Raw genomic sequence first — 57671 nt, forward strand, 5'->3', positions numbered from 1 at the left:
GAGAAGTAGGACATGACCAGGGTGCCGCCCCCGTGGACGTACGCGCGGATCCGTTCCGCGGTTTCCCGCGTCACCGAGTAGAGGTTGGGGATCAGGAGCAGGCGGTACGGGGCGAAGTCTCCGTCCACCGGGACCACGTCGCAGGCCACCGACGCGTCGTACAGCGGCTTGTGGTGGGCCAGGGCCGCGTCCAGGAGCGTCACGTCGGTGCTGGGGTGCGCGTCCAGTTCCAGGGCCCACCAGCTGGGCCAGTCCAGGAGCAGGGCGGCGTCCGCGCGCTCGGGGCGGGAGCCGAGCAGGTCGGGGTGGCGGGCCAGTTCCGCGCCCAGCTCCCGCACCTCACGGAAGATCCGCGTCTCGCGGCCCCCGTGCGGCACCATCGCCGAGTGGAACTTCTCCGCTCCCCCGCGCGACTGCCGCCACTGGAAGAACAGCACCGCGTCCGCTCCGTGCGCCACCGCCTGCCAGCTGTCGAGGCGCATCCGGCCCGGCGGCTTCCTGCCGTTGCGCTCGCGCCAGTTGACCGCGCCCGGGGCCTGTTCGAGGAGCAGCCACGGTTGGCCGCCCTTCAGGCCGCGCATGACGTCGTACGAGAAGGCTGTCCGGTGGAGTGAGTCCGGGTCGTGGGGGTCGGGGTAGGAGTCGTAGGAGATGACGTCCAGGTGTGGGGCCCAGGCGTACAGGTCCAGGGTCTTGGCCACCGGGACGAAGTTCGTGGTGACGGGGATGAGCGGGGTGATGCGGGTCAGGACCTGCTTCTCCGCGAGGTAGCAGGCGAGGAGTTCGTCGGACGAGAAGCGCCAGTAGTCCAGCTGCTGGGCCGGGTTGCGGAACGAGGGCGCCTTGCGCGGGGTGTGGATCTCCTCGAACGTGCCGTAGCGCTGCGACCAGAAGTCCGTCGACCACGCGTCGTTCAGGGCCGCCACGGTGCCGTAACGCTCCCGCAGCCACCCGCGGAACGCCGCCGTCGACACCTCGCAGTGGCAGTGGCGTGAGATGTGGCAGCCGTATTCGTTGCCGATGTGCCACAGGGCGAGGGCGGGGTGCGTGCCGTAGCGCGTGGCGAGGCATTCCGCGAGGCGCACGGCGTGGCGGCGGTGGACCGGGCTCGACGGGCACCAGTGCTGGCGGGAGCCGGGGTGCAGTCGGGTGCCGTCCTCCAGGACGGGCAGGGTCTCGGGGTGCAGGCGCGTCAGCCATGGGGGCGGGGAGGCGGTCATCGTGGCCAGACTGACCGCGACGCCCGCCTCGGCCAGGCGGTCCATGTGCCCGTCCAGCCAGGCGAAGTCGTACGTGCCCGGGGCGGGCTCCGTCCTGGCCCACGAGAAAATCCCGAGCGTCACGAGATTCACGCCTGCCTCGCGCATCAACTCGGCGTCTTCAGCGTGGACTTCGGGACCCCACTGCTCCGGGTTGTAGTCGCCGCCGTAACCGAGCGACGGCAGCCGGGAAAAGAAGCGGGCCATGCCCTGACACTCGGTCACGTCATCCGACCTTTCGCAGCTCACCGTCCTGATGTGTCCGCTCACTTCCCCAACTCCTTCTCACGGTCGGCGACGTACCGCGCGTATCGACGCTCGGCCAGGGATCACCTCGTCGTACCAGGTGATCCAGTTCCCTGCCTTGTCACCCGTCGCCAGGAGCATGGCCGAGCGCCAGGGATCGAAGCCCTCACCCGGACGGGGTGCGTGCCGTCCAGAGCCTTGACCGGCCCCCCGGCCCCTCTTATCGTCGCCACGCCACCATGACGTAGGACGTGGGATCTCTCAAGGGAGACGCAGTGAGCGACCACAAGACCAGCATCGGCTCCGCCGGACACACCGGACCCGCGCCGGACCGTCGGTCCTTCCTCAAGTACACCGGTGCGCTGGGCGCGGCCGCCACCATCACCACCACGCTCTCCGCCTGTTCGTCGGGGCCCGAGTCCACGAACGACGCCGGAGGCGGTGGCGGCAAGGGCGGCGACTCCACCCTCACCGCCGTCATCGGCTATGGGAACGACGGCAGTTGGGACCCGACACAGACCGCGTCCGCCTTCGCGATGGCCGGCAACGAACACATCTACGAGGGCCTCCTCAACACCGACCCCATCACCCGCGAGCCGTACGCCGCGCTCGCCACGGAGGTCCCCACCGACGACAAGGCGACCACCTGGAAGTTCACGCTGCGGCCCGGCGCCAAGTGGCACGACGGGAAGCCCGTGACCGCCGACGACGTGGTGTTCGTCTTCGACCGCATCCTGGACCCGAAGACGCAGACCCTGGCCAAGGGCTTCTTCGAGAGCTGGCTGAAGGAGGTCAAGAAGGTCGACGCGACCTCCGTCGAGCTCATCCTGAAGTTCCCCTTCCCCGACGGCCTCGCCCGCCTCTCCCTGGCCAAGATCATGCCGAAGCACGTCTACTCCAAGCCCGGAGCCTGGGACGACGCGACCAAGGGCAAGGCGATCGGCTCAGGACCGTACAAGCAGGCCTCGCACGCCCCGAAGTCCAACACCACCTTCGAGGCCTTCGACGACTACAACGGCCCCCGCAAGGCGGCCTTCAAGAAGATGAACTGGCTGACCATCGTGGACGCCGCACCCCGCGTCGCGAAGATCTCGGGCGGCAGCGCGGACTCGGAGATCGCGGACAACATCCCGTACGCCAACATCGAGCAGCTCAAGAAGGGCGGGCTCACCGTCGAGGGCGGGGCGGGGATGAACAACCTGTTCCTGATGTTCAACACCGCGCACAAGCCCTTCGACGACGTACGCGTGCGCCAGGCCCTGCACTACGCCATCGACACCGAGAAGATGATCGAGGTCGCGCTCAAGGGGCATGGCAAGGCGTCGACTTCGTTCCTCAACGAGTCCAACCCCGCCTACCGCCCCGCGAAGACGGTCTACGCGTACGACCCCGAGAAGGCGAAGAAGCTCCTGAAGGAGGCCGGGGTGAAGGATCTCTCGGTCAACCTCATGGCGGTGAACGTGAGTTGGATCGTCGACTGCCTGCCGACCATCAAGGCCTCGTGGGACGCGATCGGCGTCAAGACGACCCTGGACCCGCAGGAGACCACGGCCGTCTTCACCAAGATGGATCAGAAGAAGGACTATCAAGTCGTCGCGGCAGCGTCGAACCCCAACCAGTTCGGCATCGACCCCGACCTGATCATGCACTACAACTACGGGCCCGAGAACCTGTGGATGGGATACGCCCGCTGGGCGGGCAACTCCGTGGCGAAGAAGCTCTTCAAGGACATGGACCAGGCGACGCGCGAACCCGACGCGACCAAGAAGAAGGCCATGGTCCAGGACTACATCGACGTCGTCGCCGAGCAGGCGGTCATCTATCCCGTCGTCCACAACGAGCTGATGACCGCCTGGGACCCGAAGAAGCTCACCGGCGTCAAGGCCCAGCCCTACCCGGGGATCAACCTGCTCCAGTCCAAGTGGGCGACGTGACCGCGGTACTCCGAATCCTGGTCCGCCGACTGGTCCTGCTCGTCCCGCTGCTGCTCGGCATCGTCCTGTTCGTCTTCCTCGTCATGCGGTTCTCGGACGTCGATCCGGCATCGGCGTTCTTCCAGGGCGCCAACCCCACCGAGCAGCAACTGCACGACTTCCGCGAGGAGAACGGCCTGCTCGATCCGCTGCCGGTGCGTTATGTCGCGTTCGTCGGCGACCTGATCCAGGGCGACATGGGGATCAGCGTGCTCACCCGCTCACCGGTGGTGGACCAGGTCACCACCGCCCTTCCGCTCACCCTCCAGCTGACCTTCATGGGCCTGGGCATCGCGGTGGTCATCTCGCTGCTTCTCGGTGTGACCGCCGCGATCTACCGCGACCGGCTGCCCGACCAGCTGATCCGCGTCATCTCGCTGACCGGTGTCGCGGCCCCCGGCTTCTGGCTGGCGCTGCTGATGATCCAGTACCTGGCGGTGGAGGCGGGCTGGTTCCCGACCGGCGGGTACGTCAACCCCGGGGACTCACTGAGCGGTTGGCTCAAGACGATGACGCTCCCCGCCTTCGCGCTCTCGCTCCCCGTGGCCGCCGGGCTCACCCGCATCATCCGTACGGCAGTCGTCGAGGAACTCGACAAGGACTACGTACGGACGGCGATCGGCAGCGGCCTGCCGCCGGTCGTGGTGGTCGGCCGCAACGTCCTGCGCAATGCCCTCATCAACCCGCTGACCGTGCTCGGCCTTCGCGTCGGCTATCTGCTCGGCGGCGCCGTCGTCATCGAGACGATCTTCTCGCTGCCCGGCATGGGGAAGCTGATGATCGACGCGGTGAAGAACGGCGATCCGGCCGTCGTGCAGGGGGTCGTCATCACCACGGCCGTCGGGTTCGTGGTCGTGAACCTCGTCCTCGACATCCTCCACCTGCTGGTCAATCCGCGCCTGAGGGGGTCCGCCTGATGATCACGTCGCGCAAGGCTCTGGCCGAGCGGCTCTCGCGGCCCGGCGTCCGGCTGCGCTCCCTGCGCAGGCTGCCGGTCCTCTCCCGGATCGCGGTGGCGGTCGTCGGCGTGGTCGTCCTCGTCGCGCTCTTCGCCCCGCTGATCGCCCCGCACGACCCGCTCGACCAGCAGCCCCAGGTCGACGGCACCGGACACCCGTCGGGCGACCACTGGATGGGCCAGGACAGCCTCGGCAGGGACATCCTCAGCCGACTGATGTACGGGGCGCGCTGGTCCCTCGCGATCGGGCTCGGGGCGACACTGCTCGCCCTGGTCGTCGGCGCGGTGCTCGGGGCGATCGCGGCGACCTCGCGCAAGGCGGTCGACGAGACGCTGATGCGGTGCCTGGACGTCGTCATGGCGTTCCCCGGCATCGCGCTCGCCGCCGTGCTCGTGGCGGTCTTCGGGGGCGGCATCCTCGTCCTGATCTGCGCCATCGCGTTCCTGTTCACCCCGCCGATCGCCCGGGTCGTACGGGCGAACGTGATGGATCAGTACGGCGAGGACTACGTCGTCGCCGAACGCATCGTCGGCGCCCGCACCCCGCACATCCTCATCAAGCACGTGGCCATCAACTGCGCCGCGCCGATCCTGGTGTTCTGCACGGTGCAGGTCGCCGAGGCCGTCGTCTTCGAGGCCTCCCTGTCGTTCATCGGCGCGGGCGTACGGCCCCCGGACCCGTCCTGGGGCAGCGTCATCGCCGACGGCAAGAACATGGTGCTGCTCGGCGGCTGGTGGGCGACGGTCTTCCCCGGCCTCCTGATGCTGATCACGGTCCTTGCCCTGAACATCCTCTCTGAGGGCGTCTCGGACGCGTGGGCGGCGCCCGCGACGCGTGACGTGCCGGGCGCGGCCCGCAAGGAGGACCGCATCGAAGCCCCCGAGCCGGGCAGCGGCAAGGTGCTCGAACTGCCGGGCCTTGCTGATGCGGCACAGCGCCTGCGCTCACGCGCACGGCCACTGCCGGACGGAACCCCGGTGCTCACCGTCTCCGACCTCACGATCGGCTTCGACGCCCGCCACGGGGGCGTGGACATCGTCGACGGCATCAGCTTCCACGTGAGGCCGGGCGAAGTCCTCGGCCTGGTCGGCGAGTCGGGCTGCGGCAAGTCGCTGACCGCGCTGACCGTGATGGGCCTGGAACCGAAGGGCGCCCGCATCGGCGGCCAGGTCACGTTCAACGGCGAGCAGTTGACGGGCATGCCGATGCGCGCCCGCAGACGGCTGCTCGGCCACGACATGGCGATGATCTACCAGGACGCCCTGTCGTCCCTCAACCCGGCGATGACGGTCCGCGCCCAGCTCAAACAGGTCGTCCGCAGAGGTGGGCGCCGCACGGCGGTCGAACTCCTCGAACTGGTCGGCCTGGACCCCGACCGCACCCTGCGCAGCTACCCGCACGAGCTCTCCGGCGGCCAGCGCCAGCGCGTCCTGATCGCGATGGCGCTCTCCCGCGACCCGAAGCTGATCGTCGCCGACGAGCCGACGACCGCCCTGGACGTCACGGTGCAGGCCCAGGTCATCCAGCTCCTGCTGCGCCTGCGCGAGGAACTGGGCTTCGCGCTGATCCTCGTCTCGCACGACCTGGCGCTCGTCGCGGACGTCACCGACCGGGTGGTGGTGATGTACGGGGGCCAGATCGTCGAGACGGGCGTGACGGCGGACCTCGTCGAGGCGCCGTCGCACCACTACACGCGGGGCCTGCTCGGCTCGGTGCTCTCGCTCGAATCGGCGGCCGAACGCCTGACGCAGATCAAGGGCGTCGTCCCCTCGCCCGCCGACTTCCCCGCGGGCTGCCGGTTCGCGGACCGCTGCCCCCTCGCGAGCGAGGTGTGCCGCACGACGGCGCCCGAACTCGTCGGCGGGGCACGGCACTCCACCGCCTGCCACCATCCGGCGCAGCAGCCGCCCCCGGTGCCGCACCCCAGGGGAAGCGAGGCCCTCAAGTGACCGCTCTCATCTCGCTGTCCGACGCGCACGTCGTGCACAGGGCCCGCTCGGGCGGTCTGTTCTCGCGTGACCGCGTGTACGCCCTGACCGGCGCCGACCTGACCATCGCGCCCGGCGAGACGGTGGGCGTCGTGGGCGAGTCGGGATGCGGCAAGTCGACGCTCGCCAAGGTGCTCGTGGGGGTGCAGCGGCCCACGGCCGGTTCGGTGTCCTTCCGTGGCAGCGACCTGTGGACGATGAAGCCCGCCGAGCGCCGGGCCACGATCGGCCGGAACACCGGCATGATCTTCCAGGACCCGTCGACGGCCTTGAACCGCAGGCTGACCGTACGGCAGATCCTGCGGGACCCGCTGGACGTCCACAGGGTGGGTCCATCATCCCAACGCGAGGCACGCGTACGGGAGTTGATGGCACTGGTCGGCCTGCCCAAGGCCCTGGCGGACGGACTGCCCGGACAGCTCTCGGGCGGGCAGCGCCAACGGGTGGCGATCGCCCGCGCCCTCGCCCTCGAACCGGAACTGGTGGTGGCGGACGAGCCGACGAGCGCGCTGGACGTCTCCGTGCGCGCCCAGATCCTCAACCTCCTCCTGGACCTGAAGGAGCGGCTCGGCCTGGCCCTGGTCTTCGTGTCGCACGACATCCAGACGGTACGGAGGATGAGCGACCGGGTCATCACGATGTATCTGGGCAGAATCGTGGAGGAGTCACCGGCGGAGGAGATCCTTGACAGAGCACGCCACCCCTACACGCGGGCGCTCTTCTCCGCGACCCCCGGCCTGCTCGACCCCATCGACCCGATCCCGCTCGTCGGCCCGGTGCCGTCCGCGACGCGGCCGCCGAGCGGCTGCCCGTTCCGTACGAGGTGCTGGAAGGCGGACGAGACCTGCGCCGCCACCATGCCGGACTTCGCCTCGTCGGAGAGGTCGGGACAACCGGACCAATCGGGACACCGCTACCGCTGCCACCATCCCGTGCGGGACGGCCAGTCCACACACGAGCTAGTGATCCAGTCCGCCGCCACGGACGCGAGCCCCAGGGAGAGCCCATGACCATGCCCACCCCGCTGACCGGTGTCGTTCCGCCCGTCTGCACCCCCCTGACACCGGACCGCGAGGTGGACACGCCCTCGCTCATCAGGCTGGTCGACCACTTGGTGTCGGGCGGGGTGGACGGCCTGTTCGTCCTCGGCTCGTCGTCGGAGGCGGCGTACCTGACGGACGCGCAGCGGAAGACCGTGGTCGATACGGTGGTGGGCCACGTGGGCGGCCAACTCCCGGTCCTGGCAGGGGCGATCGACATGACGACGCCACGGGTCCTGGACCACGTCCGCGCGGTGACGGCGGCCGGGGCGGACGGCGTGGTGGTGACGGCGCCCTTCTACACGCGCACGCATCCGGCGGAGATGGCCCGCCACTTCCGCCTGGTGGCGGCGGGGTCGCCGGTGCCGGTGTTCGCGTACGACCTCCCTGTCTCGGTCCACTCCAAACTGCCCGCGGAGCTGGTCCTTGAGCTGGCGGCGGAGGGGGTGCTCGCCGGGCTCAAGGACTCCAGCGGGGACGAGGGGAACTTCCGGGAGGTGGTGCTCGGCGCGCGGGGGCGCGGGGACGCGCCGGCCTTCAGCGTCCTGACGGGTTCGGAGACGACGGTGGACGCGGCGCTGGCCATGGGCGCGGACGGGGTGGTGCCGGGCCTGGGGAACGTGGACCCCGAGGGGTATGTGCGGCTGTACCGCTACTGCCGGGAGGGGGACCTGGTGCGGGCGCGGGCCGAGCAGGAGCGGTTGTGTGGTCTGTTCGGGATGGTGCGGGTCGGTGACGCGGGCCGCATGGGCGGGAACTCGTCCGCCCTGGGGGCGTTCAAGGCGGCGCTGGCCCTCCGGGGCGTAATCGCGTGCCCCGCTACTGCGGAGCCCCAGGTTCCGTTGTCTTCCGGGGAGGTCGAGCGGGTGGGGAAGTTCTTGGCGGGGGCGGGGTTGTTGTAGGCGCGGGGGCCTTGTCCTCAAACGCCGGACGGGCTGGATTTCCAGCCCGTCCGGCGTTTGAGGACGAACTCGGCGAAACCGGTGGTTGACGGCGAGCAAGGCCCCCGCGCCAGCGGGTTTTCGGGAAGGGGTGGGGTTGGGGAAAAGAAACGCCCTAACCCACCCCCGGCCGCACCAACCCCGACTCATAAGCCACAATCACCAGCTGCGCCCGATCCCTCGCCCCCAGCTTCCCCATGATCCGGCTGACATGGGTCTTCGCGGTCAGGGGGCTCAGCCCCAACAACTCAGCGATCTCAGCATTGTTGAGCCCCCGCGCGACCAGCGCGAGAACCTGCCGCTCCCGCTCCGAGAGCCCCTCGGGACCTCCCGGCCCCGCAGCCGGAGGCTCCGGCGCCCGCAGCACCCGAGCGATCAACCGAGAAGTCGGGCCCGGCGAAAGCAGGGACTCCCCCGCCGCCACCGTACGGATCGCCTCCAACAACTCCCCCGGCTTCGTGTCCTTCACCAAGAACCCCGAAGCCCCCGCCCGAAGCGCATCAACGACATGCTCATCCGTGTCATAAGTCGTCAGCATCAACACCTTCACCCCAGCCAGATCCTCGTCCTCGGCGAGCAGCCGCGTCGCCTCGATCCCGTCCAGGTCCGGCATCCGGATGTCCATCACGATGAGATCCGCCCGCTCCGAGCGGGCGAGATCGACCGCCGCCCGCCCCGTCCCCGCCTGCCCCACCACCTCCATGTCCGGCGCGGACTCGACCAGCATCGCGAACGCGGCCCGCACCAGCGTCTGGTCGTCGGCGAGCAGTACACGGATCGTCATCGAAGCCCTCCCACAGGCACCAGGGGCAGTACCGCCGCCACCAGGAAACCGCCATCGGGCCGAGGCCCCGCCTCCAACGTCCCGCCCACACTCCGGGCCCGCTCCCGCATCCCCACCAGGCCGAACCCGGGGGTGTGCGAGGGGTCCTGCACGGCGGCCGGTCCGTCGTCCACCACGGTCACCCGCAACGCGGGCCCCTCGCTCCGGATGCCCACCCGGATGGTGAGCCCGGGGCCACCGCCGCCGTGCCGCACCGCGTTGGTCAGCGCCTCCTGGACGATGCGGTAGGCCGCGGCGCCCACGGCGGGCGGCGCCTCGACCTCCCGTACCGCCAGATCGACCTCCGCGCCGGACGTCCGCGCCGCCTCCGCCAGGTCGGCGAGGCCGTCGAGGCCCGGCAGCGGGCCCCGCGTCTCCTCCACGGTGCCTTCCCTCAACACCTCAAGAGTGGCGCGGAGTTCGCCCCGGGCCGACCGGCAGGTGTCGGCGATGTCGTCGAGGGCCTTGGCCACCGCCGCCCGGTCGAGACGCTCCGGATCGGCGGTCAGGACATGCGCGGCGACGGACGTCTGGACGCCGACCAGGGTGATGCTGTGCGCCAGCAGGTCGTGCAGGTCACGGGCGACCCGCAGCCTCTCCTCGGCGACCCGCCGCCGCGCCTCCTCCTCGCGCGTACGCTCCGCCCGCTCGGCACGCTCCAGCACGGAGGTGACGTACTGGCGGTGGATGCGCACGTACACGCCGAGCAGCAGTACGGCGACCACCCAGCCGGAGATCCTCAGCACCTCGGCCACCTGGTGCGGGGCCACGCTCGCGTTGACGGTCATCGTGACGCCGACGACGAGGATGCCGGTGATCAGGGCGCGGCGCGGGCGCCCGGAAACAGCGACGGTGTAGAGCGCGACCATGCCCACCGGGACGGCGGCCATGTGCGTGTAGTCGACGGCGTGGTACGGCGCGATGAGGGCGACCACCCCGACAAGCACCGGCAGGGGGCTGCTGCGCCGCCACACCAGCGGCACGTGCGCACCCAGGAGCAGGCTCCACCCGAGGAGGTCGGGCCGCAGGCCGTCCTCGACGAACACCGCGAGCACGGCGGACAGCACCGCGAGCGCCCCCGCGAACACCGCGTCGTCCCGCACGGCGCGCGGCGTGCCGGGCACGGCCCCCGTGAAGGGCAGCACACCACGGGGCGCCGACGCCCCATCTCGAACCTGCGGTATGTCCCCCACGGCGACATCCTCCCGTACGAGAGCGCCCCTCCGGGAGTGGAGGGGCACCCTGAGTCGGTCAACGGTCAAGGGCCAACGGTCAGGGAGCGGTGACCCGTTGACGCTCGGATTCCGTCGCCGGGGCCGCGTCGGGCGCCGGCCGCGAAAGGCTTCCCGGCCACCACACCTTCCGTCCGAGGGCCACGCTCGCGCTCGTCACGAGGTAGGTCCGCACCAGGAACGTGTCCAGGAGCACGCCCACCGCGATGACGAAGCCGAGCTCCACCAGCTGCACGAGCGGCATGTTGGTGAGCACCGCGAACGTCGCCGCGAGGACCAGGCCCGCCGACGCGATGACGCCGCCCGTCGTCCGCAGCGCGGTCAGCGCGGCGGCTCCCGGCTCGGCCCCCGCGAGGGACTCCTCCCGCATGCGGTGCATGAGGAAGATGCCGTAGTCGACGCCCAGTGCGACGAGGAAGACGAAGGAGAGCAGGCCGAGTCCGGGGTCCGTGCCCTCGAAGCCGAAGAGCGGCTCGAAGACCAGGCCCGCGATGCCGAGGGAGGCCCCCCACACCGCGACCACCGCGACGAGGAGCAGCAGCGGCGCGACGAGGGACCGCAGCAGCGCCACCAGGATCAGCAGCACCGCCGCCAGGACGAGCGGCACGATGATCAGACGGTCACGGTCGTTCGTCTCCTTCAGGTCGAGCTGCTGTGCGCTGGAGCCGCCCACGTACGAGCCGTCGAGGTCCGCCCGCAGCGCTTCGATCGTGGCCGTCTCCCCCGCGGACTCGGGCGCGGACGTCGCGATCACGGAGATCTCCGTCCAGCCCTTCGCCGTGCGTCCCTTCTCGGCGTTGTCCACGCCCTGCGTGGCCTTGATGTCGGCGAGGGCTTCCGTGGCGCCGTCGGCGGGAGTCATGACGGTGATGGGCCGGGTGCCGCGTTCGGGGTAGGCCTTGGCGAGGGTCTCCATCGCGGTGACGGAGTCGGGCGTCTTGGTGAAGGAGTCCTCCTGCTTCAGCGCGCCCGGCAGGTTCAGCGCCCCGAGGGCGAGGGCTCCGAGCAGCACGGCGCCGCCCGCGAGGACGGTGAGGGGCCTGCGGCCGGCCGAGGTGCCCATCATGGAGAAGATGCTGCGCCGCTGCTTGGGCTCGCTGCCGAAGGCGGGCACGAGCGGCCAGAACACGCGCCGCCCGAGGAGGACAAGGACCGCGGGGAGCAGTGTCAGCATCGCGGCGAGCGCGCACAGCACCCCGACCGTGCCCAGCGGGCCCATGCCGCGGCTGCTGTTGAGGTCGGCTGCGAGAAGGCACAAAAGGCCGGCGGCGACCGTGCCCGAGGAGGCGAGCACGGCGGGGCCGCAGCCCTTCAGCGCGGCGGCCATCGCGTCGTAGGGCCGCTCGATCCTGCGCAGTTCCTCGCGGTAGCGGGAGACGATGAGCAGCGCGTAGTCGGTACCCGCGCCGAACACGAGGATCGTCATCACCCCGCTGCTCTGGCCGGAGACGGACGTACCGAAGCCTTCGTGGAGGCCGTAGGCGACGCCCATCGCGAGGTAGTCCGCGACGCCCGCGACGGCGAGCGGCACGAGCCACAGGAACGGGCTGCGGTAGATGAGGATCAGGAGCAGCGCGACCACCGCGGCCGTGGTGTAGAGCAGCGGCCCGCCGAGGGAGTCGTAGACCTTGCCCGCGTCGGTGGTGAGCGCCCCCGACCCGCCCACGTCGACGCTCAACCCGCCTTCCCCGTCAGCGACTTCGCGTACGTCGTCGACGAGGGCGTCCCTTGCCTTCTCGTCCTGGCCCGGCTCGGTGCTCGCCACGGGGTACATCAGCGTGGTGCCGTCCTTGGACGGTACGGCGCGCGGGGTGGACGTCAGCTTGTGGGCGCGGCCGATCTCGGCGACCTGGGCGGCCGCCGTCTCGCGGTCCGCGGCGCTCAGCCCGCCGTCGCGGTGGTAGACGAGGACGAGCTCGGTGGCCTCGCCGCCGGGCAACTGGTCCTGAATCTTGGCCACTTCGGTGGAGTCGGCGCTCGCGGGGAGGTAGTCCACGACGCGGTCCTGCTGGGCGTCGGAGAGCTTCGAGGCGAAGGGCCCGGCGAGCGCGATGACGGCTATCCACAGCCCGAGGAACACCCAGGGCACGGCTCGTCGCCGTCGTGCGGTGGTCTGTTCGGCCCGCATGACGGGCCTCCTTCCGGCAGGTTGGCAGGTTCCGTGCCAACCCTTCCGGAGGGTGCGTCGCGATCCGTCGGGCGCGAGGGCGAGTTGGGGCGTACGGCGCAGGGAGGCATCAGCGTCGTACTACTCCCTGGGGAGTAGCGCCCCTACCCCCTTAGGCCCCCACACCCCTCAGGTCAGAAGTGCGTCGTCCGCGCCGCCACCATCAGCCGCGTGACCTCATCCGCGCCGATGGTCAGGGCGCCGCCCGCCGTGGTGAGCACCTCGCGTTCGGCGGGGGTGTACGGGCCGTCGGCGAGCGCGATCCGCGCGCCCTGGAGCAGCAGCGCCTCACGGCCGGCGGGAGCGAGGTGCGGGGCCAGCGGGCCGAGCGCCTCGTGGAGCTCTATGGCCAGACCGGGCCCGCAGTCCGGGACGGTGGCGCGGCCGGTGTCCGCGGCGAGCGCGTCGACCAGCGCGACGAGCTGGTCCTCGCGGCAGTCGTCGAACCCGGCGAGGCGCAGCGCGCCGACGGCCGCGTCGAGCGTGGAGCGCGACGAGGTGCCGCCCGCGGCGAGGATCGCGAGGACGACGGTGTGCACGGCGTCGCGGACCATGGCCGAGAGCCGTGTGGTCGTGGGATGGCCGAGAACGTCCGTACCGAAGTGGTCACCGCAGGCGGCGCACTCGACGATGGGTCCCGCGGCGCCGCGCGGCAGGACGGGCACGCCGAGCAGGACGAAGCGGCGACGGCCGGTGCGGCGCTGGTAGTTGCGGTCACCGCCGCAGCCGGGGCAGAAGAACTCACCGTCCCCGACGGTGGTCCAGGCCGTATGCACGCCGACCACGCGCCTGCGCAGGACACGCCCACGCGAAACGGGCGTGGCGACGATACGGGATTCCCGGCCGTCTCGTCCCCGATCTGGCAGCACCGCGCACCTCCGTAACGCCCCGGCAACATTGCCGCGTTGGGCGTGATGTTAGCCACATTGTTGATGTGGCGTCAGCACCCTGTACGAGAGATGGCCGGTACCGCACCCTGATCGCCCCCCGAGGATCACCTCGGGGGGCGGTCGGGCGGTGTGTCAGCGGGCGGCGCGGTTCACCGCGGAGACCGCGGCCTTCAGCGAGGCACGCGTCGTGTTCGCGTCGATGCCGATGCCCCACAGGACCTTGTCGCCGATGGCGCACTCGATGTACGAAGCGGCCTGCGCGGAGGCGCCTTCGCTCATCGTGTGCTCCTGGTAGTCCAGGAGGCGTACGTCGATGCCGATGCCCTGCAGCGCGTTGAAGAACGCCGAGATCGGGCCGTTGCCGGTGCCGGTCAGGACGGTGTCGGCGCCGTCGACCGTCGCCTCGACGGTGAGGGTGTCCGTGCCGTCCTTGTCCGTGGTGGTCTGGCCGTTCTTGACCTGGATACGGCCCCACGGGTTCTCGGGGTTGGGCAGGTACTCGTCCTGGAAGATGCCCCAGATCGCGTCCGGGGTGACCTCGCCGCCCTCGGTGTCGGTCTTCGTCTGGATGATCTTCGAGAACTCGACCTGCATGCGGCGCGGCAGGTCCAGGTGGTGGTCGCTCTGCAGGACGTAGGCGATGCCGCCCTTGCCGGACTGCGAGTTGACGCGGATGACGGCCTCGTAGGACCGGCCGACGTCCTTGGGGTCGATGGGCAGGTACGGGACGGCCCACTCGATCTCGTCGACCGTCTTGCCCTGCTGCTCGGCCCGCATGCCCATGGCCTCGAAGCCCTTCTTGATGGCGTCCTGGTGGGAGCCGGAGAAGGCGGTGTAGACGAGGTCGCCCGCGTACGGGTGGCGGGGGTGGATCTCCATCTGGTTGCAGTACTCGGCGGTGCGGCGGATCTCGTCGATGTCGGAGAAGTCGATCTGCGGGTCGACGCCCTGCGAGAAGAGGTTCATGCCCAGCGTGACCAGGTCTACGTTGCCGGTGCGCTCGCCCTGCCCGAACAGACAGCCCTCGATGCGGTCGGCGCCGGCCATGATGGCCAGTTCGGCGGCGGCGACGGCGGTGCCGCGGTCGTTGTGCGGGTGGACCGACAGGCAGACGTGCTCGCGCCGGGTCAGGTTGCGGGACATCCACTCGAAGCGGTCCGCGTGCGTGGAGGGCGTCGAACGCTCCACCGTGGCGGGCAGGTTGAGGATGATCTCGCGGCCCTCTTCGGGCTGCCACACGTCACAGACGGCCTCGCAGACCTCCAGGGCGAAGTCCAGCTCGGTGTCGGTGAAGATTTCGGGGCTGTACTGGTAGCCGAAGACGGTCTCGGGGCCCAGCAGCTTCTCGGCGTACTCCATGACGAGGCGGGTGCCGTCGACGGCGATCTGCTTGACCGCGTCCTTCGAGCCACGGAAGACGACCTCGCGCCAGACGGGCGCGGTCGCGTTGTACAGGTGGACGGTGGCGCGCTTGGCGCCGACCAGCGACTCGACGGTGCGGGAGATCAGCTCCTCGCGGGCCTGCGTCAGGACGGAGATCGTGACGTCGTCCGGGATCGCGCCGTCCTCGATGATCGACCGTACGAAGTCGAAGTCGGTCTGGCCCGACGAGGGGAAGCCGACCTCGATCTCCTTGTAGCCCATGCGGACCAGCAGGTCGAACATCTCGCGCTTGCGCGCCGGGGACATCGGGTCGATCAGCGCTTGGTTGCCGTCACGCAGGTCCGTGGAGAGCCAGCGGGGAGCGACCGTGATGCGGTTGTCCGGCCACGTGCGGTCGGGGATGTCGACCTGGTCGTACTGCCCGTACTTGTGGACCGGCATGGACGTGGCACGCTGCAGATTGGGCTTGATCGCCATGATGCGGGGGCTCCTCGGGAGTGTCCTTAAGGACGGCCGACGGTCGCTTCGCGAGCAACACCGAACTCCGCGGGGAGGGGGTCGGCCTCGACTACAGGCCCTCGCCGCGGCAGCTAAGGAGAAGCAGCCCGTAACGCATGATGCTCCGCAGCCTAGCCGAGTCGCGCTGTGTGCGCGGGTGCGTATCAGTATGCGGGATCGCCGCCAGGTAACGGGTAAGAGGTGATCAATACCTCTATTTCACTAATCATGGTTGCAGGTAGTGACAGCGGCATGACCCAGTGCCACATTGCCGCCATGACCGCCAATCCAGGCTTCGAGCCTGTCTTCTGCACCATCATCCCGCCCCACGTGCTCGACACTCTCGCCCAGAGTGACGACGCCACTCTCGCCGGTCCCGCTCGCCGCACCCTTGAGCGCGACTCGATCGAGCGCACCCGCCGCCGCCTGACCACGGTCATCGGCGCCCCCGCCGTCTCGCTGCCCAGGGAAGCCGCGGAGAGCAAACCGCACCGCACGATCTTCGACGCGAAGCACAAGACCGAGCTGCCGGGCCGCAAGGTCCGCGGCGAGGGCGACAAGCCCGGCAAGGACGCGACCGTCAACCGCGCGTACGCGGGCCTCGGCGCGACCTTCGAGCTGTTCCTGAAGGCGTACCAGCGCAACTCCATCGACGGCAGCGGCCTGCCGATGAACGCGACCGTCCACTACGGCGAGAACTACGGGAACGCCTTCTGGAACGGCGAACAGATGGTGTTCGGCGACGGTGACGGCGAGATCTTCCTCGACTTCACCATCCCGGTGGACGTCATCGGCCACGAGCTGACGCACGGCGTCGTGCAGTACACGGCGAACCTCACGTACTTCGGTCAGCCCGGCGCGCTCAACGAATCGTGCGCCGACGTGTTCGGCTCGCTGATCAAGCAGTACACGCTCGGCCAGACCGCCTCCGAGGCCGACTGGCTGATCGGCGCCGGACTCCTCGCCCCGCGCGTGACGGGCACGGCGCTGCGCTCCATGAAGGCGCCCGGAACGGCCTACGACGACGATGTGCTCGGCAAGGACCCGCAGCCGGCCGACATGGACCACTACGTCCGCACGGGCCGCGACAACGGCGGCGTGCACATCAACTCCGGCATCCCCAACCACGCCTTCTATCTGCTCGCCGAGGCGCTCGGCGGCAACGCCTGGGAGCGGGCGGGCCAGATCTGGTACGCCGTCCTGACCGGCGGCGAGCTGGCCCAGGACGCGTCCTTCGCGGACTTCGCGAAGCTGACGGTGGCCGCGGCGCGCGACAAGTACGGCGAGGGCGAGGAGCACGGGGCCGTGGTGAAGGCGTGGTCCCAGGTCGGGGTGCCTACCAACTGATCTCCCCATGGAGTAGACAGGTTCTATGCGTATCCAGGTGAAGCGCACGGGAGGATTCGCGGGCATCGAGCGGAACGCCGAGGTCGACACCTCGGGTCTGCCCGATGCCCCCGAGTGGCAGGCCCTGGCCGACGAGGCCATGGCCGAGGGCCGGAACGCGCCACCGATAGGGGTGCCGGACGGCTTCAGCTACCAGCTCACCGTGGACGGCCGCACGGCGTACTGCTCGGATCCCCGCCTGACCGATCCACAGCGCAAGCTGATCACGCGTGTCCTCAAGGAGGGCTCGTAGAACAGGGGAACCCGCATAACGTGAGAAGTGTTCACGTTTTCTGAGGTACGCCCATTGACTTCCGTACGCGGCCGTACGGAAGATCGCGCCCATGGCAGCGACCCATGCGACCCATGTGCGCGAACCACTCCCTCAGTTCCCCCGCGACTTCGTGTGGGGGGTTTCCACCTCGGCTCACCAGATCGAGGGCGCCGTCGACGAACGCGGCCCCTCGGTCTGGGACGCGTTCACCGCGCTGCCCGGCAGGGTGAAGGACGGCACGACGGCCGCCGTCGCCTGCGACCACTACCACCGCTACCGCGAAGACGTCGCGCTCATCCGGGAGTTGGGGGTCGGCGCCTACCGTTTCTCGGTGTCGTGGCCGCGCGTACTGCCGAGCGGGGCGGGCCAGGTGAGCACCTCGGGCCTCGACTTCTACGACCGTCTCGTCGACGAACTGTGCGCGGCGGGCGTCAGCCCCGTCCCCACGCTCTTCCACTGGGACACACCGCTCGCGCTCGCCGATGAGGGCGGCTGGCTGCGGCGGGACACGGCCGAGCGTTTCGCCGAGTACGCGGCCGTGGTGGCCGCCCGCATCGGTGACCGCGCCAAGAAGTGGATCACCCTCAACGAACCCGCCGAGCACACCCTCCTCGGTCACGCCCTCGGCCAGCACGCGCCGGGCGAGCAGCTCATGTTCGACGCCCTGCCTGTGGCGCACCACCAGCTCGTCGCCCACGGCCTCGCGGTGCGGGCGCTGCGCGCGGCGGGCATCGCGGACATCGGCATCGCCAACTCGCACGGCCCCACCTGGCCCGCCTCCCCCTCGGCCGAGGACACCCAGGCGGCGGACTTCTACGACGTGCTCCTCAACCGCCTCTTCTCGGACCCGCTGATCCTCGGCCGATACCCGGACGGGATCGCGGAGTTGATGCCGGGCGGCGACATCGAGGCGGACCTGAAGGTCATCGCGGAGCCGGTCGACTGGTACGGGATCAACTTCTACCAGCCGACGAAGGTGGGCGCCCCGCTCCCGGCCACGGCCACGACTGCCACGGAGTTCGGCGGCATCACACTCCCACCCGAACTCCCCTTCGCGCCACGGGAGATCGAGGGACGCCCGATGACGGACTTCGGCTGGCCGGTGGTCCCGGAGTCGCTCACCGAACTGCTCACCGGCTTCCGCGACCGGTACGGCGACCGGCTGCCCCCGCTGGTGATCACCGAGAACGGCTGCTCGTACGAGGGCATCGACGACGAGCGGCGGATCGACTACCTGGACGGTCATCTGCGCGCACTGCACCGGGCGTTGGAGGCGGGCGTGGACGTACGCGGCTACTTCGTCTGGTCCCTGATGGACAACTTCGAGTGGGCGGAGGGCTACCGGCAGCGCTTCGGTCTCGTCCACGTCGACTACGCCACCCTGCAGCGCACGCCGAAGGCGTCGTACGCCTGGCTGCGCGAGGCACTGCGGGCGCAACGGACATGACAGCCGGGCGGGTTGAGGCGCTGCGGGAGCCGGTCGACCGCGTCGGGCGGAGCTGGACGGCGTCCCTCTCGCTCGCCAACGGAGCGATCTGGGTGGGGTGGTACGGCCCGCTGCAGATCCTCCTTGCCGTACAGGCGGCAGACCTCGCCCCGGCCGGCACGTCGAAGGAGACGGTCCTCGCCTGGGTGGCGGGCGCGGGAGCCGTGGTGTCCCTCGCGTCGAACCCGCTGTTCGGCGCGCTCTCCGACCGGACCGTGTCGCGCTTCGGGCGGCGCACGCCATGGATCGTGGCGGGCACGTCGGGTGGCGCGGCAGCGCTCCTGCTGCTCTCGGCCGCCGGATCCGTGTGGTGGATGGCGGCGGGCTGGTGCCTGGTCCAGCTCACCCTGAACGCCGCGTTCGCCGCGGTCACGGCGGCCGTGCCGGACCGGGTGCCGCGGCTCCAACGGGGCGCGGTGGGCGGCTGGCTGGGGGCGGCGCAGATCCTGGGCGTGGTCGTCGGCACGGGCCTCGCGACGGCTGCCGGGGGCGTGGGCGCGGGATACGCGGCGTGCGCGGTGTTCACCCTGGTGGGAGTGCTCCCGTACGTCCTGCGCCACCGGGACCTGCGCCTGGCGCCGCACGACAGGCCGCCGTTCGCGTGGCGGTCGTTCGCCCGCGCCTTCTGGCTGAGCCCGCGCCGCTACCCGGACCTGGGCTGGGCCTGGCTGACCCGCTTCCTGATCAACCTCAGCAACGCCCTGGTCCTGCTCTATCTCCTCTACTACCTGCGGGACCGCCTGGACTACGCCGACCCGGACGAGGGCGTCCTGATCCTCACGGCGGTGAACGGCCTGACGCTGCTCGCGACGGTGGTCGTCGGCGGCGTCTGGTCGGACCGCGTGGGCCGCCGCAAGCCCTTCGTGCTCTGGTCCGGCGTCCTGATGGCGGTGGCGACGGCCCTGCTGTCCGGCTGGCAGACCTGGCCGGGCGCGATCGTCGCGGCGGCGGTCCTCGGCGTCGGCTTCGGCGTCTTCACGTCGGTGGACTTCGCCCTGATGACGGACGTCCTGCCGAAGGCCATGGACCGCGGCAAGGACATGGGCGTCATCAACATCGCCAACTCACTCCCCCAGGTGGCGGCCCCCGCCCTGGCGGCCCCGATCGTGACGCACCTGGGCGGCTACCGGGTGCTGTATCTGGTGGCGGCGGGGATCGGCTTGGCGGGGGCGCTGCTGGTGCGACAGATCAAGGGCGTCGAGTGAGGCAAATTGAGCCCGTCCGGCGATTGAGGACGAACGCGGCGGAGCCGGTGATCTACCGAGCCCCGTAGAGCCCGCTCAAAAGCCAAGCTTGCGGAGCTGCTTGGGGTCGCGCTGCCAGTCCTTGGCGACCTTGACGTGCAGGTCCAGGAAGACCGGCGTACCGAGAAGTGCCTCGATCTGCTGGCGGGACTTGATCCCGACCTCCTTGAGGCGCTTGCCCTTCGGGCCGATGATGATGCCCTTCTGGCTGGGGCGCTCGATGTAGACGTTCGCGTGGATGTCGAGCATCGGCTTGTCCGCGGGGCGGTCCTGGCGCGGCAGCATCTCCTCCACCACGACGGCGATGGAGTGCGGCAGCTCGTCCCGGACGCCTTCCAGCGCGGCCTCACGGATCAGTTCGGCGACCATGACCTGCTCGGGCTCGTCCGTGAGGTCGCCCTCGGGGTAGAGCGGCGGGCTCTTGGGGAGCATCGGGACGATCAGGTCGGCGAGCAGCTGGACCTGCTTGTCGCCCACCGCGGACACCGGCACGATCTGCGCCCACTCGAAGCCGAGCTCCTTGGCGAGCTGGTCGATGGCGATGAGCTGCTCGGCGAGCGCCTTGCTGTCCACGAGGTCGGTCTTCGTCACGACCGCGATCTTCGGCGTCTTCTTGATGCCGGCCAGTTCCTTGGCGATGAACCGGTCACCGGGGCCCAGCTTCTCGTTCGCGGGCAGACAGAACCCGATGACGTCGACCTCGGCCCACGTCGTGCGCACGACGTCGTTGAGCCGCTCGCCGAGCAGCGTGCGCGGCTTGTGGAGCCCGGGGGTGTCCACCAGGATCAGCTGGGCGTCGGGCCGGTGCACGATGCCGCGCACCGTGTGCCGCGTGGTCTGCGGCTGGTTGGCCGTGATCGCCACCTTCTGGCCGACCAGAGCATTCGTAAGGGTGGACTTGCCCGCATTGGGGCGGCCCACGAAGCAGGCGAAGCCGGCGCGGTGGGGTGCCCCCGACGATTCTGACGGCTCGGATGACTCGGTACGAACGCTCATGGCGCCCATTCTCCCTGATCGCCGGAGGCCCGCAGCACCCCGAGGCACCGATGAGGCCCGCAAGCGGCATCGGTGAGCACGCGGAAACTCACCGGCAACATGAAACACGGCGGAAACGCCCGGGTGCCCGTCCCGAAACGCGGGGCGGTGACGCTCTCCCTCTGCCCCCACCCGGAGGAGAGATTCGCCGTGCAGTCCCTGACCACCACCTTGGCCGCGGCCAAGGGCCCCGACACCGGTGACACGGCCTGGCTGCTCGCGGCCACCGCCCTCGTCCTGCTGATGACGCCCGGCCTCGCCCTCTTCTACGGCGGCATGGTCCGCACGAAGAGCGTCCTCAACATGCTCCTGATGAGTTTCGTGTCGATCGCCCTGGTCACGGTGGTGTGGCTGCTCGCCGGCTACTCACTCGCGTTCGGCGACGACGCGTTCGCGGGCCTGATCGGCGGAGTCGACCATCTCGGCCTCGCGGGCATCGGCCCGGAAACCCTCACCGGGACGGTCCCCACCCTCCTCTTCACCACCTTCCAGCTCACTTTCGCGATCCTCACCACCGCCCTGATCAGCGGCGCGATCGCCGACCGCGCGAAGTTCGCGGCCTGGCTGGTCTTCGTGCCCGTCTGGGCGCTGCTCGTATACGTTCCCGTGGCGCACTGGGTCTGGGGCCCGGACGGCTGGATCTCCTCGTCCCTGGGCGCACTGGACTTCGCGGGCGGCCTGGTCGTGGAGATCGCGTCCGGCGCCTCCGGCCTCGCCCTCGTCCTGGTCATCGGCCCGCGCATCGGCTTCAAGAAGGACGCGATGCGTCCGCACAACCTGCCGATGGTCCTGATGGGCGCGGGCCTGCTCTGGTTCGGCTGGCTCGGCTTCAACGGCGGCTCGGCCCTCGGCGCGAACGGTTTCGCGGCGGCCTCCCTCCTGAACACGCTCCTCGCCGGGTGCACGGGCCTGCTCGGCTGGCTCTTCGTGGAGCAGCGACGCGACGGCCACCCCACCACCTTCGGCGCGGCGTCGGGCGCGGTGGCGGGCCTGGTCGCCATCACCCCCGCGTGCGGGGTCGTCGGGGTGCTCGGCGCCGCGGTGGTCGGCCTCGCGGCGGGCGTGGTCTGCTCGTACGCCGTGGCATGGAAGTTCCGCTTGAACTACGACGACTCGCTCGACGTGGTGGGCGTCCACCTGGTCGGCGGCGTGGTCGGCACGCTCCTGATCGGCCTGTTCGCGACGGCCACGATGACGGACGGCGCGGAGGGGCTCTTCTACGGGGGCGGGCTCGCCCAGCTGGGCAGGCAGACGGTGGCGGTGCTCGCGGTGGCGGCGTACACGTTCGCGGTGACGTACGGCATCGGCAAGGCGATCGACAAGCTCATGGGCTTCCGCGCGTCGGCGGAGGACGAACAGACGGGCCTCGACCAGACGCACCACGCGGAGACAGCCTACGATCACGGCGTCCTGGTCAGCCCGATGAAGGGGAGCACCGTCCGATGAAGCTCGTCACCGCGGTCATCAAGCCGTTCCGCCTCGACGAGGTGAAGACGGCCCTGCAGGAGCTGGGCGTCCAGGGCCTCACCGTCACGGAGGCGAGCGGGTACGGGCGCCAGCGCGGGCACACGGAGGTGTACCGGGGCGCGGAGTACCAGGTGGACCTGGTCCCGAAGGTGCGGCTGGAGGTCGTCGTCGACGACGCCGACCTCGACCCGGTCATCGACGCGATCGTCCGCGCGGCGGCCACGGGGAAGATCGGTGACGGGAAGGTGTGGGCGGTCCCGGTGGAGACGGTGGTGCGGGTACGAACCGGGGAACGGGGCCCGGACGCGGTTTGATTCATCCCCAACCCCGCCCCTTCCGGACGGGCTGAATTTTCAGCCCGTCCGGCGTTTGAGGACGAACTCGGCGGAGCCGGTGATTGACGGCAACCAAGGCCCCCGCGCCAGAGTGGGTTTTCGGGAAGGGGCGGGATTGGGGAAAGACTCAGTTCGCCTGAGCCCGCACCCGGACCTCCCCGTCAGCCCCCGCCAGGAACACCGGCGTCCCGGCCCCGCCAAGATCCCGCACAGCGGAGAGGTCCTCGGCGGAAAGCTCCTCCTCGGAGGAGACGACCGCCGCCGCCTCCAGGGACTCCGCACCGGAAGCGACAGCCATGGCCACCGCGGTCCGCAGCGCGGAAAGCTTCAGGGAGTCGAGAGAAACCGTCCCGGCGACATACGTACGCCCCGTCTCGTCCCGCACAGCGGCCCCCTCGGCCACCCCGTTCCGCGCCCGCGCCGAACGAGCCAGCGTAACGATCTTCCGGTCCTCGGCATCCAGCGCGCCAGGCGCAGCACTCTCGCTCATACGCCGAGCATACGGAGCCAGGAGACCTAAACCGCCACCGGGTACATCGCCCCCCGCCGCCCCTCCGGCGACGCGAGCCACTCCAGTTTCGCCGCGGTCTCCGCCTCCGGAAGCGGCGTGTGCAGCACGATCGTCAGGTCGGGCCGCGCAGGCACCCGCATCGCCGTCGACTCGACGTGCAACGCCCCCACCAGCGGATGGATGAGCTCCTTGTGGACCTGCCCCGCGGGCCGCACGTCCCGCCGCTCCCACAGTTCGCCGAACTCCTCGGCCGCCGACGACTCCCGCAGCTCGGCGAGGACCGCCTGGAACCCCTCGTCGTCCGGGGTCTCGGAGCACGACGCGCGGAACTGGGCGACGACCGACTCCGCGTTCGTCCGCCAACTCACGCTCCGTGAGCGGTAGATGGGATCGGTGAAGAAGTCCACGAGGCAGTTCTGGGTGATCTCGGGGCGCATCCCGAAGACCATCCCGGCCGCGTCGTTGTACATGACGCAGTTGTAGTAGCGGTCCATGATGTGCGCGGGGTACGGCATCCACGTGTCGATCAGTCGCTGCATCCCCTCGCACATGTCCCGGTCGGCCTGCTCGACCTCGGGCGCGGGCGGATTGAGACCGGCGAGCACGTACAAGTGCCGCCGCTCCGCGCTCGACAGCTTCAGGACACGTCCCACGGAGTCCAGGACCTGCGGCGACACCGAGATGTCGCGGCCCTGCTCCAGCCACTGGTACCAGGACGCGCCGACCCCGGCGAGCACGGCGACCTCCTCGCGGCGAAGCCCCGGCGTACGCCGCCGCGCCCCGCCGTCCGGGAGGCCCGCCTCCGTGGGGCTGACCCGGGCCCGGCGGCTCATCAGGAACTCGCGCAGTTCGCCCAGACGCCGTGCCTTGGATTCGTCCCGGGGCCGCGCGGCCGCCGCTTCACTCGTCCCTGCCATTCGCGAACTCCCCCCTGCCTGGTGTTACGACCACCAGCATAAGTACCCGCTCCCCACGGCTATTCCTGACGCCCGAAGCTCATCGCATGGCGATCGACACCACCATTCCCCCGTCCCCGTCCCCGTCCCCCTCCCCGACAACGACGGCCCCCGCACCTCGGCCCACGGCCCCCAAGCTCGCACCCCGCGACAAGCTCGTCCTCTTCGTGCTCTGCGCCGCCCAGTTCATGGTCGCGCTCGACTTCTCCGTGCTGAACGTGGCGCTGCCCGTCCTCGGCACCGACCTGGGCATGAGCCAGTCCGCGCTGCAGTGGGCGGTGACCGCGTTCGCTCTCCCCTCGGGTGGCTTCCTGCTGCTCTTCGGCCGCACCGGCGACCTGTACGGCCGCCGCAAGCTGTTCATCGGCGGCCTCGCGCTCTTCGGCCTCGCCTCGCTCCTGGCGACGTTCGCCTGGGACCCGGCGTCCTTCCTCGCCGGACGCGCGCTGCAGGGCGTGGGCGCGGCGGCCATCGTGCCGACCGGCATGTCCCTGCTGACGACGACCTTCCCCGAGGGCCCGCAGCGCGACCGGGCACTCGGCATCTCCGGCACGCTGCTCTCGCTCGGCTACACCCTCGGCATGGTGTTCGGCGGCGTACTCACCGATACGCTCGGCTGGCGCTCCACGATGGGCCTGCTGACCCTCTTCGTGCTGATCGTGCTGCCGCTCGCGCCGCGCCTCCTGCCCGAGTCCCGCACCCCGGACCGCCCCCGCCTCGACATCCCCGGCGCGGTCACCGTCACCGGCGGTCTGCTCGCCCTGATCTACGCGCTCTCCACGGCCGCCGAGCGCGGCTTCGGCGGGGCGGACGTCATCGTCACGCTGACCGCGGGCGTACTGCTGATCGCGGCCTTCGGCTACGTCGAGTTGCGCGCCGAGTCCCCGCTCGTCTCGCTGCCGATGCTGCGGCGCCGGACGGTGGCGTGGGGCAACCTGGGCGGCCTGATCACCTTCTCGATGATGTCGGCGGTCATCTTCACCCTCACCCTGTACCTCCAGGAGGTCCTGAAGCTCTCCGCCTTCCAGACGGGTCTCGTCTTCGGCGCGCAGGGCGTCCTCTCGGTGGTCTCCGGGATCTACGCGCCGAAGGTCATCAGCCGCTTCGGGGCACGCCGCACGCTCGTCGCCTCGCTGCTCGGCCAGGGCCTGTTCATCGCGACGCTGCTCGGCATCGACGAGGGCACCTGGTCGGTCTGGCTGGCCACGGCGGGCGTATCGGTGGCGAGCATGTTCCACCTGGGCGCGATCATCTCCTACGGCGTGACGGTCACCTCGGGTGTCCCGGACGAGGAGCAGGGCCTGGCCACCGGCCTCGTGACGTCCACCCAGCAGGTGGGCATCACGATCGGCATCCCGCTCCTGGGAGTCCTCGCCACCACGAACACGGACCTCCTGGCGGGCACGCGGACGGTGCTCCTGATCGACACGGCGGTCCTGCTGGTGACGGCGGCCCTGGTGGCGACGGGCCTGCGCACCCGGCGCAAGGCCTAAGGCCGGTCGAGCCGCAGTCGTTCCGCTTTCGGGAGACCGGCGACCACGAGGTCGTACGAGTCCTCGACGAGCTCCCGGACCTGCTGGTCCGGGAGCTCTCCGGCGAGGGAGACCGTGTTCCAGTGCCGCTTGTTCATGTGCCACCCCGGCACGATCTCCGGGTGTGCCTCCCGCAGCTGGACCGCCAGATCCGGGTCGCACTTGAGGTTCACGGTCAGCGGCACGGCGTCCAGCGAGCTCAGCGCGAACATCTTGCCCGCGACCTTGAACACCGAGGCCTCGGGTCCGAACGGGAACTCCTCCACCACGTCGTTGAACGACAGGCAGAACGCGCGCAGCTGCTGTGGGGTCACACCGATGTCTCCTTGTGAGCGCCCGCGGGCGCGACCGGCTCCACGAGCACCGTCACGATCTTGTTGCGCCGTCCGGCCGCGGATTCCGCGGTGAGCCGCAGCTCGCGGCCGTCCGGCAGCGGCACGATCGCCGACGCGTCCGCGATCGGCACCCGGCCGAGGGCCTTGGCGAGCAGACCGCCGACCGTCTCGACGTCCTCGTCGTCGAACTCGTCGAGCCCGAAGAGCTCGCCGAGGTCACCGATGTCCAGGCGCGCGGTGACGCGGTAGCAGCCGTCGTCCAGCTCCTCGACGGGCGGCAGTTCACGGTCGTACTCGTCGGTGATCTCGCCGACGATCTCCTCGAGGATGTCCTCGATGGTGACGATGCCGGCCGTACCGCCGTACTCGTCGATGACGACGGCGACGTGATTGCGCTCCTGCTGCATCTCACGCAGCAGATCACCCGCGTTCTTCGTGTCGGGCACGAACGTCGCCGGACGCATCGCCGTCGACACCAGCTCGGACTCGCTGTCGCGGTTGATGTGCGTCTTGCGGGCCAGGTCCTTGAGATAGACCATGCCGACGACGTCGTCCTCGCTCTCGCCCGTCACCGGGATGCGCGAGAAACCGGACCGCAGCGCGAGCGTCAGCGCCTGCCGGATGGTCTTGAAACGCTCGATGGCGACCAAGTCCGTCCGGGGCACCATGACTTCACGTACGAGAGTGTCGCCCAGCTCGAAGACGGAGTGCACCATGCGGCGCTCCTCGTCCTCGATGAGGGACTCCTTCTCGGCGAGGTCGACCATCGCCCGCAGCTCGGCCTCGGAGGCGAACGGGCCCCGCCTGAAGCCCTTGCCGGGCGTGAGCGCGTTGCCGATGAGGATCAGGAGCGGCGGGATCGGGCCCATGATGCGGGCCAGCGGCAGCAGGACGTACGCGGCGGCGGTCGCCGTGTTGAGCGGGTGCTGGCGGCCGATGGTGCGCGGCGAGACCCCCACGGCCACATACGAGACGAGGACCATCACCGCGATGGCGATGGCGAGCGCCTCCCAGGTCTCGGGGAATTCGTTCAGGCAGGCGTACGTCACCAGGGACGCCGACGCCATCTCGCACGCGACGCGCACGAGCAGCGCCACGTTCAGATAGCGGGTGGGGTCGGCGGCGACCTGCGCGAGCTTGGCACTGCCGCGCCGCCCGGAGCGGGCCGCCTCCTCCGCGCGGAAGCTGGAGACGCGGGCGATGCCCGCCTCCGCGCAGGCCGCGAGCCAGGCGACGACGACCAGGGCGACGGCGCCCGCGATCAACTGGAAACTCATGCGGCTACGAGACGGTCGGCGCGGGAGAGGGCCCGGTCAGGCCGTTCTCGGAGCGCCAGCCGTCGACGATGGCCGCCTGGAGACCGAACATCTCGGCCTTCTCGTCCGGCTCCTCGTGGTCGTACCCAAGCAGGTGCAGCACCCCATGGACGGTGAGCAGCTGGAGCTCCTCGTCCATGGAGTGCTCCGTGGGCGCTTCCTTGCCCTGCTTGATGGCGACCTCCGGGCAGAGCACGATGTCGCCGAGAAGGCCCTGCGGGGGCTCATCCTCGTCCTTGGCCGGCGGGCGCAGCTCGTCCATGGGGAAGGACATGACGTCCGTCGGCCCCGGCAGGTCCATCCACTGGATGTGGAGCTGCTCCATGGCGTCCTCGTCCACGACGATCACCGAGAGCTCGGAGAGCGGGTGGATGCGCATCCGCGCGAGGGCGTAGCGGGCGATGTCGAGGATCGCCTGCTCGTCGACCTCGGTTCCGGATTCGTTGTTGACGTCGATCGACATGGTGCGGCTTCCGCTACTTCCCGTGTTTCTTGTGCTGCTGACTCTGCTGACTCTGCTGGCTGTCGTCGTACTTCTCGTAGGCGTCGACGATACGGCCGACGAGCTTGTGCCGTACGACGTCGTGGGACGTGAGCCGCGAGAAGTGCACGTCGTCGATGCCCTCCAGGATGTCCTGGACCTGCCGCAGACCCGACTTGGTGCCGTTCGGCAGGTCGACCTGGGTGACGTCACCCGTGATCACGATCTTCGACTCGAAGCCGAGACGGGTGAGGAACATCTTCATCTGCTCGACGCTGGTGTTCTGCGCCTCGTCGAGAATGATGAAGGCGTCGTTCAGGGTGTTGTGCGTGAGCAGGTAGTCCTGCGTGACGTACAACGAATCCTCGGCGGCGACCTGGATGCAGACCGCCTCCTCACGCCCTGCGGGCTCGATGGAGTCGATGAAGCGCATCGGACGTCCGCCGCCTCCGGCCGCGTGGTACTTGTCGCGCTTGCGGGCGAGGCGGAAGGGCTCGATTCCCTCGGGGAGACGGATGTCGACGACGTGCTGGTCGTACCGATGGGCAGCCAACGCGGCGCCCTGCTCGCGGCCCTCGGCCGGACGGCGTCGCGTATAAGCGACACCCCCGAGCGACTGAACGAGCGCGATCACGTCGTCGCGCAGGACGATCGACGCGGTCGAGTACTGGATACGGCAGGTGCGGTCGTCCTGGGTGACCGGGCCGCCATCGGAGTCAAGCAGGCCCTGGAGCACTGCGAGCCGGGTCTCCGCCGTGTTGAACAGGTAGTCATCCGGCACGAACTTGGAGTGCGAACGGCCGCCGATGAGGTCCAGTTCGCGCATGACGCCGGTGACCGGATTCTCCAGAGTGACCACGTCGCCAGGCGACTTCACCCGGTTCAGTACGTAGTCGGGGCCGCTCTTGTGCCGCACCTTGACGCCCGGGAGCGCCGCCTCCAGCGCCTGGGCGAGTTCGACGTCCTCTGTCGAGAACGACGGCGTGGTGGAGCCGGTGAGGCAGCCGTCCCCAAGGAGCAGGCCCAGCGCGTACGGGTCCATGCGGACCTCACGCTCCGGGAACTCGACGGGCGCGGTGAGCATCGGCAACTCGTACCGGCGATAGTGCGCCGCCCGCAGGTTGCCGATCATCTCCTGGGTCTCCAGGACCCGCCACGGCTTGTCGCGACGCTTGTCGTCGCGCGTCCTGACCGTCCACAGGTGCTCACCGCAGCACAGGGTCCAGGAGCCGTCCTGGGCCGTGACGCGGTAGATGTCCTTCTCGCCCTGGGGGTAGACCCCGAGGACCGGAGTCGGCTCGCCGTTCGAGCCCATGACTAGGTCGCCGACCTGAAGGTCACCGATGGCGCGCCAGCCGTCCGGCGTGAGGACATTCGTGAAGCGCGGGTGAGCGCGGCCCCTCATATACGCCAGCGGCGCCACCTCGATCGTTCCCGCTGCCATCAGGCGCGGGATCGAGTCTGGGTCCAGCATGTCGTGCAGCGCGTCGTAGAGAGGCCGCAGGTACGGGTCGATCTTCTCGTAGAGCGTGCCCGGCAGGAAGCCGAGGCGCTCGCCGGCCTCGACAGCGGGGCGGGTCAGGATGATGCGGTTGACCTGCTTGGCCTGGAGGGCCTGCACGGCCTTGGCCATGGCGAGGTAGGTCTTGCCGGTGCCCGCGGGGCCGATGCCGAAGACGATGGTGTTCTTGTCGATGGCGTCGACGTAACGCTTCTGGTTGAGCGTCTTGGGGCGGATCGTGCGGCCGCGGGACGAGAGGATGTTCTGCGTGAGGACCTCGGCCGGGGTCTCCTGGCCGTCGCCCTCTCCTGCCTCGTCCGCCCTGAGCATGGCGATCGAGCGTTCCACTGCGTCCTCCGTCATCGGCTGACCGGTGCGGAGCACCAGCATCATCTCGTCGAACAGGCGCTGGATGAGGGCGACTTCATGGGCGTCACCGACCGCGCTGATCTCATTGCCCCGGACATGGATGTCGGCCGCCGGGAAGGCCTTCTCGATCACGCGCAACAGGGCGTCGCCGGAGCCGAGCACCGTGACCATCGGATGGGTCGCCGGGACGGTGAAGTGTGCTCGGGCCTGACCCTCGGCAGGGGTATGAGCTGTGGGTGTCTGAGTCATGGGCCGGCGCTAGGGCCTGCTCATCCTCCTCTTGCGGGGCTTGGTGGCCGCTCGACAGCCTTGCACTGCCAAGAGTACGACGCACCACTGTCACCGCCGTAGGGCTTTTCCACTCCGGTCACGCACGGCTGTGCGACTTCTGGCGGTGGCTACGCCGACCGGAACCCGATCGTGGGCACGGCGCGCCGCAGCGGCCACGGGCGGGTGGACTCCGGGAGCAGGCCCTCCAGGAAGCCGTAGCGGCGCAGCGCCACCGGGTCCTGGTCGTCGACCTCCCGTACGGTCCGCCACCACGTGGCGACCTCCGCCCAGCCCGGTGCCGAGAGGGAGCCGCCGAACTCCTGCACCGAGAGCGCGGCGGTGAGCCCGGCGAAGGCGAGCCGGTCGGCGAGCGGCCACCCGGCGAGGGTGCCGGTCACGAAGCCGGCCACGAAGACATCGCCGGCGCCCGTGGGATCGAGGGCCTCCACCGCGATGGCCGGGACCTCGGCGGTCTCGCCGGTCCGCCCGTCCACCGCGTACGCCCCTTCCGCGCCCAGTGTCACCACGGCGAGCGGTACGTGTTCGGTGAGCGCCCGCGCGGCGGCCCGGGGGCACTGCGTCCGGGTGTAGCGCATGGCCTCCTCCGCGTTCGGCAGGAACGCCTCGCAGTGGGCCAGGTCCGGGAGGGCCGCGAGGTCCCAGCGTCCGGTGTCGTCCCACCCGACGTCGGCGAAGATCCGGGTGCCCTTGCGCGCGGCCTCGGCGATCCACGGGGAGCGTGCGCCGGGTGTCAGGGAGGCGACGGCGGCACGCGCGCGTGGCGGGCATGCCGGGGCGCCGCCGTGCGGGCTTTCGGCGTCGGGCGGCGGCTCGTGCCCGTGGCTGACCATGGTCCGCTCGCCCTCGTACGCCATGGAGACGGTCACCGGTGAGTGCCAGCCGGGCACGGTGCGTGAGGTCGCGAGGTCGATGCCTTCGCCCTGTTCGAGGGCATCCCAGCAGTACTCGCCGTAGTGGTCGTCCCCGAAGGCCGCCGCGAGCGAGGTGTGCAGGCCGAGCCGGGCGAGGGCGGTCGCCATGTTGGCGACGCCGCCGGGGCTCGACCCCATGCCGCGCGCCCAGGACTCCGTGCCGCGTACGGGCGCGGAGTCCAGGCCGGTGAAGATGATGTCGAGGAAGACCGTGCCGGTGAGGAAGACGTCACAGGGCGGATCGCCTGCTCTGCGGGCTCCCTTGAGCGGGTCGATGCTGGGTTTGAGAGGTACGACCATGCAGGCAACGTAACGGATTCAGCCCACCGGAGGCCGAACGCCGGACGGGCCGAGGGTGCGGTCCGTCCGGCGTGCCGGGGCCCGGCCGCTACCCGTCGAGCTCGGCCTCGACGAGGTCGGCGGCCCGGGCGGTGCCTCCCTCGGCCCGCACCTCCGCCTTCAGACGGGCGGCCCGGAGCGCGACGTCGGGGTCGGTCGTCAGCTCCAGGAGAGCCGAACGCAGCGCGTCGGCGGTCGCGTCGGCGGTGTCGATGCGCCGCGCGACCCCCAGCTCGACGAGCCGGTCCGCGTTGAGCGGCTGCTCCGCGCCCTGGGGCACGGCGATCATCGGCACCCCGCTGAACAGCCCCTCACTGCTGCTGCCCATACCCGCGTGGGTGACGAACGCGTCGGCCTGCTCCAGGATCGCCAACTGCGGTACCCATGAGCGCACTTCCACGTTCCCGGGCACGTCCCCCAGCTCGGCGGGGTCCACGTGCTTGCCGATCTGCAGCACCACGTGCCACCTCGTGAGCCCACCGAAGGCGCTCACGCACTGCCGGTAGAACTCGGGCTGCTGGGTGTAGGAGGAGCCGAGGGACACGAGGAGCACCTTCTCGGCGCCCTCGGGCCGCTGCCAGCCGCCCTGCGCCGAGCGGTCCCCGAAGCAGGGGCCGACGAAGTCGACCCGCTTCGGGTCGACCCGGTCGGCGTTCAGCTGCATGGCGCGGGGGATCGTCGCGACGGCACGGTCGGGCGTGCCGGAGAAGGCGGCGACATCCAGGGTCGTGGCCCCGCACCCGGCGAGCCACTGCCCGAACCGCTCCTCCAGGTCGGCGGCTCCGGGCAGCTGCCGGATCTGGGCCCCGACCTCCTCCTGGTACCCGTCCCAGGCCACGAAGGTGGGCGACAGCTGCAGGAACGGCCGCCGCTGCCCTTCGGCGAGGGCGCGGGCGACGTACGCGCCGATGTCGTACAGATACAGGTCGGCGGGGTCGCCGTCGTAGAACGCGCGCAGCTGCGGGAGCAGCGCCATCGCGTCGTCGAGGAAGAGACCGCTCGCGGCGATCGGGTCCTCGGGCCAGACGTTGTCCTTGAACGGCAGTACCGACGTGCACGGGACGAGTTCGGCGCCGGTGGGCTCGATCAGCTCGCGGTTCGCCGGGTCGTTCGCGTAGGTCACCCGGTGGCCGCGCGCCACCAGTTCACGGATGATCTCCAGGCTGGGCAGCACATGGCTGACCATCGGGGTGCCGACCATGGCGATATGGGCGCGGTGACGGGAGGTTCGACGATGCATGGGTGAGTTCCTTCGTGTGATGCCACTGCTACGGATGAAGGCGTGCCGGACCGGCGCCGCAACCGCTGTTCAGCGGGGCGCTCGGACCGGTGAGGCCGTGTCAGCCGTAGAGCTGGATGAAGGAGTCCATGCGGGAAACCGTAGCTCCGCTCCCGTCGATCAGTCGAACGAATATTCCGCGACCTCGGCGAGGTACCGCTCCCGCAGCGCTTCGTCCTCGGCGCTCCCGTCGAGGAAGGACGCCTCGAACGAGTTGCGGGCCAGCTCCCGCAGCCGCTCCTGGCCGAGGGACAGGGCTTCGCGTACGGCGTGGAAGGTGTCGTCGACATAGCCGCCGAAGTACGCGGGGTCGTCGGAGTTGACCGTGCAGAGGAGCCCGGCGTCCATCATCCGCACGAGCGGGTGCTCTTCGAGTACGTCGATGGCGCGCAGCCGGACGTTGGACAGCGGGCAGAGGGTGAGCGGGATCCGCTCCCGCACGAGGCGCTCCACCAGCTGCGGGTCCTCCATGCAGCGCAGGCCGTGGTCGATGCGCTCGACGCCCAGGACGTCCAGGGCCTCGGTGATGTACGCGGGCGGCCCCTCCTCGCCGGCGTGCGCGACGCGGCGCAGGCCGAGTGCGGCGGCCGCCTCGTACACCTCGCGGAACTTGGCGGGCGGGTGCCCGACCTCGGCGGAGTCGAGCCCGACGCCGACGATCCGGTGGAGGTGGGGCCGTGCGGCCTCCAGGGTCTCCAGGGCCGATGCGGCGGACTGGTCGCGCAGGAAGCACATGATGAGGCGGGTCGAGACCCCGTGCCGCTCCTCGCTCCGGTCCAGGGCGCGCCCGAGCCCCTCGATCACCGTCCCGATGCCGACACCGCGCGCCATGTGTGCCTGCGGGTCGAAGAAGATCTCGGCGTGCCGCACGCCCTGCCGGGCCGCCCGTGCCAGATAGGCGTCGGCGAGCTCCTCGAAGTCGTCCTCGGTGAGCAGGACGGCCATCAACCCGTAGTACAGGTCGAGGAAGGACTGCAGATCATCGAACAGATAGGCCTTGCGCAGCTCTTCGGTGTCCGCGTACGGGAGGGTGACGCCGTTGCGGGCGGCGAGGGAGAAGGCCAGCTCGGGTTCGAGCGTTCCCTCGATGTGGAGGTGGAGTTCGGCTTTGGGAAGGGGCATGACGGCGGCTCACTCAGGTGGTTCGTTTGGGTAGAGGTACACGCAACAGGTCTTGTGCGACGGTGAGTTCACCGTCGAAGCCCGCGTCCCGGGCCTGCTGCTCGAAGATGCCGGGGTCGGGGTAGCGCTGGCTGAAGTGGGTCAGTACGAGATGCCGGACCCCGGATTCGATGGCGACGCGGGCGGCTTGACCCACGGTCAGATGCCCGTGGTCGAGGGCGAGTTGCTCGTCCTCGTCGATGAAGGTGGACTCGATGACGAGCATGTCGCAGCCCTCGGCCAGGGCGTGGACGCCGTCGCAGAGCCGGGTGTCCATGACGAAGGCGAACTTCTGCCCGCGCCGCACCGTGCTCACCTCGTCGAGCGTGACGCCCCGCAGCGCGCCTTCGCGCTGGAGGCGTCCCACGTCGGGCCCGGCGATGCCGCGCGCGGCGAGCAGCTCAGGGAGTATGCGGCGGCCGTCGGGCTCGGTGATGCGGTAGCCGAAGGACTCGACGGGGTGCGAGAGCTTGACGGCGTCGAGCGCGAAGGTGGGGGTGCGGGCCAACTGCCCGTCGTCCGTGAAGGGTTCCTCGATGAGCTGGACGGTCTCGCGATAGGCGGTGGCGTAGCGGAGCCGGTCGAAGAAGCGCTGACCGGAGCGCGGGTAGTGCACGGTCACGTCGTGCGGGACGCGATCCAGGTTGATGCGCTGGATGACCCCCGGCAGGCCCAGCGAATGATCACCGTGGAAGTGCGTGACGCAGATCCGGTGCAGGTCGTGCGCGGCGACCCCGGCACGCAGCATCTGCCGCTGCGTGCCCTCGCCGGGGTCGAAGAGGATGCCCTGCCCGTCCCAGAGCAGGACGTAGCCGTTGTGGTTGCGGTGCCGGGTGGGGACTTGGCTCGCGGTGCCGAGGACCACCAATTCACGTACGGACAAGTCTAGTTATCCCGTAATCCCGTTATCCCGTTGTCCCGTGTCCCGTGTCCCGTGTCCCGTTATCCAGGGGGCCACTGCAGGCCGCGTCCGCCGAGGACGTGGGCGTGCGCGTGGAAGACGGTCTGGCCGGCGCCGGTACCGGTGTTGAAGACGATGCGGTAGCTCTCCGCCTTCTCCTCGGCGGCGACCTCGCCGGCCTCGCGGAGGACGTCGGCGGCGATGGTGGGTTCCGCGGCGGCGAGGGAGGCGGCGTCCGGGTAGTGCGCCTTGGGGATGATCAGGACGTGGCTGGGGGCCTGGGGGTTGATGTCCCGGAAGGCGACGGTCGTGTCCGTCTCCTTCACCAGGGTCGCGGGCACTTCACCCGCGACGATCTTGCAGAACAGGCAGTCAGCCTGCGGTTCTCCCGCCATGGGGCGCCTCCGGTCCTAGCTGGTTGTACTGGCCCCCCGCATGCTATCCGGGCTGCGCCCACGCCAGGCCCCTCCCTCAGCCCCCGGCGGCCGGTCCTCCCCGAACAACCCTCCCCACCCGATCACCCCGCATCCACCCCGCACCGAACAAACCTCTCCCACCCACCCGCCCGATTGCCCTGCGGCTGCACCCGCCCCCGAACAGGCCTCTCCCACCCACCGCCCGATCGCCCCGCAGCCGCCTCTGCCCCGAACAAGCCTTTCCCGCCCACCCGCCCGATTGCCCCGCGGTGACTGGAGGGGTGGGGGTGGGTAGGCGGCGATCCGCGTGGCGCGGGTGAGGGGGGCAGCCGTTGGGGGTGGGTGGGCGACGTACACGGCGGGGTGGGGCCTGGGTCGCACGCACCCGCAGTCGGCAGCGCGCGGGAGGGGACGTGCCGGTATGTCTGCCCGGAGCACAGTTCGCGGCGCTCCGGCGCCGAAGTAACCCAGCGGCCACCGGACGATAGCGAGGACGGACATACCGGCGCGGCCCCGCACCCACACACGGACCAGCTCCGCAGCCGCACGCACCCGCAGCCGGTACACGAACCGAACCGCCTCACGCCCCCGGCAGGGCCGGCGCCGTCTTCGGGGGCGTCGTCTCCAGGGACGTCAAGGCCAGGCGGATCGCCTCGTCGAGTTGCGGGTCCCGGCCCGTCGCGTAGTCCTCCGGCGTCGTCACCACCTCCACGTCCGGGTCCACCCCGTGGTTCTCGACGCCCCACCCGTACCCCTCCAGCCAGAACGCGTACTTCGGCTGCGTCACCAGCGTCCCGTCCACCAACCGGTACCTGCTGTCGATGCCGAGCACGCCGCCCCACGTCCGCGTGCCCACCACAGGACCGATCCCCAACGCCTTGATCGCCGCGTTCACGATGTCCCCGTCGGAACCGGAGAACTCGTTGGCGACGGCGACCACCGGCCCGCGAGGAGCGTCCGCCGGATAGCTGAAGGGCCGTGCCCCCCGCGGCAGGTCCCAGCCCACGATCTTGCGGGCCAGTTTCTCGATCACCAGTTGGGACGTGTGCCCGCCGCGGTTCTCCCGTACGTCCACCACGAGCCCGTCCCGCGCCACCTCCACCCGCAGGTCACGGTGGATCTGCGCCCAGCCGGGAGCCTGCATGTCCGGCACGTGGAGATATCCGAGCCGCCCGCCCGACCGCTCGTGGACGTACGCACGCCGGTCCACGACCCACGCGTGGTACCGCAACGGCTCCTCGTCGTCGACGGGAATCACCACCGCGTGCCGCGGATCGCCCCCGCCCGCGGGTGAGACCGTCAGCTCCACCGGCTTCCCGGCCGTACCCACCAGGAGCGGCCCCGGCCCCGTCACCGGGTCGACAGGACGCCCCGCCACCGCGAGCAGCGCGTCCCCCGCCCGCACCGCCACCCCCGGCGCGGCGAGCGGCGAGCGGGCGGCGGGGTCCGACGTCTCGGAGGGCAGGATCCGGTCGATCCGCCACGCCCCGTCCGCGCCCCGCGAGACGTCCGCGCCGAGCAGCCCCTGCCGCACCGCCGAACTCCCCCAGGCCCCGCCCCCCATGACGTACGCGTGCGACGTGCCGAGTTCACCCGCGACCTCCCAGAGCAGGTCGACGAGGTCGTCATGCGTGGCCACCCGGCCGAGGACCGGGCGGTACCGGTCGAGCACACCGTCCCAGTCGACCCCGCCGAGGTCAGGCCGCCAGAAGTTGTCCCGCATGAGGCGCCCGGCCTCGTCGTACATCTGGCGCCATTCGGCGGCGGGATCGACGGTCTGGCGGACCCGCGTGAGGTCGACGGTGATGTTCGAGTCGGAGCTCTCGTCGCCGGAGGCCCGCCGGTCGCTCGGCACGACCTTCAGCTTCCCGTCGGCCCACAGCAGCACCCGCTTGCCGTCCCCGCTGACGGCGAAGTGGTCGGCGTCCGACGCCAGTTCCTCGATGCGCTGCTGTACGAGGTCGTAGCGTTCGAGCTCGGTGTGCGGGTCGGGGTCGGACGGGGTGGCGCGGGACGCGCCGAGGACACCCCGCACGGGGTGCCGCAGCCACAGGACGCCGTCCTTGGCGGCCCGCAGCGTCGAGTAGCGGGCCGCCTCGACCGGGAAGGGCACGATGCGGTCGGCGAGACCGTCGAGGTCGATGCGGGTGACGGGCGAGCCCTCGCTGTCCGGCGTCTCGTCCTTGTCGGGTGCCTCGAAGGGCCGCCCGTGCCGCTGCGGCCCGAAGGGCGAGGGGGTGGTGGCGGCCAGCGTGATCAGATACGGCCGCGATCCGCCGACGAAGGCGAGGTCGAAGACGTGCTCGTCGTACACCGGATCAAACGCCCGCGCGGACAGGAACGCCAAATGCTTGCCGTCCAGCGTGAACGCGGGCGCGTAGTCACGGAACCGCAGCGGGGTGGCCTCGGACACCGAGAGGTCGGCCGCGTTCGCGAGCTTCAGCTGCCGCAGCGGACTCGGCCCCGCGTGCGACCAGGCCAGCCACGCCGAGTCCGGCGAGAAGACGAGGCCGGTGGCGTCCCCGTCCTCCCCGCGGTCGACCTCGCGCACCTCTCCGCTCTCCCGCTCGACCAGGAGCACCCTCCCGTCGTGCGAGGCGACGGCGGCCCGGCTGCCGTCGGGTGCCATGGCGAGTCCGAGCACCCGGCCCAGCTGTCCGGCAGCGATCCTGCGGGGCGTGGCACCCGGCGCGAGGCCCGTGGCGGGCGCGAACTGGAGCGCGTCGTCGCCCTCCGCGTCCGTCACCCAGACGACGTGTTCCTCGCCGTCGACGCGGAAGGTGCGCGGCAGCCTCGCGCGCACCCCGTGCTCCGCGGCGAGCGCGCGGGCGGGCCCCTCGCGGTGGGTCACCCAGTGCACGCCGCCGCGCACGGAGACGGCGCTGCCGCGTCCCGTGTGGTCGGGAGCGGCGGCGCCGAACCAGCGTGCGGCGCTCACCGGGTGGGGCTGGAGGTCGGTGCGCTGGCCGCCGAGTCGGACGTCGACGCGGCGCGGCTCGGCGTCCACGAGGTTGTCCAGGAGCCAGAGTTCACCCGCCGACACGTACACGACCCGCGTGCCGTCGGTCGCCGCGTGCCGGGCGTAGAAGCCGTCGATGCCGGTGTGCCGGCGCAGGTCGGAGCCGTCGGACAGCGAGGAGTAGAGCGCGCCGACGCCTTCGTGGTCGGAGAGGAAGGCGATCCGCTCGCCCACCCACAGTGGGTACTCGATGTTCCCGTCGAGCTCTTCATGGACGCGTACGAAGCGGCCCTCGCCGCCGTCGCTGCCCTCACCGCCCGCACTGCCCTCGCTGCCCTCGCTGCCCTCGGCGTCGGAACCCCCGCTCCGGATCCACAACTTGCCCGCCGTGCCGCCGCGGTACCGCTTCCACCAGGCGGCCTCGCGCCCCATCGGCGCGGAGAGCAGCAGGAGTTGGCCGCCCCGCGGGCCGTACGCCACGTCCCCCACGATCCCGTACGGCAGGGTGTCCGCGGGTCCGCCGTCCAGTGGGACGGCCCGCGCCCAACTGCGGCGCAGCGAGGCCTGGCCGGCCGTACTGACGGCGAGGACCTGTCCGTCCGGGGTCCAGCCCCGCACCGAGGTGCGTGAACTCCCCCAGTACGTAAGGCGTGTGGAGGGGCCGCCGTCGACGGGGGCGACATGCACCTCGGGGGCGCCGTCACGCGTGGACGTCCAGGCGACCGTCGTACCGTCCTGGGAGATGCGGGGGTGGTTCACCGGCGTGTTGTCGGCGCTGACGCGCCATGCCCGGCCGCCGTCGAGGGGCGCCATCCAGACGTCGTCCTCGGCGGTGAAGGCGACCAACTCGCCACGCAGATGCGGAAACCGGAGATACGCAGAGTGCCCAGTCAGTGTCACACGGCCAGCCTAGGCAGCCTCGGCGGAGCCGGACAGGGTTTTGGATCACTTGCCCTTGAAGCAGGTGCAGGTCGGATCGGGCCGCCGCGGCGGCGGGTCAGGCGTGGCGGTCACGGTGACGGTCGCGGTGGGCCGCTGGTCGGGCTCATCCGGCTGGTCCGACCGGCCCGGTTGGTCCGGGTCCTGCGGTTGGTCGGGCTCCTCCGGCTCGGTCGACCGGTCGCCGCCGGAGCAGTTTCCGATGACGTCCACCCGGAACCACTCCTTGCCGTCGACCTTGGCGGTGAGGTCTCCGCGCACGCAGTGTCCGTCGACGACGGACGTCACGGTCCCCTTGACGGTGATGTCGCTGGTGTCCTCGCCCCCCTTCCCCTCCCCGGCCTGACCCTGGCAGTCGACGGTGACACGGGCGTCGCGGTCGGGGCCGTCGCTGGTCGGGGTGGCCTTGTCCTGGTGGCGGGCGGTGCAGCTGATCCACAGCACGTCGAGACGCTGCCGCTCCAGCTCCTTGGTGGCCAGCTGGTCGGTGGTGATCGCGACGGCCGCCGTGTTCATCCCACCCTCGACCGGATCGCACGCGGCGACCCCGACCACCGCCGCCCCCGCGAACCCGACGGCGTACAGCACCTGCCGCCGCCTGCCGCACACGTCCACCGAACGATCACGTAAGCGCCTCAATGCCCCCATAGGCGGCAGAGTGCCACTGCGGGCCGTCGGACGATAGTCCTCTTTGCGTCCACTCCCCCGGGGACGGCTGGGGCGGGTTCAGGACCAGCGGCCCGTGCGCCCCAGGAGCAGTGCGGTCGCCGCCGTCCCCGCCGTCGACGTACGCAGCACGCTGCGCCCCAGGCGGTACGGCTTCGCGCCCGCGTCCGAGAACGCCGCGAGCTCGTCCGGCGATACGCCGCCCTCGGGGCCGACCACGAGGACGATGTGCCCGGCTGCCGGGAGTTCGGCCGTGGCAAGGGGTTCGCTGCCCTCCTCGTGCAGGACCGCGGCGAGGTCGGCGGAGGCGAGCAGCGCCGCGACCTGCTTGGTCGACATCGCGTCCGCCACCTCGGGGAAGCGCACCCGGCGCGACTGCTTGCCCGCCTCGCGCGCCGTGGCACGCCACTTGCCGAGCGCCTTGAGCGCGCGCTCGCCCTTCCACTGCGTGATGCAGCGCGACGCGGACCACGGCACGATCGCGTCGACGCCGGTCTCCGTCATGGTCTCCACGGCGAGTTCGCCGCGGTCACCCTTGGGCAGGGCCTGCACGACGGTGATGCGGGGCTCCTGCGGGGCCTCTTCCCGTACGGAGTCCATCCGCAGGATCAGCCGGTCCTTGCCCTCGGTGTCCTCGACCACGCAGTCGGCCCAGCGCCCGGCCCCGTCGGTCAGGACGACGTCCTCACCGGCGTGCAGCCGCTTCACGGAGACGGCGTGGCGCCCCTCGGGACCGTCGAGTACGTAGCGTCCGTCGCCGCCCGCCGCAGGGTTCCCCCGGGTCTCGAAGGTCTCGACGACGAAGACGGGTGCGGTCACGCCGGGCTCCCCGGCTGGGTCCCCTGCTGCCCGCCGGCCGCCAACGCGGCCTTCGACTCGGCCAGTTCGGCCGCGAGGACCTCCACGAGCTGCCCGGCGGGCAGCTCGCGCGCCATGCGGTGGCCCTGCCCCGCCCACAGCGCCATGCCCTGCGCGTCACCGGCCTTGGCGGCGGCCTTGCGCAGGCCGCTGGTGAGGTGGTGGACCTGGGGGTAGGCGGCGGGGGCGTAGGGACCGTGTTCGCGCATGAAGCGGTTGACCAGGCCCCGCGCGGGGCGACCCGAGAAGGCGCGGGTCAGTTCGGTGCGGGTGAACAGCGGGTTGGTCATGGCCTGCTTGTGCAGGGCGTTGGCGCCCGACTCGGGGCAGACCAGGAAGGCCGTGCCGAGCTGCGCGGCGTCCGCGCCGGCCGCGAGCACCGCCGCGATCTGCGAGCCGCGCATCAGGCCGCCGGCCGCGACGACCGGGATCTGCACGGTCTCGCGCACCTGCGCGATGAGCGAGAGGAGGCCGAGCCCGGCGCCGTCGGTCTCGGGGTTGTCGCGGTGCGTGCCCTGGTGGCCGCCTGCCTCGATGCCCTGGACGCACACGGCGTCGGCGCCCGACCACTGGGCGGTCTGCGCCTCTTCGGGCGAGGTGACGGTGGCGACGGTGATGGTGCCGACCCGGGCGAAGGCGTCGAAGACGTCGCGGGTGGGGCAGCCGAAGGTGAACGACACCAGCGGCACCGGGTCCTCGACGAGGATCGCCAGCTTGGCGTCGTAGTTGTCGTCGCGGCCACTGTCCGGGTCGCCGAGCTGCGTCTCGTACCAGGCGGCCTCACCGGCGAGCTGGTTGCGGTACACGTCGACGGCGGCGGCGTCCGCGTACTCGGGCTGCGGCATGAAGAGGTTCACGCCGAACGGACGGCTCGTGAGCCCCCGCAGCTGTTTGATCTCCTGGTACATCCCGTCGGCGGTTTTGTACCCGGCGGCGAGGAAACCGAGGCCTCCGGCCTCGGAGACGGCCGCGGCGAGCTGAGGGCACGAGGCGCCGCCCGCCATGGGGGCCTGCACGATCGGGAGGCGGCAGAGATCGGTCAGTGCGGAGGACATGAACGCATCGTGCCACTTCCTGGCCGGGGGGCCGAATCGCGGGACTTTCCCACCCACCCACCCGTCACCCGGCATGATCAGGAGCGCCCCAAAAGGGGCGCGGAGCTGTGACATGTGCGGCTCCGCCACGAGGCGCGAGCAACCCACGACGCCCCGTAAGGGGCGCGGGGAACTGCGCGAGCAACCCAGGACAGCCCGCGGACAGACAGCAAAGCGCCCCCGGCACGGGCGAACCGCTACCGGGGGCGCAGGAAAGGCACCGCTCGAGGCGCCCTCGCCCGTAAAAGGCGCTACCGCCCGTTGAACGCGTCCTTGAGGCGTGAGAACAGACCCTGCTGCCCCGGCTGGAACTGCCCCGTGGGCCGTTCCTCGCCGCGCAGCACCGCCAGTTCCCGCAGGACCCGCTCCTGCTCCGCGTCCAGCTTCGACGGCGTGAGGACCTCGACGTGCACGATGAGGTCGCCGCGGCCGCCGCCCCGCAGGTGCGTGATGCCCCTGCCGTGCAGCGGCACCGACTGGCCGGACTGCGTGCCCGGCCGGATGTCGACCTCTTCCATGCCGTCCAACGTCTCCAGGGGCACCTTGGTGCCCAGGGCCGCGGCCGTCATGGGGATGGTGACCGTGCAGTGCAGGTCGTCCCCGCGCCGCTGGAACACGGCGTGCGGCAGCTCGTGGATCTCCACGTACAGGTCACCGGCGGGGCCCCCGCCGGGGCCGACCTCGCCCTCGCCCGCGAGCTGGATCCGCGTGCCGTTGTCGACACCGGCGGGGATCTTCACGGTGAGCGTCCGCCGCGACCGGATGCGGCCGTCGCCGGCGCACTCCGGGCACGGGGTGGGCACGACCGTGCCGAAGCCCTGACACTGCGGGCACGGCCGCGACGTCATGACCTGGCCGAGGAAGGACCGCGTGACCTGCGACACCTCGCCGCGACCGCGGCACATGTCACACGTCTGAGCGGATGTCCCCGGCGCGGCACCTTCACCGCTGCAGGTCGTACAGACGACCGCCGTGTCGACCTGTATGTCCTTGGTGGTCCCGAAGGCCGCCTCGTCCAGGTCGATCTCGAGCCGAATCATGGCGTCCTGGCCACGGCGCGTGCGCGACCGGGGGCCACGCTGCGACGCCGTCCCGAAGAACGCGTCCATGATGTCCGAGAAGTTGCCGAAGCCACCGGCTCCGAAACCGCCCGCGCCACCGCCCCCGCCCTGCTGGGACAGCGGGTCACCGCCGAGGTCGTAGACCTGCTTCTTCTGCGGGTCCGACAACACCTCGTACGCGGCGTTGATCTCCTTGAAGCGCTCCTGAGTCTTCGGATCCGGATTCACGTCCGGGTGAAGCTCTCGCGCAAGCCTCCGGAAGGCCTTCTTGATCTCGTCCTGGGAAGCGTCGCGGCGCACGCCTAGTACGGCGTAGTAGTCCGTGGCCACTTACGACTCCGCCAGGATCTGTCCGACGTAACGTGCCACTGCGCGTACTGCTCCCATCGTTCCCGGATAGTCCATGCGGGTCGGGCCGACCACGCCGAGTTTGGCTACTGCCTCGCTGCCCGAACCGTAGCCGACGGAGACCACGGACGTGGAGCTGAGTCCCTCATGGGCGTTCTCGTGACCGATCCGTACGGTCATGCCCGAATCCGTGGCTTCGCCAAGCAACTTGAGCAGGACGACCTGCTCCTCAAGAGCCTCCAGGACGGGCCTGATGGTGAGGGGAAAGTCATGTCCGAAGCGGGTGAGATTGGCCGTTCCGCCGATCATCAGCCGCTCCTCGGTCTCCTCGACCAGGGTTTCGAGGAGGGTGGAGAGCACCGTCGCCACCGTGCCGCGGTCCTCCGCGTCGAAGGACTCCGTCATGTCCTGCACCAGCTGCGGCACGTCCGCGAAGCGACGGCCCGCGACGCGGCTGTTGAGCCGCGCGCGCAGGTCCGCGAGCGAGGTCTCGCCGAACGGCGCGGGACAGTCGATCATGCGCTGCTCGACCCGGCCCGTGTCCGTGATCAGCACGAGCATCAGGCGGGCGGGAGCCAGCGAGAGCAGCTCCACGTGCCGCACCGTCGACCGCGTGAGGGACGGATACTGCACGACCGCGACCTGCCGGGTCAGCTGCGCGAGCAGCCGCACCGTGCGCGCCACGACGTCGTCGAGGTCGACGGCGCCGTCGAGGAAGTTCTGGATGGCCCTGCGCTCCGGGGCCGCCATCGGCTTGACGCCCGCGAGCTTGTCGACGAAGAGGCGGTACCCCTTGTCGGTGGGGATGCGCCCCGCGCTCGTATGAGGCTGGGCGATGAACCCCTCCTCTTCGAGTGCCGCCATGTCGTTGCGGACGGTGGCCGGGGAGACCCCGAGGCTGTGCCGCTCGGTGAGCGCCTTGGAGCCGACGGGCTCCTCGGTGCCGACGTAGTCGTGGACGATGGCGCGCAGCACCTCGAGCCTGCGTTCATTCAGCATCCGCGCTCACCTCCACCTTTTTGCCCTGAAACCTGTCTGTCCTGCGGCCCTGCCTGGCACTCCCCTGGGGTGAGTGCCAGCCTGCGCCGCGCCCAGTGTACGGCCGTCGGGTACGGCCCCGGCAAGGGCCGGACCCCCTATGTCGGTCCGAAGGCCGAGGTGGCGGCTGCCGAGCGGCCCGCGCGGGGCTAGCGTCGACTGTATGGACGTGGCACTGGCGTGGGACGAGGCGGGCTGGGAGCGGCTCGCGCCGCATGTGGGGCGGCGGCGCCTGCCGGTCTGGGACTGTACGGCGGGTCTGGTGGTCGGCGGCGAATCGGCGCTGATGATCGAGGCGGGGGCGACGCTGCGCGAGGGCGGGGAACTGCGCACCGAGGCTCGCGGCATCCTCGGCGGTGGCCGCCGGGTCACCCACCTCGTCCTGACGCACCCGCACTTCGACCATGTGCTCGGCGCCGCGGCGTTCGCGGGCGTGGAGGTGTACGGCGCCGTCGGCCTCGACGCGCTTCTGGCGAAGGGCCGCGACGAGCTGCGCCACGACGCCGTGCGGCACGGGGTCGCCCCGGACGCCGCGGCGGAGGCCGCCGATCTGCTGGTGTCCCCGCACCACTCGGTGTGCGGGGAGTGGACGCTCGATCTGGGCGGCGGGGTGCAGGTGCTCCTCGCGAACGTGGGCCCCGGGCACTCGGGCCACGACCTTGCGGTCCTGGTGCCGGGCACCGCGCACTCCCCGGAGATCGTCTTCTGCGGCGACCTGGTCGAGGAGTCGGGCGAACCGCAGGCCGGCCCCGACGCGGTCCCAGCTCGGTGGCCTGCCGCGCTCGACCGGCTGCTGGAGCTGGGCGGCGAGGACGCGCTGTACGTGCCGGGGCACGGTGCGGTGGTCGATGCGGCGTTTGTCCGTGCGCAACGCGCCACACTGGCGGCCCGCTTCGGCGTGTCGTAGCGAGCCTCCCCCTTCTTCTTCCTATCGTCGGGAAAATGCGCCAGTACTCCGCGGACCTGACCCCGCCCTGGAAGAAGCAGAAGCCCGTGCCGGAGGTCGCCGCGGAGGCGGACCTCGTGGTGGAGGAGCTGAGCACCGGCTTCTGCGGGGCGGTGATCCGCTGCGAGAAGACGGCGGAGGGTCCGACGGTGACCCTGGAGGACCGCTTCGGCAAGCACCGCGTCTTCCCGATGACGCCGGGGGCCTTCGCCCTGGAGGGCCGGACGGTGACGCTGGTCCGCCCGACCGCTGCTTCCGCTACTTCGCCCGTACGTCCCACACGTACCGCTTCGGGTTCGGTGGCCGTGCCGGGGGCGCGAGCCCGGGTCGCCCGTGCCGGGCGGATCTACGTCGAGGGGCGGCACGACGCGGAGCTCGTGGAGCGGGTGTGGGGTGACGACCTGCGGATCGAGGGCGTGGTCGTCGAGTACCTGGAGGGCATCGACGACCTGCCGGGGATCGTGGACGACTTCTCCCCCGGGCCCGACGCGCGCCTGGGGGTCCTGGTGGACCACCTGGTCCCGGGCTCCAAGGAGTCGAGGATCGCGGCGGCGGTGAGTTCTCCGTCGGCGCTGGTGGTGGGGCATCCCTATATCGACGTGTGGGAGGCGGTGAAGCCGTCCTCGGTGGGGATCGCGGCGTGGCCCCGCGTCCCGCGCGGCCAGGACTGGAAGACGGGGGTCTGCGAGGCACTGGGCTGGCCCCCGAACACGGGCGCCGCGTGGCAACGGATCCTGGGCTCGGTCCGGAGCTACCGGGATCTTGAACCGGCGCTGCTGGGCCGCGTGGAAGAACTGATCGACTTCGTGACGGCGTCTTGAGCCGCCGCTGCGCGGCGATTCTTTCCCGCCCACCCACCCGATTGCCCCACGGCTGCCCACCCGGCCCGGACAGGCATCTCCAGCCCGTCCGGCGTTTGAGGACGAAATCGGCGGAGCCGGTGATGACGGCAACCGTGCGGCCGGCGAAGCCGGAATTTCGGGAAGGGGTGGGATTGGGGAGAGCCCCGCAGGGCCGCTGGAACCTCAGTCCACCAGATCCCGCACAACCCCGTCCGCCAACAACCGCCCCCGCAGGGTCAGCACGGCCCGCCCCTCCTCGTAGGGCCCCGCCTGAAGGAGGCCGTCCGCGAGGGCCCGCCCCGCGGCCGCAAGGCCGGCGGGCCGAAGCAACGACAACGGACACCCCTCAAGCAGCCGCAGCTCCAGCAGAATCCGCTCCACCCGCCGATCCTCCGCAGCGAGAACCTCCCGCCCGGCCCCAGGCGAGCGCCCAGCGCCCAGCGCCCCCGCATACGCCCCGGGATGCTTGACGTTCCACCACCGCACGCCCCCGACATGGCTGTGGGCCCCCGGCCCGGCCCCCCACCAGTCGGCCCCACGCCAGTACAACTCGTTGTGCAGGCACCGCCCCGCCTCGGACGTGGCCCAGTTGGACACCTCGTACCAGGAGAATCCCGCGCCGCCGAGGACCTCGTCGGCGATCAGATACCGGTCCGCGTGCACGTCGTCGTCCGTCATCGGCACCTCGCCGCGCCGGATCCGCCGCGCCAGCTGCGTGCCTTCCTCGACGATGAGGGCGTAGGCGCTGACGTGGTCGGGCCCGGCGCCGATCGCGGCGTCGAGCGTGGCCCGCCAGTCGTCGTCCGTCTCGCCCGGGGTGCCGTAGATGAGGTCGAGGTTGACGTGCTCGAAGCCCGCGGCCCGCGCCTCCGCCACGCAGGCCTCGGGCCGGCCGGGGGTGTGCGTGCGGTCGAGCACCTTCAGTACGTGCTGCTTCGCGCTCTGCATCCCGAAGGAGACGCGGTTGAAGCCGCCGGCCCGCAGCTCGCTCAGGTAGGCGGGATCGACGGACTCCGGGTTCGCCTCCGTGGTGATCTCCGCGTCGTCCGCGAGCCCGAACTCCTCCCGGACCGCGCCGAGCATGCGGACCAGGTCGGCCGCGGCGAGCAGCGTCGGCGTACCGCCCCCCACGAAGACGGTCTGGACGGGGCGCGGGTCGTCCCCCAGCACTTTCCGTGCGAGCCGTACCTCATCGACCAACGTGTCCGCGTAGTTGTCGCGCGAGGCGAGCACGCCGCCGGATCCGCGCAGCTCGGTCGCGGTGTAGGTGTTGAAGTCGCAGTAGCCGCAGCGCGTGGCGCAGTACGGGACGTGGAGGTAGAAGCCGAGCGGTCGTGTCCCCGGCGCCGCGAGGGCGGACGCGGGCAGGGCCCCGTCCTCGGGCATGGGCTCACCATCGGGCAGTGCGGAAGGCATACCTTCGATTGTCCCGCACCACGAAGGGACCCAATGCCGCGCGTACGGGCGCGCCTACTGCGCCTGCAACACCAGCACCGCCAAATCATCATCCGGCGGCCTCTCCGAGAATTCGTGCACCAGGCGCTTGATCCGTTCCGCCACCAGCGCCGCGTCCAGCCCCGCGCAGCTGGCGAGCGCCGTGGCGAGGCCGTCGCCGTCGTCGAACATCAGCTGCCCCGTGCGGCGCTCCGTCACCCCGTCCGTGACGCAGAGCAGCGTGTCCCCCGTCCGCAGATCGAACGTCTCGCTCGTGTACGTCGCGTCGTCGACGACCCCGAGGAGCAGCTGGGGCGTGGCCGCCGCGCGGACCGTTCCGTCCGGGGAGAGCAGGAGCGGCAGGGGGTGGCCCGCGCTCGCCACCGTGCAGCGGACTCCGCCGTCGTCAGTGGGCACCAGCTCCCCGTAGAGGAGGGAGAGGAAGCGGGAGGTGGCTCCGTCGGGCGGGACGCCCTGGCCGCCGGCCACCGCGACCACCGCCGCGGCCGCGTCCGCCGCCTCCGTCGCGTCGTCGAGCAGGAGCTGGTTGAGGCGGTCGAGCACCTCCGCGACCTCGTACCCCTCACGGGCGAGCAGCCGCAGCCACGGCCGGGCGAGGCCGATCACGACGGCGGCCTCGACGCCCTTGCCCTGTACGTCGCCGAGCGCGAAGCACCAACGGCCCTTGCCCGCCTGGAACACGTCGTAGAAGTCACCGCCGGGTCCGCCCTTGTCCCGCGGCTCGTACACGATCCCGCTGTGCACTCCGGGGATGTCCGCGACGGAGCTCGGAAGAAGGCCGCGCTGGAGGACCTGGCTGATGGTGGCCTGGCGCTGGTAGCGCCGCGCCGCGTTGATGGCCAGGGCGACGCGGCGGCTGAAGTCCTCGATGAGGCCGGTGACCTCGTCGGCGAAGCGCACCATGCCGGCCCGCCCGATGATCAGCGTGCCCAGGCCGCGACCGCCCGCCGTGAGGCGGTACGCGAGGGCCGTGCCGCTCGCCTCCTCCGGCACCGAGAGCGCCTCGCCGGGCCACGGCACGGGGACGGGGCCGGAGCCGACGGATTCGGGCAGCCGTGGCGGGTCCTTCTCCAGGCTGCGGCGCAGTTCCTCTATGCGCTGCTCGCTGGTGTGCCAGACGCGGGCGAGCCGGGAGCCCGCGCCCCCGCTCACGGAGTCGCGCGGCGCGACCTCCGCCTCGTCGTCGAGCCATACCGCGCACCAGTCCGCGAGCCGCGGCACGAGCAGCTGCCCGGCGAGCGCGGCCACCAGGTCCTCGTCGAACTGTCCGGCGAGCAGGTCGGACGCCTCGGCGAGGAAGGTGAGCGCGCCGCGGTTGACCCACTCCGTGTCGTGCGTGATCCGCTTCGGCAGCGGCGCGAGGATCTCGGCGGTGCGCATGCCTCGCTGGACGGCCTGTTCGCTCGCGTACGACTCGATCTCGTGTACGGCCTGGACGCCGCCGACCGGGAGGCGGGCCCAGACGGCCTTGGTGCCGGTGCGGTAGGTGATGCCCCAGGAGTCGGAGAGAGTCGCGACGAGCTGGAGACCGCGGCCGTACTCGGGGGTGCCGGGCGGCTGGGGCGTGGGCTCGCTGCGGACCGCTCGGGCGGGGTGGTGGTCGGAGACCTCGATGACCAGGGTGTCGGTGCTCTCGCCAAGGCCGGCCTCGTCGAGCCGGCACAGCAGCTCGACCGTGGTGCCCGCGTGCACGACGGCGTTCGTGACGAGTTCGCTGACCAGGAGCACGGCGTCGTCCGCGAGCCGGTCGGTGACGCCCGCGGCGGCGGGCACCGCGAGCTCGACCCAGTCGGCGAGCGCGGCCCGTACGAACTTGCGTGCGGCCGCGGGTGCCAACGGGTTTCCGGGCAAGGATGTGCACACCACCGCCGGCGGGCCGGGCTGATGCCCCGGCTGGGCGGACGCACGGAAAGTGGTCTCCCGTTGCATCGGAATGGACCCCACGTTTCGGCTCCTGAGCAGTTCGGTCGAATACGCCTCAGGCGACACGGACAGAGTGACAGACTGGCCACGCCCATAAGCACCGAGTTACTGAAGTGGGCCGCTATGAGTGAGAACAGTGCTATGCCCGCGCTCGGTTACGGTCGGATTCCGGCACCGAAACCAGCTCCGTCACCTCCGCCGCAGGCCGGGAACGATCCGGACCCGGCACCGGAAATCATCCCGGAGACCGCCCCGGAAGCGGCGTCCGAACTGCGCATCCTGCTGTCCGCCATGCGTGCGGCCCGCGACGGGGACTTCACCAAGGTCACGGTGAGCGGCCACGGCCTGGTCGCCGAGCTGCACACGGTGTTCAACGAGATGCTCGACCGCTCTCTGCACTTCGACAGTGAACTCACGCGCGTACGCCGGGAGATCATCCGTCACGGGCATCTCGACGAGCGGTTCACCGCGAGCCCGGGGCAGGGCAGCTGGGCCACGCGGGTGGCGGACGCCAACTCCCTGCTCGACTCCCTGGTCGCCCCGGCGGCCAACGCGACGCGCGTGCTGAACGCGGTCGCTGGCGGAGACCTCACCCAGCGCGTGGACCTGCACGACGGCTCGCGAGAACTGCGGGGAGACCTGCGGCGCCTGGGCCGCGCGGTGAACACGATGGTCGACCAGCTGTCGCTCTTCACGGGCGAGGTCACGCGCGTCGCACGTGAGGTCGGCACGGAGGGGCGGCTCGGCGGGCGCGCCAAGGTGCGGGGCCTTTCGGGCAGTTGGCGCGACGTGACGGAGGCCGTCAACACGATGGCGGCCCGGCTCACCGCCCAGGTGCGCGACATCGCCCTGGTGACGACGGCGGTGGCGCAGGGCGATCTGACACGGACGGTCACGGTCGAGGCGACGGGCGAGCTGCTCGAACTGAAGCTGACCGTCAACACGATGGTCGAGCAGCTCTCCGCGTTCGCCGCCGAGGTGACGCGCGTCGCCCGTGAGGTCGGCACCGAGGGGCAGTTGGGCGGCCGGGCGCAGGCCCGTGGTGTGTCCGGGGTCTGGAAGGACCTCACGGACAACGTCAACTTCATGGCGTCGAACCTCACCTCTCAGGTGCGGAACATCGCCCAGGTGACCACGGCCGTCGCCAACGGCGACCTGAGCCAGAAGATCACCGTCGACGCCCGGGGCGAGATCCTGGAGCTGAAGTCGACGGTGAACACGATGGTGGACCAGCTCTCCGCGTTCGCGGACGAGGTGACCCGCGTGGCCCGCGAGGTCGGCACGGAGGGCAACCTCGGCGGGCGGGCTCAAGTGCGCGGCGTATCGGGCGTATGGAAGGACCTCACCGACAACGTCAACTTCATGGCGGACAACCTCACCTCCCAGGTGCGGAACATCGCGCTGGTGTCGACGGCCGTCGCCCAGGGCGACCTCGGCAAGAAGATCACGGTCGAGGCGAAGGGCGAGATCCTCGAACTGAAATCCACCATCAACACGATGGTGGACCAGCTCTCCGCGTTCGCCGACGAGGTGACCCGCGTGGCCCGCGAGGTCGGCACGGAGGGCAACTTGGGCGGACAGGCCCAGGTGCGCGGCGTGTCCGGCGTATGGAAGGACCTCACCGACAACGTCAACTTCATGGCCCTGAACCTCACCTCCCAGGTGCGGAACATCGCCCAGGTCACCACGGCCGTCGCCAACGGCGACCTGTCCAAGATGATCACGGTGACGGCGCGCGGCGAGATCCTGGAGCTCAAGGACACCGTCAACACGATGGTGGAGCAGCTGCGGGCCTTCGCGGACGAGGTGACCCGCGTGGCCCGCGAGGTCGGCACGGACGGCCGGCTCGGCGGCCGGGCCCAGGTGCTCGGGGTGTCGGGCGTGTGGAAGGACCTCACCGACAACGTCAACTACATGGCCGACAACCTCACCGGCCAGGTCCGCAACATCGCGCAGGTCGCGACGGCGGTGGCCCAGGGCGACCTCTCCAAGAAGATCGACGTGGACGCGCGCGGCGAGATCCTGGAGCTGAAGACCACCATCAACACCATGGTGGACACGCTGTCCTCCTTCTCATCCGAGGTCACCCGCGTGGCCCGCGAGGTCGGCTCCGAGGGCCAACTGGGCGGCCAGGCACGGGTCGAGGGCGTCTACGGCACGTGGAAGCGCCTGACGACGAACGTGAACGAACTCGCCCTGAACCTCACCACCCAGGTCCGCGCGATCGCCGAGGTGGCGTCGGCCGTGGCCCAGGGTGACATGACCCGTTCCATCACGGTCGAGACCCGCGGCGAGGTCTCCGAACTGAAGAACAACATCAACGTCATGGTCTCCAACCTCCGTGAGACCACCCGCGCCAAGGACTGGCTGGAGTCGAACCTCGCCCGTCTCGCGGGTCTGATGCAGGGCCACCGCGACCTGATGGAGGTCGCGGACCTGATCCTGCGCGAGCTGACGCCGCTGGTGAACGCACAGTACGGCGCCTTCTTCCTGGCCGATCCGGAGGCCGGGGACGCCACGACCTTGCAGACTCCCCCGGTCAAGGGACTCGCCTTCATCGCCGGGTACGGCTCAGCGCAGGGCTCGGTCGTCGACACCGGCGCCATGCCCGCGCACGGCCTGGTGCGGCAGGCAGCCCTGGAGAAGAAGCGGATCCTCGTCGACGAGGTGCCGCCCGACTACATCAAGATCACCTCGGGGCTCGGGGACGCCGCCCCCGCCAGCCTGGTGATCATCCCCATCCTCTTCGAGGACAAGCTGCTCGGCGTCATCGAGCTGGCCACGTTCTCCCGCTTCTCGGACGTGCACCTGGCGTTCTTCGACCAGTTCGTCAGCACCATCGGCGTCGCGATCAACACCATCATCGCCAACTCCCGTACGGAGTCACTGCTCAGCGAGTCCCAGCGGCTCGCCACGCAGCTCCAGGACCGCTCGGACGAACTCCAGCTCCAGCAGGCGGAGTTGCAGCGCTCGAACGCCGAACTGGAGGAGAAGGCGGCGCTGCTCGCCACCTCCTCGCAGTACAAGTCGGAGTTCCTCGCGAACATGTCGCACGAGCTGCGTACCCCGCTGAACTCCCTGCTCATCCTGGCCCGGCTGCTCTCCGACAACCCCGACAGCAACCTCTCCGACCAGGAGGTGCAGTTCGCGACCACGATCCACCGCTCGGGCTCCGACCTCCTCCAGCTCATCAACGACATCCTGGACCTGTCGAAGATCGAGGCCGGCCGGATGGACGTACGCCCCAAGAAGCTCCCCCTCATCAAGGTCCTCGACTACGTCCACGCGACGTTCCGTCCGCTCACCCTGGACCGCGGGCTCGCCTTCGAGGTGTCGGTCGGCGAGGACGTGCCGCGCGAGATGTTCTCGGACGAGCAGCGGCTCCAGCAGATCCTGCGCAACCTCCTGTCGAACGCGGTCAAGTTCACCGCGAGCGGCCGGGTCGAGCTGCGCGTGAGCCGCGTCAAGAACACCGGCGACCGGCGGCTCCACGAGGGCGGCGACCGGCTCTGCTTCGCCGTCACGGACACCGGCATCGGCATTCCACCCGATCAACTGCCCGCCATCTTCGAGGCGTTCCAGCAGGCCGACGGCACCACCAACCGCAAGTACGGCGGCACCGGCCTCGGCCTCTCCATCAGCCGCGAGATCGCCGGTCTCCTCGGCGGCCGCATCACCGCGGAGAGCAGCCCGGGACAGGGCTCCACCTTCACGCTCTACGTCCCCGTGGTGCACCCCGGCCACGGGCCCGCCGCGGCGGCGTACGCGGCGACCAAGTCGCTCGCGGCGCCGGAGCTGCACGACGAGGGGGTCACCATGTCCCCGCACACCTTCCACGAACAGAACGACAGCTGGCCGACGCCCACCAAGCTGGAGGAGTACCGCGAGGGCCCGGCAGGACGCGTCCTGCGCGGGCGCCGCGTCCTGATCGTGGACGACGACATCCGCAACGTCTTCGCCCTCACCCATGTGCTGAGCCGCGTCGGCATGCCAGTCCTCTACGCGGAGAACGGCCGCGAAGGAATCGAGACCCTGGAGCGCAACCCCGACACCGACCTCATCCTGATGGACATCATGATGCCGGAGATGGACGGCTACGAAACCATCGCCGCGATCCGCCGAACCCCACGCTGGGCCGGTCTTCCGATCATCGCGCTGACCGCCAAGGCCATGCCGGGCGACCGCGAGAAGGCCATCGAGCGGGGCGCGAACGACTATGTACCCAAACCCGTGGATGTGGACCAGCTGCTCACCGTCGCCTGCGCGCTCCTGGCCCCTGAGCGCGGGGGCACGGCAGAACCGGACACGCCCACCACCACAGATACGGCCGTCGCAACGGAACCGGCAGGCGCTCTCGGGGAGGCCGCTGTTCCGCCGACGGCCGAGTGAGGCACTGTCACCATGAGCACAGAGGTCCTGACCGACAACCGCTCGAGCATCCTCCTCGTCGATGACATGGAGGACAATCTGATGGCTCTCGAAGCCGTCCTGGGGTCACTCAACGAACCGCTGGTACGCGCCCGTTCGGGCGAGGAGGCGATGAAGGCGCTGTTGCGCCAACGTTTCGCCGTGATCCTCCTGGACGTACGCATGCCGGGGATGGACGGCTTCGAGACCGCCACGAACATCAAACGGCTCGACCAGACCAAGGACGTGCCCATCATCTTCCTGACGGGCACCGACAACGACGCGGGCTACGCCTTCCGCGGCTATGCGACGGGCGCGGCGGACTATCTCACCAAGCCGTTCGACCCGTGGGTGCTGCGCGCCAAGGTCACCGTCTTCCTTGAACTGCACCGCAAGAACCGGCAGTTGGAGAGGATCCTGGCGCGCGAGCAGCAGCAGTTCGACGAGCTGGCGGCCCGCCTGTCGGCCATCGAGTCGCACATGGCGGCCAGCAGCCTCAAGGACATCCTCGAACTGCGCCACCACGTGACGCACATGGAGGAGCTGGTCAAGGAGATGCGGCGCGGGCGAGGTGATGTCTGACCTGGGGTCCGCATCAGCCCGCCCACGCACGGGAGTTGGTAGTCGGGAGCCGGGAGTTCAGGCCTCGCGTGATCCCGCGTACATCTCGTCGATCAGGTGCTGGTACTCGCGCTCGACGACCGGACGCTTCAGCTTCAGGCTCGGCGTCAGCTCACCGTGCTCGATGTCCAGGTCGCGGGGCAGCAGCTTGAACTTCTTGACGGTCTGCCAGCGCTGGAGGCCTTCGTTGAGCTCCTTCACATAGCCCTCGACGAGTGCGACGGTCGCAGGGGCGGCGACCACGTCGGCGTAGCTCTTGCCGTCAAGGCCGTTGTCCTTGGCCCAGGCCAGGATGGCCGGCTCGTCGAGCGCGATCAGCGCGGTGCAGAAGTTCTTGTCGGCGCCGTGCACCAGGATGTTGGAGACGTACGGGCAGACGGCCTTGAACTGGCCCTCGACCTCGGCGGGCGCGATGTACTTGCCGCCGGACGTCTTGATCAGGTCCTTCTTGCGGTCGGTGATCTTCAGATAGCCGTCAGCGGACAGCTCGCCGATGTCGCCGGTGTGGAACCACCCGTCGGACTCCAGGACTTCGGCCGTCTTGTCGGCGAGGCCGTGGTAGCCCTCCATGATGCCGGGGCCGCGCAGCAGGATCTCGCCGTCGTCCGCGATCCGGACCTCGGTGCCGGGCAGCGGCTTGCCGACGGTGCCGGTGCGGTAGGCCTCGCCGGGGTTGACGAAGGAGGCCGCGGAGGACTCGGTGAGGCCGTAGCCCTCCAGGATGTGGATGCCCGCGCCGGCGAAGAAGTAGCCGATCTCGGGCGCGAGGGCGGCCGAACCGGAGACGGCGGCGCGCAGCCGTCCGCCGAAGGCCTCCCGCAGCTTGGAGTAGACGAGCGCGTCGGCGACCTTGTGCTTGGCGCCGAGCCCGAAGGGCACGGACGCGTTGCCGGTCCTGCGGAAGTTGTCCTGGCTGACCTTCGCGTACTCGCGGGCGACCTCGGCGGCCCACAGGAAGATCTTGTACTTGGCTCCGCCGCCGGCCCGCGCCTTGGCCGCGACCCCGTTGTAGACCTTCTCGAAGATGCGCGGCACGGCGGCCATGTACGTCGGCTGCACCACCGGAAGATTCTCGATGATCTTGTCGACGCGGCCGTCGACCGCGGTGACGTGCCCGAGCTCGATCTGGCCGGAGGTCAGCACCTTGCCGAAGACGTGCGCGAGCGGCAGCCACAGGTACTGCACGTCGTCCGGGCCGAGAAGGCCGGTCGACGCGATGGCCTTGGCCATGTACGCCCAGTTGTCCTGCGGCAGGCGCACACCCTTGGGCTTACCCGTGGTGCCGGAGGTGTAGATGATCGTGGCGAGCTGGTCCTTGGTGATCGCCGCGATCCGCTCCTTGACCGCCTCCGGGTTCTTCTCCAGATGGGCGGCGCCGCGCGCCTCCAGGTCGGCGAGGGTGAGCACCCAGCCGTCGGGGTCGCCCTCGGCGGGCCCGGCGCCTTCGGCGTCGATCACCACGACGTGCCGCAGGGCGGGCAGCTCGGCGCGCTTCTCGCGCGCCTTGGCGAGCTGCGCCGCGTCCTCGGCGATCAGGACCCGGCTGTCGGAGTCGGCCAGGATGTAGGTGGACTCCTCGGCGTTGGTCTGCGGATACACCGTGGTGGTGGCCGCGCCCGCGCAGAGGATGCCGAGGTCGGCGAGGATCCACTCGACCCGTGTGGACGAGGCGAGCGCCACCCGGTCCTCGGGCGCGAGGCCGAGCTCGATGAGACCCGCGGCGATGGCGTAGACGCGCTCGGCGGCCCGCCCCCAGCTCAGCGACTTCCACTCGTCGGGGCCGTCGCCCGAGGGGGCCGGCACGGGATAGCGGTAGGCCTCGGCGTCGGGCGTGGCCGCCACGCGCTCCAGGAAGAGATGGGCCACGGACGGCGGACGGTTCTCGATCAAGGTCTGTGTGTCGCTCACGACATCCTCCGGACCCGCGACAATGCGGCGACTGGCTGGCGGCTGCTGGTCTTGTTTAACTTGCGAGTAACCTACGAGCAGTGATCAGAGTAGAGCGCGGAGGCCCGCCACGTAAGGGGCTTCTGCCTGTCACTTCATACAAGAACGGGTCCGCCGCGCAAGAAGCGCGACGGACCCGCCGAGATGCCTCTGTGACGCCCGTGCCGGACGGGGCCACAGCTGAGGCAGGGACTACTTCTTCCCCTTGCCGGGGCCGCTGTCGTCGCTGGAGAGCACCGCGATGAAGGCTTCCTGCGGCACCTCGACGGAGCCGACCATCTTCATGCGCTTCTTGCCCTCCTTCTGCTTCTCCAGGAGCTTGCGCTTACGGGAGATGTCACCGCCGTAGCACTTGGCGAGGACGTCCTTGCGGATGGCGCGGATGGTCTCGCGGGCGATGACCCGGGAGCCGATCGCGGCCTGGACGGGAATCTCGAAGGCCTGGCGCGGGATGAGCTCGCGCAGCTTGGCCACCAGGCGCACGCCGTACGCGTACGCGGCGTCCTTGTGCGTGACGGCGGAGAAGGCGTCGACCTTGTCGCCGTGCAGCAGGATGTCGACCTTGACGAGCTGGGCGGACTGCTCGCCGGTGGGCTCGTAGTCCAGCGAGGCGTAACCGCGAGTCTTGGACTTCAGCTGGTCGAAGAAGTCGAAGACGATCTCGGCGAGCGGCAGCGTGTAGCGGATCTCCACGCGGTCCTCGGAGAGGTAGTCCATGCCGAGCAGGGTGCCGCGCCGGTTCTGGCACAGCTCCATGATCGAGCCGATGAACTCGCTGGGCGCGAGGAGCGTGGCGCGCACGACGGGCTCGAAGACCTCGTCGATCTTGCCCTCGGGGAACTCGCTCGGGTTGGTGACCGTGTGCTCGGTGCCGTCCTCCATGACCACGCGGTAGACCACGTTCGGAGCGGTGGCGATGAGGTCGAGACCGAACTCGCGCTCGAGCCGCTCACGGATCACGTCGAGGTGGAGCAGGCCCAGGAAGCCGACGCGGAAACCGAAGCCGAGCGCGGCCGACGTCTCCGGCTCGTAGACCAGCGCGGCGTCGTTGAGCTGCAGCTTGTCCAGGGCCTCGCGCAGGTCGGGGTACTCGGAGCCGTCCAGCGGATAGAGACCCGAGAAGACCATCGGCTTCGGGTCCTTGTAACCGCCGAGGGCCTCGGTCGCACCCTTGTTCAGGGAGGTGATCGTGTCACCGACCTTGGACTGACGGACGTCCTTCACGCCGGTGATGATGTAGCCCACCTCGCCGACGCCGATGCCGTCGGCCGGGGTCATCTCGGGCGACGAGACACCGATCTCGAGCAGCTCGTGCGTGGCCCCGGTGGACATCATCCGGATCCGCTCACGCTTGTTGAGCTGGCCGTCGACCACTCGGACGTACGTCACGACGCCGCGGTACGAGTCGTACACCGAGTCGAAGATCATCGCGCGCGCGGGCGCGTCCGCGACACCGACCGGCGGCGGAACCTCGGCCACGACCTTGTCGAGCAGCGCCTCGACGCCCATGCCGGTCTTCGCGGAGACCTTCAGCACGTCCTCGGGCTGGCAGCCGATGAGGTTGGCGAGCTCCTCGGAGAACTTCTCCGGCTGGGCGGCCGGCAGGTCGATCTTGTTGAGCACCGGAACGATCTTGAGGTCG

At 70.5% G+C, this 57671-nt stretch carries 44 protein-coding genes (2 of these 44 cut by a window edge); 16 read left to right on the forward strand and 28 right to left on the reverse strand.

All coding sequences use genetic code 11. From position 1 onward, the window contains the following. Nucleotides 1-1466, reverse strand: partial view of a beta-galactosidase gene (locus ABXJ52_RS12055; protein WP_367041740.1) — the 5' portion only. The gene continues 421 nt to the left of window position 1, outside the view; the window shows 1466 of its 1887 coding nt (coding positions 1-1466); its start codon is at nucleotides 1464-1466; its stop codon lies off the left edge, out of view. A 314-nt stretch (nucleotides 1467-1780) separates the two neighbouring features. On the opposite strand from ABXJ52_RS12055, the gene ABXJ52_RS12060 reads away from it, so the two are divergent. From ABXJ52_RS12060 to ABXJ52_RS12080, 5 genes are read left to right on the forward strand one after another with little or no spacing between them, the layout of a single operon-like run. Then, complete coding sequence (locus ABXJ52_RS12060) at nucleotides 1781-3439, forward strand: ABC transporter substrate-binding protein (protein ID WP_367041741.1); 1659 nt, start codon at nucleotides 1781-1783, stop codon at nucleotides 3437-3439. Next, the gene (locus ABXJ52_RS12065; RefSeq protein ID WP_367041743.1) at nucleotides 3436-4395 is read left to right on the forward strand and encodes an ABC transporter permease; all 960 of its coding nucleotides are present in this window, start codon (nucleotides 3436-3438) and stop codon (nucleotides 4393-4395) included. Before ABXJ52_RS12060 ends, ABXJ52_RS12065 begins: the two co-directional genes overlap by 4 nt. Then, nucleotides 4395-6386, forward strand: a complete 1992-nt coding sequence (locus ABXJ52_RS12070) for a dipeptide/oligopeptide/nickel ABC transporter permease/ATP-binding protein (RefSeq protein WP_367041745.1) — start codon at nucleotides 4395-4397, stop codon at nucleotides 6384-6386. Before ABXJ52_RS12065 ends, ABXJ52_RS12070 begins: the two co-directional genes overlap by 1 nt. After that, entirely contained in the window at nucleotides 6383-7435 is a 1053-nt protein-coding gene (locus ABXJ52_RS12075; RefSeq protein WP_367041748.1) for an ABC transporter ATP-binding protein, read from the forward strand. Before ABXJ52_RS12070 ends, ABXJ52_RS12075 begins: the two co-directional genes overlap by 4 nt. After that, a complete protein-coding gene (locus tag ABXJ52_RS12080) occupies nucleotides 7432-8367 on the forward strand; it encodes a dihydrodipicolinate synthase family protein (RefSeq protein WP_367041749.1) in 936 nt (311 codons plus the stop codon). The genes ABXJ52_RS12075 and ABXJ52_RS12080 overlap by 4 nt, the downstream gene beginning before the upstream one ends. Before the next feature lie 154 nt (nucleotides 8368-8521). Here the strand turns inward: ABXJ52_RS12080 and ABXJ52_RS12085 are convergent, their stop codons facing one another. The 5 genes from ABXJ52_RS12085 to leuA form a co-directional block, all read right to left on the reverse strand. Next, complete coding sequence (locus tag ABXJ52_RS12085) at nucleotides 8522-9190, reverse strand: response regulator transcription factor (RefSeq protein ID WP_367041751.1); 669 nt, start codon at nucleotides 9188-9190, stop codon at nucleotides 8522-8524. Next, entirely contained in the window at nucleotides 9187-10374 is a 1188-nt protein-coding gene (locus tag ABXJ52_RS12090; protein ID WP_367048998.1) for a histidine kinase, read from the reverse strand. Before ABXJ52_RS12090 ends, ABXJ52_RS12085 begins: the two co-directional genes overlap by 4 nt. Before the next feature lie 127 nt (nucleotides 10375-10501). Continuing rightward, nucleotides 10502-12589 carry an MMPL family transporter gene (locus ABXJ52_RS12095; protein ID WP_367041753.1) on the reverse strand — a complete coding sequence of 696 codons (2088 nt, stop codon included), beginning with the start codon at nucleotides 12587-12589 and terminating at the stop codon, nucleotides 10502-10504. Between the two features lie 173 nt (nucleotides 12590-12762). Beyond that, complete coding sequence (locus tag ABXJ52_RS12100) at nucleotides 12763-13458, reverse strand: TerB family tellurite resistance protein (protein WP_367049000.1); 696 nt, start codon at nucleotides 13456-13458, stop codon at nucleotides 12763-12765. Between the two features lie 192 nt (nucleotides 13459-13650). Next, nucleotides 13651-15378, reverse strand: a complete 1728-nt coding sequence (gene leuA, locus ABXJ52_RS12105) for a 2-isopropylmalate synthase (protein ID WP_367041754.1) — start codon at nucleotides 15376-15378, stop codon at nucleotides 13651-13653. 297 nt (nucleotides 15379-15675) lie between these two features. On the opposite strand from leuA, the gene ABXJ52_RS12110 reads away from it, so the two are divergent. The 4 genes from ABXJ52_RS12110 (at nucleotide 15676) to ABXJ52_RS12125 (ending at nucleotide 19750) form a co-directional block, all read left to right on the forward strand. Then, the gene (locus ABXJ52_RS12110; RefSeq protein ID WP_367041756.1) at nucleotides 15676-16746 is read left to right on the forward strand and encodes a M4 family metallopeptidase; all 1071 of its coding nucleotides are present in this window, start codon (nucleotides 15676-15678) and stop codon (nucleotides 16744-16746) included. A gap of 25 nt (nucleotides 16747-16771) precedes the next feature. Further along, complete coding sequence (locus ABXJ52_RS12115; protein WP_367041758.1) at nucleotides 16772-17038, forward strand: protealysin inhibitor emfourin; 267 nt, start codon at nucleotides 16772-16774, stop codon at nucleotides 17036-17038. 91 nt (nucleotides 17039-17129) lie between these two features. Further along, nucleotides 17130-18506 carry a GH1 family beta-glucosidase gene (locus ABXJ52_RS12120; RefSeq protein WP_367041759.1) on the forward strand — a complete coding sequence of 459 codons (1377 nt, stop codon included), beginning with the start codon at nucleotides 17130-17132 and terminating at the stop codon, nucleotides 18504-18506. Next, complete coding sequence (locus ABXJ52_RS12125) at nucleotides 18503-19750, forward strand: MFS transporter (protein ID WP_367041760.1); 1248 nt, start codon at nucleotides 18503-18505, stop codon at nucleotides 19748-19750. The genes ABXJ52_RS12120 and ABXJ52_RS12125 overlap by 4 nt, the downstream gene beginning before the upstream one ends. A gap of 75 nt (nucleotides 19751-19825) precedes the next feature. Here ABXJ52_RS12125 and era read toward each other — a convergent pair whose 3' ends face one another. Then, entirely contained in the window at nucleotides 19826-20794 is a 969-nt protein-coding gene (gene era / locus ABXJ52_RS12130) for a GTPase Era (RefSeq protein ID WP_367041761.1), read from the reverse strand. A gap of 63 nt (nucleotides 20795-20857) precedes the next feature. Here era and ABXJ52_RS12135 point away from each other — a divergent pair, with 63 nt between their 5' ends. Then, nucleotides 20858-22270, forward strand: coding sequence for an ammonium transporter (locus tag ABXJ52_RS12135; protein ID WP_367041763.1), 1413 nt, complete (start codon nucleotides 20858-20860; stop codon nucleotides 22268-22270). Then, the gene (locus ABXJ52_RS12140; protein ID WP_367041765.1) at nucleotides 22267-22605 is read left to right on the forward strand and encodes a P-II family nitrogen regulator; all 339 of its coding nucleotides are present in this window, start codon (nucleotides 22267-22269) and stop codon (nucleotides 22603-22605) included. Before ABXJ52_RS12135 ends, ABXJ52_RS12140 begins: the two co-directional genes overlap by 4 nt. Before the next feature lie 148 nt (nucleotides 22606-22753). On the opposite strand, the gene ABXJ52_RS12145 is transcribed toward ABXJ52_RS12140, so the two are convergent. After that, on the reverse strand, nucleotides 22754-23116 hold the full coding sequence (locus ABXJ52_RS12145; RefSeq protein WP_367041767.1) for a cytidine deaminase: 363 nt from the start codon (nucleotides 23114-23116) through the stop codon (nucleotides 22754-22756). 26 nt (nucleotides 23117-23142) lie between these two features. Then, entirely contained in the window at nucleotides 23143-23970 is an 828-nt protein-coding gene (locus tag ABXJ52_RS12150) for a helix-turn-helix transcriptional regulator (RefSeq protein WP_367049002.1), read from the reverse strand. A 170-nt stretch (nucleotides 23971-24140) separates the two neighbouring features. Between ABXJ52_RS12150 and ABXJ52_RS12155 the strand changes: the two genes are divergently transcribed. Further along, nucleotides 24141-25586: an MFS transporter gene (locus ABXJ52_RS12155; RefSeq protein WP_367041768.1), complete on the forward strand. Its 1446-nt coding sequence runs from the start codon at nucleotides 24141-24143 to the stop codon at nucleotides 25584-25586. On the opposite strand, the gene ABXJ52_RS12160 is transcribed toward ABXJ52_RS12155, so the two are convergent. From ABXJ52_RS12160 to hrcA, 15 genes are all read right to left on the reverse strand, one after another. After that, the gene (locus tag ABXJ52_RS12160) at nucleotides 25583-25939 is read right to left on the reverse strand and encodes an MmcQ/YjbR family DNA-binding protein (RefSeq protein WP_367041769.1); all 357 of its coding nucleotides are present in this window, start codon (nucleotides 25937-25939) and stop codon (nucleotides 25583-25585) included. The genes ABXJ52_RS12155 and ABXJ52_RS12160 overlap by 4 nt on opposite strands. After that, the gene (locus tag ABXJ52_RS12165) at nucleotides 25936-27237 is read right to left on the reverse strand and encodes a hemolysin family protein (RefSeq protein WP_367041771.1); all 1302 of its coding nucleotides are present in this window, start codon (nucleotides 27235-27237) and stop codon (nucleotides 25936-25938) included. The genes ABXJ52_RS12160 and ABXJ52_RS12165 overlap by 4 nt, the downstream gene beginning before the upstream one ends. 4 nt (nucleotides 27238-27241) lie before the next feature. Beyond that, nucleotides 27242-27739, reverse strand: a complete 498-nt coding sequence (ybeY, locus tag ABXJ52_RS12170) for an rRNA maturation RNase YbeY (RefSeq protein WP_367041773.1) — start codon at nucleotides 27737-27739, stop codon at nucleotides 27242-27244. Nucleotides 27740-27752: 13 nt separating this feature from the next. Then, nucleotides 27753-29876 carry a PhoH family protein gene (locus tag ABXJ52_RS12175; RefSeq protein WP_367041775.1) on the reverse strand — a complete coding sequence of 708 codons (2124 nt, stop codon included), beginning with the start codon at nucleotides 29874-29876 and terminating at the stop codon, nucleotides 27753-27755. Between the two features lie 149 nt (nucleotides 29877-30025). Then, entirely contained in the window at nucleotides 30026-31129 is a 1104-nt protein-coding gene (locus tag ABXJ52_RS12180) for a PfkB family carbohydrate kinase (protein WP_367041777.1), read from the reverse strand. 88 nt (nucleotides 31130-31217) lie between these two features. Then, complete coding sequence (locus ABXJ52_RS12185) at nucleotides 31218-32408, reverse strand: macrolide family glycosyltransferase (RefSeq protein ID WP_367041779.1); 1191 nt, start codon at nucleotides 32406-32408, stop codon at nucleotides 31218-31220. Between the two features lie 159 nt (nucleotides 32409-32567). Then, nucleotides 32568-33569, reverse strand: coding sequence for an adenosine deaminase (locus ABXJ52_RS12190; protein ID WP_367041780.1), 1002 nt, complete (start codon nucleotides 33567-33569; stop codon nucleotides 32568-32570). A gap of 13 nt (nucleotides 33570-33582) precedes the next feature. Next, nucleotides 33583-34491 carry a ribonuclease Z gene (locus ABXJ52_RS12195; RefSeq protein WP_367041782.1) on the reverse strand — a complete coding sequence of 303 codons (909 nt, stop codon included), beginning with the start codon at nucleotides 34489-34491 and terminating at the stop codon, nucleotides 33583-33585. A 59-nt stretch (nucleotides 34492-34550) separates the two neighbouring features. After that, nucleotides 34551-34904: a histidine triad nucleotide-binding protein gene (locus ABXJ52_RS12200; protein WP_367041784.1), complete on the reverse strand. Its 354-nt coding sequence runs from the start codon at nucleotides 34902-34904 to the stop codon at nucleotides 34551-34553. Nucleotides 34905-35505: 601 nt separating this feature from the next. After that, on the reverse strand, nucleotides 35506-38778 hold the full coding sequence (locus ABXJ52_RS12205) for a S41 family peptidase (RefSeq protein WP_367049004.1): 3273 nt from the start codon (nucleotides 38776-38778) through the stop codon (nucleotides 35506-35508). A 51-nt stretch (nucleotides 38779-38829) separates the two neighbouring features. Continuing rightward, nucleotides 38830-39411, reverse strand: coding sequence for a hypothetical protein (locus ABXJ52_RS12210; protein WP_367041785.1), 582 nt, complete (start codon nucleotides 39409-39411; stop codon nucleotides 38830-38832). Between the two features lie 138 nt (nucleotides 39412-39549). Beyond that, entirely contained in the window at nucleotides 39550-40308 is a 759-nt protein-coding gene (locus tag ABXJ52_RS12215) for a 16S rRNA (uracil(1498)-N(3))-methyltransferase (RefSeq protein WP_367041786.1), read from the reverse strand. Continuing rightward, complete coding sequence (locus tag ABXJ52_RS12220; protein ID WP_367041788.1) at nucleotides 40305-41402, reverse strand: nitronate monooxygenase; 1098 nt, start codon at nucleotides 41400-41402, stop codon at nucleotides 40305-40307. Before ABXJ52_RS12220 ends, ABXJ52_RS12215 begins: the two co-directional genes overlap by 4 nt. Nucleotides 41403-41692: 290 nt before the next feature. Further along, nucleotides 41693-42832 (reverse strand): molecular chaperone DnaJ, encoded by a 1140-nt coding sequence (gene dnaJ / locus ABXJ52_RS12225; protein WP_367041789.1) that lies wholly within the window; start codon nucleotides 42830-42832, stop codon nucleotides 41693-41695. After that, a complete protein-coding gene (gene hrcA / locus ABXJ52_RS12230; protein WP_160504974.1) occupies nucleotides 42833-43849 on the reverse strand; it encodes a heat-inducible transcriptional repressor HrcA in 1017 nt (338 codons plus the stop codon). Nucleotides 43850-44051: 202 nt separating this feature from the next. Between hrcA and ABXJ52_RS12235 the strand changes: the two genes are divergently transcribed. Beyond that, complete coding sequence (locus ABXJ52_RS12235) at nucleotides 44052-44795, forward strand: MBL fold metallo-hydrolase (RefSeq protein WP_367041791.1); 744 nt, start codon at nucleotides 44052-44054, stop codon at nucleotides 44793-44795. A 35-nt stretch (nucleotides 44796-44830) separates the two neighbouring features. Then, on the forward strand, nucleotides 44831-45655 hold the full coding sequence (locus tag ABXJ52_RS12240) for a DUF3097 domain-containing protein (RefSeq protein WP_367041792.1): 825 nt from the start codon (nucleotides 44831-44833) through the stop codon (nucleotides 45653-45655). A 204-nt stretch (nucleotides 45656-45859) separates the two neighbouring features. Here the strand turns inward: ABXJ52_RS12240 and hemW are convergent, their stop codons facing one another. After that, entirely contained in the window at nucleotides 45860-47092 is a 1233-nt protein-coding gene (gene hemW, locus ABXJ52_RS12245) for a radical SAM family heme chaperone HemW (protein ID WP_367041794.1), read from the reverse strand. A gap of 54 nt (nucleotides 47093-47146) precedes the next feature. Further along, the gene (locus ABXJ52_RS12250; RefSeq protein ID WP_367041795.1) at nucleotides 47147-49075 is read right to left on the reverse strand and encodes an ATP-binding SpoIIE family protein phosphatase; all 1929 of its coding nucleotides are present in this window, start codon (nucleotides 49073-49075) and stop codon (nucleotides 47147-47149) included. Between the two features lie 270 nt (nucleotides 49076-49345). Here ABXJ52_RS12250 and ABXJ52_RS12255 point away from each other — a divergent pair, with 270 nt between their 5' ends. Further along, nucleotides 49346-53443, forward strand: coding sequence for a HAMP domain-containing protein (locus tag ABXJ52_RS12255; RefSeq protein WP_367049006.1), 4098 nt, complete (start codon nucleotides 49346-49348; stop codon nucleotides 53441-53443). A 12-nt stretch (nucleotides 53444-53455) separates the two neighbouring features. After that, complete coding sequence (locus ABXJ52_RS12260) at nucleotides 53456-54043, forward strand: response regulator (RefSeq protein ID WP_367041797.1); 588 nt, start codon at nucleotides 53456-53458, stop codon at nucleotides 54041-54043. A gap of 57 nt (nucleotides 54044-54100) precedes the next feature. On the opposite strand, the gene ABXJ52_RS12265 is transcribed toward ABXJ52_RS12260, so the two are convergent. Further along, a complete protein-coding gene (locus tag ABXJ52_RS12265) occupies nucleotides 54101-55990 on the reverse strand; it encodes an AMP-dependent synthetase/ligase (RefSeq protein WP_367041799.1) in 1890 nt (629 codons plus the stop codon). Between the two features lie 231 nt (nucleotides 55991-56221). Further along, on the reverse strand, nucleotides 56222-57671 hold the 3' portion of the coding sequence (gene lepA / locus ABXJ52_RS12270) for a translation elongation factor 4 (RefSeq protein ID WP_367041801.1). Its footprint extends 422 nt past the window's final position; only the last 1450 of its 1872 coding nucleotides appear in the window; its start codon lies off the right edge, out of view; it ends in the stop codon at nucleotides 56222-56224.

The organism is Streptomyces sp. Je 1-332 (genome assembly GCF_040730185.1).
In the GTDB taxonomy this organism is placed as follows: Bacteria; Actinomycetota; Actinomycetes; order Streptomycetales; family Streptomycetaceae; genus Streptomyces.

Bases quoted from the DNA above. Each gene is read 5' to 3' on its own strand.
- ABXJ52_RS12080 (WP_367041749.1), top strand. From the start codon at position 7,432: ATGACCATGCCCACCCCGCTGACCGGTGTCGTTCCGCCCGTCTGCACC.
- era (WP_367041761.1), bottom strand. From the start codon at position 20,794: ATGGGCGCCATGAGCGTTCGTACCGAGTCATCCGAGCCGTCAGAATCG.
- ABXJ52_RS12165 (WP_367041771.1), bottom strand. From the start codon at position 27,237: ATGAGTTTCCAGTTGATCGCGGGCGCCGTCGCCCTGGTCGTCGTCGCC.
- ABXJ52_RS12200 (WP_367041784.1), bottom strand. From the start codon at position 34,904: ATGGCGGGAGAACCGCAGGCTGACTGCCTGTTCTGCAAGATCGTCGCG.
- ABXJ52_RS12140 (WP_367041765.1), top strand. From the start codon at position 22,267: ATGAAGCTCGTCACCGCGGTCATCAAGCCGTTCCGCCTCGACGAGGTG.
- ABXJ52_RS12085 (WP_367041751.1), bottom strand. From the start codon at position 9,190: ATGACGATCCGTGTACTGCTCGCCGACGACCAGACGCTGGTGCGGGCC.
- ABXJ52_RS12260 (WP_367041797.1), top strand. From the start codon at position 53,456: ATGAGCACAGAGGTCCTGACCGACAACCGCTCGAGCATCCTCCTCGTC.
- ABXJ52_RS12145 (WP_367041767.1), bottom strand. From the start codon at position 23,116: ATGAGCGAGAGTGCTGCGCCTGGCGCGCTGGATGCCGAGGACCGGAAG.
- ABXJ52_RS12115 (WP_367041758.1), top strand. From the start codon at position 16,772: ATGCGTATCCAGGTGAAGCGCACGGGAGGATTCGCGGGCATCGAGCGG.
- ABXJ52_RS12110 (WP_367041756.1), top strand. From the start codon at position 15,676: ATGACCGCCAATCCAGGCTTCGAGCCTGTCTTCTGCACCATCATCCCG.
- ABXJ52_RS12185 (WP_367041779.1), bottom strand. From the start codon at position 32,408: ATGCATCGTCGAACCTCCCGTCACCGCGCCCATATCGCCATGGTCGGC.
- ABXJ52_RS12095 (WP_367041753.1), bottom strand. From the start codon at position 12,589: ATGCGGGCCGAACAGACCACCGCACGACGGCGACGAGCCGTGCCCTGG.
- leuA (WP_367041754.1), bottom strand. From the start codon at position 15,378: ATGGCGATCAAGCCCAATCTGCAGCGTGCCACGTCCATGCCGGTCCAC.
- ABXJ52_RS12150 (WP_367049002.1), bottom strand. From the start codon at position 23,970: ATGAGCCGCCGGGCCCGGGTCAGCCCCACGGAGGCGGGCCTCCCGGAC.
- ABXJ52_RS12240 (WP_367041792.1), top strand. From the start codon at position 44,831: ATGCGCCAGTACTCCGCGGACCTGACCCCGCCCTGGAAGAAGCAGAAG.
- hrcA (WP_160504974.1), bottom strand. From the start codon at position 43,849: ATGCTGAATGAACGCAGGCTCGAGGTGCTGCGCGCCATCGTCCACGAC.
- ABXJ52_RS12255 (WP_367049006.1), top strand. From the start codon at position 49,346: ATGCGTGCGGCCCGCGACGGGGACTTCACCAAGGTCACGGTGAGCGGC.
- ABXJ52_RS12190 (WP_367041780.1), bottom strand. From the start codon at position 33,569: ATGCCCCTTCCCAAAGCCGAACTCCACCTCCACATCGAGGGAACGCTC.
- ABXJ52_RS12155 (WP_367041768.1), top strand. From the start codon at position 24,141: ATGGCGATCGACACCACCATTCCCCCGTCCCCGTCCCCGTCCCCCTCC.
- hemW (WP_367041794.1), bottom strand. From the start codon at position 47,092: ATGCCTTCCGCACTGCCCGATGGTGAGCCCATGCCCGAGGACGGGGCC.
- ABXJ52_RS12220 (WP_367041788.1), bottom strand. From the start codon at position 41,402: ATGTCCTCCGCACTGACCGATCTCTGCCGCCTCCCGATCGTGCAGGCC.
- ABXJ52_RS12180 (WP_367041777.1), bottom strand. From the start codon at position 31,129: ATGGTCGTACCTCTCAAACCCAGCATCGACCCGCTCAAGGGAGCCCGC.
- ABXJ52_RS12125 (WP_367041760.1), top strand. From the start codon at position 18,503: ATGACAGCCGGGCGGGTTGAGGCGCTGCGGGAGCCGGTCGACCGCGTC.
- ABXJ52_RS12235 (WP_367041791.1), top strand. From the start codon at position 44,052: ATGGACGTGGCACTGGCGTGGGACGAGGCGGGCTGGGAGCGGCTCGCG.
- ABXJ52_RS12120 (WP_367041759.1), top strand. From the start codon at position 17,130: ATGGCAGCGACCCATGCGACCCATGTGCGCGAACCACTCCCTCAGTTC.
- ABXJ52_RS12070 (WP_367041745.1), top strand. From the start codon at position 4,395: ATGATCACGTCGCGCAAGGCTCTGGCCGAGCGGCTCTCGCGGCCCGGC.
- ABXJ52_RS12175 (WP_367041775.1), bottom strand. From the start codon at position 29,876: ATGACTCAGACACCCACAGCTCATACCCCTGCCGAGGGTCAGGCCCGA.
- ybeY (WP_367041773.1), bottom strand. From the start codon at position 27,739: ATGTCGATCGACGTCAACAACGAATCCGGAACCGAGGTCGACGAGCAG.